Below are 57,671 nucleotides of genomic sequence, written 5' to 3' on the forward strand. Positions count from 1 at the left end.
CCGAAGCGCTCCGCCATTTCCTTCTTGGCCGGATTGAGATCGACACCGACGATCTGATCAGCCCCGGCAAGACGAAGGCCCTGAATGACGTTGAGTCCGATGCCGCCGAGACCAAAAACAATCGCGCGCGACCCAATCTCGACCTTGGCCGTGTTGATCACCGCGCCAATGCCGGTGGTTACACCGCAGCCGATGTAGCAAACCTTGTCGAACGGGGCGTCCGGATTGATTTTCGCCAGAGCGATTTCCGGCACCACGGTGTAGTTGGCGAAGGTTGAGGTGCCCATATAGTGCAGGATCGGGTCCCCATCGAGAGTAGTAAAGCGGGACGAGCCGTCCGGCATCAGGCCCTGGCCCTGTGTAGACCGAATTGCCTGACAAAGGTTGGTTTTTGGGTTCAGACAGTATTCGCACGTCCGGCACTCCGGCGTATAAAGCGGGATCACGTGATCACCCGGCTTCAAGGTGGTCACGCCCTTACCGACTTCGACAACAACACCGGCCCCCTCGTGACCGAGAATTGCTGGGAAAAGCCCTTCAGGATCTGCGCCCGAAAGCGTGAATTCATCCGTGTGGCAAATGCCGGTGGCTTTGACCTCTACCAGAACCTCGAATGCCCGCGGGCCTTCCAGATTGACGGTGGTGACTTCGAGGGGCTTGCCGGCGCCCACCGCCACTGCTGCGCGAACTTGCATTGGAGGATCTCCCATTTTGATGTTTCTCCAAAGAGTTACCCTCACCAGCCTCAATTGCAAGAACCGGGGCGACATCCGCTGTCGGATTTGCGCAACTCAACAAGTTTCGGACATTGTTGGCTCGCCAAAATATTGGGTCAATTTCGCTGTATTCCGCCGATTTGGATATCTCGTTCAGGCCCAGCAAAACATGGAAATGAATTATGTCGCATTCAGACCAACAAGCGACCGAAACCTGATATGCAGAAGGGAGCGCAATCGCGAAGATGCGCCCCAACGGACAAGTTCGATCCCCGTGTGATTTGGCTTGCTCTTTTAGACTTGAAGTTTAGGACCGGACCGCGGCCGTTTTCCAATTGAAAGACGGCCACGGTCCAAAACGTGCGGAGCCGCTCTTTATGAAGCGATATTCCTTCCTGGAACTGGCGAAAAACGCCTTTTCCGCGCACCAGAACTGGGGCCGCCAATGGCGCGCACCGGAACCGAAAGCTGAATACGACGTCGTGATCATCGGCGCCGGCGGCCATGGCCTTGCCACGGCGTATTACCTTGCCAAGGAGCACGGCGTCCGCAACGTCGCGGTTTTGGAAAAAGGCTGGCTTGGCGGCGGCAACACCGGCCGGAACACGACCATCGTGCGCTCCAACTACCTCTGGGAAGAAAGCGCGGCGCTTTATAACCACGCGATCAATTTGTGGGACGGTCTCTCGCAGGACCTAAACTACAACGTCATGTATTCCGCCCGCGGTGTGATGATGCTGGCCCACACGGTTCATGATGTTCAGGTCGCACAGCGTCACATTCATGCCAACCGGCTTGCCGGTGTCCAGAATGAATGGCTGACACCGGAACAAGCCAAGGAATACTGCCCGCCGCTCAACATCTCCAAGGATATCCGCTATCCGGTGATGGGTGCAGCTCTCCAGCGCGTCGGCGGCACCGCGCGTCACGATGCGGTTGCCTGGGGTTATGCCCGCGGCGCAGACGCAATGGGCGTCGACATCATCCAGAATTGTGCGGTCACCGGCATCAAACGAGGTGCCGATGGCGCGGTCGAAGGCGTTGAGACAGCCAAGGGTTTCATCAAGGCCAAAAAGGTTGGTGTTGTTGCCGCCGGCCACACGTCAACGGTCATGGATATGGCCGGTGTCCGAGTGCCGCTGGAAAGCTTCCCGTTGCAGGCGCTGGTTTCCGAACCGGTCAAACCCGCTTTCCCGTGTGTGGTCATGTCCAACACGATCCACGCCTATATTTCCCAGTCTGACAAGGGCGAACTGGTGATCGGTGCGGGCACCGACCAGTTCATTTCCTACAGCCAGACCGGTGGCATTCACATCACCAACCACACCATCGACGCGATCTGCGAACTGTTCCCGCATTTCCGCCGCATGCGCATGCTCCGCAACTGGGGCGGCATCGTGGATGTGACCCCGGACCGCTCACCGATCCTGTCCAAGACCCCGGTTCAAGGCCTCTATGTCAACTGCGGCTGGGGCACCGGCGGTTTCAAGGCAACACCGGGATCAGGCCACGTCTTTGCGCACACCATCGCTAAAGACGAGCCGCATCCGATCAATGCACCCTTCACCATCGACCGGTTCAAAACCGGCCGCCTGATCGACGAAGCAGCCGCAGCTGCTGTTGCGCACTAGGGGGAGAATTCAGACATGCTGTTGGTTTACTGCCCTTACTGCAAGGTCGAGCGTCCGGAAACTGAGTTTTCCTGCCGCGGCCAGGCCCATATCGCCCGCCCGGCCAATCCATCTGAAGTCACAGACGAAGAGTGGGTTGAGTACCTTTACATGCGCGACAACACCAAAGGTGTTTATGCCGAGCGCTGGCGCCACATCCACGGCTGCGGACGGTTCTTCAACGCCGTGCGTGACACCGTGAGCGACAAATTCCTGACGTTTTACAAGGCCGGCGAACCCTGCCCGGATCTTGAAGCATTGGCCAAGGAGGCCGGCAAATGAGCCAGCCATTCCGTACAGAAAAAGGCGGCCGCATCGACCGCGGCGCACAGCTGACCTTCACCTTCGATGGTGAGGAAATGCAGGGCCATAAAGGCGACACGCTTGCCTCAGCTTTGCTGGCAAACGGTGTTCACCTGGTCGGTCGGTCGTTCAAATACCACCGCCCGCGCGGCATCATCACCGCCGGGTCTGAAGAGCCGAACGCGCTGGTCGGCGTTTACCGCAAGGGCGACCAGACGCCGAACTTGCGTGCCACTCAAGTCGAGGTCTACCAAGGCCTGGAGGCTGTTTCTCAGAACCGCTTCCCGTCGCTCGGCTTCGATGTCGGCGCGGTCAATGATTTCATGGCGCCGCTGTTCCCGGCCGGGTTCTACTACAAGACGTTCATGTGGCCGAAGGCGTTCTGGGACCGGGTTTATGAACCGGTCATCCGCGCTGCGGCTGGTCTCGGCAATCCGCCGAAAAACCCGGATCATGACAGCTACGGCAATATCTACGCCCATTGTGATGTGCTGGTCGCAGGCTCCGGCCCCGCAGGTCTTGCAGCCGCGCTTGCTGCAGCCGAAACCGGCGCAAAGGTCATCCTGTGCGACGAACAAGCCGAATTCGGCGGCTCACTTTTGAGCGAAGAAAACGCCACCATTGACGGCAAAACACCGGCTGATTGGGCGCGGGATACAATCGTGAAATTGCAGGGCATGGACAATGTCACGCTGCTATCACGCACAACCGCCTTCGGCTATTTCGCACACAATTACATCGCGCTCGCCGAACGCGTGACCGAACATCTCAGCGATCCGGATCCAAAGCTTCCGCGCGAGCGCCTGTGGCAAGTGCGGGCTAAGGAAGTTGTCATTGCTTCCGGTGCGATCGAACGGCCGATGATTTTCCCGGAAAACGACCGCCCGGGCATTTTGCTGGCGGATGCCGGCAGAACGTATCTCAACCGCTATGGCGTCAAGGTCGGCCACAAGGTGCTGGTCACCACCGCTTGTGACACTGCCTGGCAGGCTGCGTTCGACCTCGCAGATCACGGCGTAGAAGTCGTTGCCATTGTCGACCTTCGGGAAGCGCCGCCGGAAAGCCTGATGGCAATCGCCAAGGCTCGCGGCATCCGCGTCGACGTCGGCAGCGTTGTCACCGGCACGCTCGGCCGCAAGCGGGTCAAATCTGCTCTGCTGGGCCGCATCATGCCGTCTGGCCAGGTCGCGTCCAGCGGACAAATCGGCTGTGATGCAATCCTGATGTCCGGCGGTTGGACTCCGACCGTAAGCCTCTATTCCCAATCCCGCGGCAAGGTCGTTTGGGACGAGCCGGTCGGTGCCTATGTTCCTGGCAAATCCGTTCAGAACGAACGTTCCGCCGGGGCTGCCAAGGGCCTTTACGGTCTGCAGGCCACCTTGGAAGACGGTTATGCCGCCGGTGAGGAAGCCGCCAAAGCGGCGACCGGCAAGACGGCCAAGATCACCTATGCGGCGGCCTCCGGCGGTGAAGCTGGCCACGGCGCGGTTCTTGGCGCCCTGCCCCATGACCGCAACGCGGCTCGCTCCAAAGCCTTTGTCGACTATCAGAACGACGTGACCGCGAAGGACATCAAACTGGCGGCCCGCGAAGGCATGCAGTCGATCGAGCACATCAAACGCTACACGACCACCGGCATGGCAACGGATCAGGGGCGCCTGTCCAACATGAACGCGCTTTCCATCGCCTCCAGCGCCTTGGAAAAGCCGATTGTGGACGTTGGCCTGACGACCTTCCGTCTGCCATACACGCCGACAACCTTCGGCCTGTTTGCTGGCGTTGCCCGCGGCGATCACTTTGATCCCGTGCGCAAAACTCCGTCCCACGACTGGGTAGTGGCCAACGGCGGCGTTTATGAAGATGTCGGCCAATGGAAACGGACCTGGTACTTCCCGAAAAACGGCGAAGACATGCACACCGCCGTTGCCCGGGAATGTGCAACGGTTCGTGAAAGCGTCGGCCTGTTCGATGCCTCTACGCTCGGCAAGATTGAGGTGGTTGGACCGGATGCAGCTGAATTCCTGGAGCGGATGTACACCAACCCGTGGAAGAAACTCGCTCCTGGGCGCTGCCGCTACGGTCTCCTGCTCAATGATGCCGGTTTCATCGTCGACGATGGTGTCGTCGGCCGTCTTGCAGATGACCGCTTCCATGTGACAACCACGACCGGCGGTGCGCCGAGCGTCTTTGCCACGATGGAAGACTATCTGCAGACCGAATGGCCGGATCTCGATGTCTGGATCACCTCGACCACCGAACAATATGCGGTGGCTGCGGTTCAGGGGCCAAAAGCGCGCGACGTCATTGCTCCCTTCATTGAAGGCATTGATCTTTCCGCAGAAGCTTTCCCGCACATGAGCGTCAAGGAAGGTACGTTCTGCGGTGTGCCGTGCCGCCTGTTCCGGATTTCCTTTACCGGCGAACTCGGTTTTGAGATCAACGTCTCGCGCCGCCACGGCAAGATGATGTGGGAAACACTCGCCGGTGAAATCGAGAAGCACAACGGCACGGCCTATGGCACGGAGACCATGCACGTTCTTCGCGCTGAAAAGGGCTATATCATCGTCGGTCAGGACACCGATGGGACTGTTACCCCACAAGATGCCGGCATGAGCTGGGCAATCGGCAAGAAAAAGCTCGACTTCGTTGGTAAGCGTGGCCTGGAGCGTCCGGATCTGGTTGCGGAAAACCGCAAACAATTCGTCGGCCTTTTGACCAAGGACCCGAAGGTGAAGCTGGAAGAAGGTGCTCAAATCACGGTTGCCCAGAACCCGGCGACAGGCACTCCGGCCGAAGGTCATGTCACCTCGTCCTATTACAGCCCAGCCATGGGCCGCACCATCGCTCTGGCCATCGTGAAGAACGGTCATGCACTGGAAGGCAAATCCCTCTATGTGCCGATGCCGGAGGGCAGTATCGAGGTGGAAGTGACCAGCCCGATATTCTTTGACAAGGAAGGAGCGCGGCTCAATGTCTGATCTTCTGGCAAATGACGTGATCACGCCGGATGCGGGCGAAAGCCCGCTCCTGAGCCTAGCCGATGTGTCGATTTTGAAAGCGGCCCCAATGACCCGCCTTTCCTTGCGGGTTCGCGAAGCTGCGATTGCGGCGGCCGGTGACGCCTTCGGCGCCAAATTGCCGGTGACGCCACTTGGCAATGAGACTGGCGAGAAGCGCGCCGCACTCTGGATGGGACCGGACGAATGGACCCTTTTGGCGCCTGAAGACGAGTTGGATGCGGTGTTTGCCGTAATCGAAGACAAACTGACCGGTCAGCCGCATTCGTTGGTCGATATTTCGCATCGGTCTGAAGCGCTGATCGTCTCCGGCGAAAAGGCTGCTTGGCTTCTCAACACCGGGATCTTCATTGACTTCTCGCTGGAAGAGTTTCCGGTCGGCACGGTGACACGCACTGTCTTCCACAAGTCCCCAGTGATGATCTGGCGAACCGGCGAGGACACATTCGTGGTCGAGGCTTGGGTGTCGTTCATGGACTATGTTGCCGGCATTCTGGTCGACAGCGCTCAGGAACTGGCCGCAGCTTGATCAGCTCCCCAACCGGGACAACATCATTTTAACGAACTTCAACGACCCTTGCGGAAACCACATCGCGAGGGTCGTTTCCGTTGACCAGCAATGCATCACAACAGTTGAGACTGGCAGAACTGCTCGGCGCGCTTAGCCATGCCCTCGACATTACGGAAGGCCAGCCGCGCGGGCATTGTGTGAGATGTTGCTGGATCGGCACCAAAATCGGCCGCCAGGTAGGCCTGCCCGACACGCAACTGAGCGACCTCTACTACACGCTCCTCCTGAAGGATCTCGGGTGTTCCAGCAACGCAGCCCGTATCTGCGAACTCTATCTCACGGATGATCACACCTTCAAACACGGTTTCAAGACAATCAGTGACAGTCTGCCCGCTGCACTGCGGTTCGTCTTGTCTCAAACGGGTCTCAAACACGGGTTCGCCGAGCGGGTCCGGGCGATCGTGAATATCCTTCAAAATGGCGGCGACATCGCCAAGGAGCTGATTGAAACCCGCTGCCAGCGCGGTGCTGACATTGCCAGGCAAATGCATTTTTCCATTGATGTTGTGGATGGGATCTATAGCCTGGATGAACACTGGAACGGCAATGGACGGCCACATAAGCTGAAAGAGCGGGACATTCCGCTGTTTTCACAAATCGCTCTTATGGCCCAGGTTCTGGATGTCTTTCAGGTCAACTCTGGAAAAACCGGGGCCATACACGAGCTAAAAAGCCGAAGTGGCACTTGGTTCGATCCCGATCTCGTCGCAGCAGCCGAAACCGCAGCCCGGGAACCTGGATTTTGGGAGGAACTCCAGTCAGATACGCTTGAAACTGTGGTCTACGGGCTTGAACCAGCTCAAAACACGCGGTTTGCCGACGAGAAACAATTCGACGATATCGCGCATGGCTTCGCTCAGGTCATCGATTCAAAAAGCCCATACACGGCCGGCCATAGCGAACGGGTCATGCTCTATAGCGATATGATTGCGGAAGAACTTGGGTACAGTGACCGCGACCGGCAACTCCTGAAACGGGCCGCGCTCCTTTACGATATTGGCAAGCTCGGGGTCAGCAACTCTATTCTCGACAAGCCCGGTAAACTGGACAATGCCGAATGGGATGCGATGCGGATGCATCCGGTCTATTCGGATGAAATCCTGTCACGCATCGGCGCCTTTAAAGACCTCGCCTCTATCGGTCGGGGTCACCACGAAAAGCTGGACGGACACGGATATCCTGACGGATTGACCGCCGGCCGAATATCCATGGAAACGAGGATCGTAACAGTTGCAGATATTTTCGATGCCCTGACTGCAGAACGGCCCTATCGCGGATCTATGCCTTTTTCCCAAGCTCTCGGCATAATCGAAAGCGATACTGGCAGCGCACTCGACCCGATGTGTTTTGAAGCCTTAAAACGTGCTACGCAGCGCATGGATCCGGAAAAAGGCCGGGCCGCATAATATCGCCACCTTCTGCGCGTCTATCTCCGACTGATCCTGTGCCTATTTGGTAATACTCAACGCCCCATGCTCAAAATTGGTTCCTACAATATCCAAAAATCCATCGGGGTCGATGCCCGCCGCCGGCCAGACCGGACGCTGAAAGTTATCTGTGAGCTGGGTTGCGATGTCATAGCGCTGCAGGAAGCCGACAAACGGTTCGGCCCGCGCAAGAGCACACTTGACCGCGACACGATCCTTGCCGAAACCGATTACCGGCCCGTACCCTTTGCGATCGGCGAACACAGTCTCGGCTGGCACGGCAATGCGATCCTGGTGCGAAACGGGATCGAAATCTTGGACTACAGGCGGATTGAACTGCCCAAACTCGAGCCGCGTGGCGCGGTGGCAGTGGATCTTAAAGTTGAAGATCAGAAGATCCGCGTCGCGGCCATGCACTTGAGCTTGGTTGGCCATTTCCGCAAAAAACAAATCTCATCACTGATGCACCAGCTCCACGAGGACCTGACCTACCTGCCGACTGTATTGATAGGTGACCTCAATGAATGGCGCGATTCTGCGGGCAGTATTCGCCTGTTTGAACAGCATTACGAGGTCACGACACCGGGACGCAGTTTTCCAAGCCCTCTGCCCGTCGGCAGTCTGGACCGGATTGTTACGAGCCCGGAATTCACGGTCCAGAAAGCTGGCGTCCACAAATCCAAAACCGCGCGCGTCGCTTCAGATCATTTACCCGTCTGGGCAGAGTTGCACCTGGAGCCCTTTGGGCACCTGGCTTGACAATCTAAAGCTGATTCCGCAGGCCGCGCTTACTTGATCAGGTTCACCATCACGAAGTAAAGCCCGCCGGACAAGATGGCAGCAGCTGGAACTGTGATCACCCAGGCGGCGACAATCGTCATGAAGTGCGCGCGGCGAACCAGACGTCGGCGGGCCTGTTCCTCACGATTGCGGATCGGACGCACCTTCTTCTGGCCGCTCGGTTGGTGTTTGTTGACGTATTCCAGGCGCCGCTTGGAGCGTTCGGTGTAGCGTTCACGGAAAAACCCAACCCCAAACACTGCGCCAACAGCAATATGGGTCGAGCTCACCGGGAGCCCGAGACCGGAGGCGATGATCACCGTGATGGCCGCCGACAGGGATACACAATAGGCGCGCATCGGATTCAGTTTGGTGATCTGCTGGCCGACCATATTGATCAGCTTCGGACCGAACAGCAATAGCCCAAAGGAAATGCCAAACGCTCCAACGGCCATCACCCACAACGGAATGCTTACCTTAGTAGCGACCGCACCGGATTCAGCAGTGTGTACAATGGCAGCCAGCGGGCCAACAGCGTTGGCCACATCATTGGCGCCATGCGCGAAGGACAGCAATGCGGCTGAAAACACCAGCGGAATAGAAAACAGGATCCGCAGCGACTGATTGCGGTTCTCCAAACCTTCAGACTGGCGCCGGATAATCGGATGCACAATTGCCCAGGCAGCAACCCCAACCGCTGCTCCGATCAGCAGCGCTGTCGGCATATCGATCTTGATGATCTTCTTCAGGCCTTTGAGTGCCAGATAAGCGCCAAATGCAGCAGCCATGACGCCGATCAAAACCGGTACCCAGCGGCGCGCGGAAGCAATCTTGTCATCGGTATAGATGATGAAGGTCTTGATGAAGGCCAGGAAACAAGCCGCAATGACACCGCCGAGAAAGGGGGAAATCACCCAGCTCGCAGCAATGCTGCTCATTGTGCCCCAATCAACCGCGCTGAAACCAGCGGCTGCAATCCCTGCGCCCATAACCCCACCGACGATGGAGTGCGTTGTTGAAACCGGCGCGCCAATCCAGGTGGCAAGATTGATCCAAAGCGCCGATGACACAAGCGCTGCCATCATGGCGGCCATGAATACCGACGGATCCGAAACCGAGTTCGGATCAATGATACCTTTTGAGATCGTGCCGACAACATCGCCGCCGGCAATCAGCGCGCCGGCACTTTCAAAGACAGCCGCGATGATCAAGGCAGTTACCAAGGTCATTGCGCGGGAGCCGACCGCTGGGCCTACGTTGTTGGCGACATCGTTTGCGCCGATGTTCAGCGCCATATAAGCGCCGATCGCAGCCGCTGCGACAATCAAAACCCCACCCGGAGCATCGGCCATCGTCGCTGCAGCGCCCAGGGCACAAAGCACGATAAAGACCAGCGCAACACCCGGCGCGATCAACCGCCGTGACAGTGTGCCCGCTGCCTCTTCCATATAGCTGAATTTATCGAGGTCTTTGTCGATGGTCGGCTTTTTGAGATCTTGCATTTTTTCTTGCGAATCCGGGACGTTTCGAACGCGTGACACAGCGGGCGCCAATTACGGCGCCTGCATTACCCGATCTTCACAAAAGGTCAACCGACCGGCAGTGGATCTCGCCAACTAATTTGCCAGCTTATTTAATTAAGCGCCTTAAAACCTTTGCAAGGCCCGGTTCATCAGCCATTTTGATAGCCTTTTCGACCGGAACCCAAGTGACAGTCCGTTTGCCCTTTTCCGGATAATTCCGCACCATCTCGTCGACATCGACCCGGTAGACCAGAACGTCCGTTTTAAGGCGAAGACCGGCGTCCGCTCCTTTATAGGATTTGAAGGATGCAAATGGTTTTTTGCGGGCCTTGCCGACAACACCAGCTTCTTCATAAGCCTCAATTGCAGCCGTCCGGTGCGGTTTGCGCGACATAATCGGCCAGCCTTTCGGCAAGATCCATCGGCGGCTCGATTTGGACGTCACCATTAGAACTTCGCGGCCACCATCATTTTCCCGCACGCAAAGCGCTGCGATTTGCAGACGCGCAGGCCTGCGGAACATCGCTTGAAAACTCTGCAGCCAGCTAGACCGCTCATACAATGATGTGGGCGCGAAACTCATAGAGCACTTTCATTTGAACGTTGATTGTTTTCAACTGAACATCGAGATTGGAAGGCATATACCTATTGTTCAAATATGTCCAGAAAAAGTGCACTTTGTGCGTAAATTTCGAAATTACCTAGTTATCACTAAGAGTTGTTCTTTAACGAAACATGGTCGGCCCTCCAGGCTCCAGGCCAAACTTCGGCGGCTCCCTGGCGCAAATCCCGAATCGCGGCCACCGGGACAGTGGCAAGTAAAAACGGCTCGTCATCCGCTTCACCACCTGTTGGCGCAATTTCAGCTCCAATTCCGGTGAACCCCAAATCCTCTTCGCATGGCAGATAAAGAGCGGCGCCTGAAACATTGGTTTCGTTCTGCGTTGTGCCTTCGGCCCGGCCGACCACGCCGCACACCGCAACAGCGCACATCAGTTCCACCGCCCGTGCCTTGGCGCAGCCATAAACCCGGTGATAGCCGGACAGCTTTTCAGTCATGGACGGCACAAGGAGGAGATCGACCTTCTCTTGTGCCAATAGACAACTCAATGCCGGCATTTCAATATCAAGGCAGATCAGGATTGCCACCTTTAAGCCGTCGAGCTCAAACACCTGGAGTTCGGTGCCCGGTGTCAGGTTCCAAGTCTCTGTGTCTTGTTCGAAGGGTGTCAAACTGAGCTTGTCCTGCCGGATTTCCCGGCCATCTGCCGCCAGAAGAACGGCTGTATTGGTGATACCGGCAGAGGTCTTCACCGGCCAGGAACCAGCAAGAAGAGAGACGCCATAGCGTTCAGGCAAATTTTTGAGCAGCGGAAAGAGCTCTGCGCCCGCATCGGCCATAAAGCCTGTTTCTTCGCTCGGGGGCAAACCCTTTGGCTTAAACGCGAGACAGGTTTCAGAAACATACTCGGGAAGGACCAGCAGTTTCGCACCGCCGTCTGCAGCCTTCTGAAGGCCGTCTTCAATCATTGCGGCCAGCGCCGCGGCCGAGCCTGGCGCCCGGCTGAGATTAAACGACCAAAGTGCGATCGGATAGTTGTTCATGCCGCCCTTCCTAGAAATTGAGCGGCTGAGATAACGGCATGTTGCCGGTTGGTTCAAGCCAGAATCGGCAGGTACTGGTCAGCTAACGAAAAGGGCAATGAAAAACGTCAAGAGAACCAGGAAGCCGGTGTTGATAAAAATCGGCTTGGGTTCAGCGGGAAGCGCACGCAACTTGGCGGATCTCCGCACTTCACGAATTCCTTTCAGAGCTCGTCCGGTACGCAGGTCAATCTCTTGAAAATAGGGCGATAGCTCATTCTGAGTACGCATACTAAACCCTCACGATTCCTTCGTAATCCGGACGCTACGGCAAGGGTGTTAGGGACGGGTTAATGCGCTTAGCAATTTTGGTCTTGCTGATGCACTTACCGTGTGCTGATCTGAAGTCTTGCAACCATCTACGAGGCGACAATGATCGACGCGACGACACTGGTGACTTACAGCCTTATCGTGCTGGGCTTTGTGTTTATCCCTGGACCTGCAACGCTTTTGACAATCGCAGGGGCCACCACTTCGGGGTCCAAAGTCGGGATCGCAACAGGCGCAGGTATTGCCGCTGGTGATATCGTTCACACACTGCTCGCGGTTTTTGGCCTTTCCGCGATTATCGCAGCGTCCGCACTGTTGTTTTCGATCATTAAGTATCTTGGTGCTGCCTACCTGATTTACCTCGGCATCAAGGCGATAACGTCCAAATCTGCATCGTCCTTTGAGGGCGATGTAATGACCGTGAGCACATCTGCTGCTTTTCGCCAGGCTTTGTATTCCGAGCTTCTCAATCCGAAGACGGCCTTGTTCTTCTTGGCGTTTCTGCCGCAATTCGTTCAGCCGGAAAATGGCTTTGTCCTGATACAACTCACAATTCTTGGACTGGTGTTTGTCGCCTTAGGCCTTTTGAGCACCCTTGTTTATGCGTTTGGTGCGGGAACGTTAGGCGGCTTGGTTCGGCGCAATCCTGCAATCTTGAAATGGCAGGGTAAAGTCGTCGGTACGATCTTCTGTACTCTTGGTGTCCGGCTGGCTTTGCAGGAGCGTTAAACTCGAACCTTCTGTGGGTCGGCGACATCCAGAATGCGTAGTTGAACCTTTGGCGTGCCTTGCCACGTGTCGATGGAAAGAGATCCTGCCACGTGAAGGTTCCTTCCGCGGCCTTCCAGAAGCATTTGCCCGTGCGGCTTGTCCTCGGCCTTAAAGCAGATACCCTTGAGCGCAGTCCCATCCCCAGCGGCAAGGGTTGCCCGGACATGACCTTTGCCGACCACATCGGCGAAGGACACCCGATGCGCTGGAAACGCAAACACCGGTTCGGAATGGCCTGCGCCATAAGGCCCCGCCTTTTCCAACAGATCCATCAGATCCAGAGTTGCCCCGGTTGCCGTAAGGGCCGCGTCGATCTTCAGCTCCCGGTGGGCGGTCGCAGCCTCCACATCGTCTTTCAGAACATCATTGAAAAAGGCCTCGAGGTCTGCGGCCTTATCCTGACGAACGGTCAGTCCTGCAGCCATGGCGTGGCCGCCGCCCTTCTCTAAAAGCCCGTCCTCAACGGCCTGCCGGACCGCTTTGCCCAGGTCAACACCGTTGATCGACCGGCCAGAGCCGGTTCCTTTGCCGGTTTGATCATAGGCGATGGCGAAGGCCGGGCGCCGGTGCGCTTCTTTCAGCCGCGAGGCGATCAATCCGACAATGCCCGGATGCCAATCGTTGGAACCAGTTAGCAGAACCGCTGGATCGCGCTGGTCTATGGCCATGGCCGCTTCGGCCCCGGCTTGCTCCAACATCACAGCTTCCTTTGCTTGGCGTTCGGAATTGAGCTGATCCAGCCGTTCGGCGATCGCGCGCGCTTCGTGTTGATCCGCAGTCGTCAGGAGGCGCGCGCCCAAGGCCGCGTCTCCAATTCGGCCGCCTGCATTGATCCGCGGACCGATCAAAAACCCCAGATGATATGGGGCCGGTTTGCCGCTGACCCGGGCAGCATCCGCCAGGGCCGTCAGGCCAAAATTCCGGCGCTGATGCATGACCGCAAGGCCGCGCGTCACATAGGCCCGGTTGAGCCCCTGAAGCGGCACCACATCACAGACAGTCCCAAGCGCCACCAAATCCAGAAGCGCCATCAGGTCCGGCGGCTGTTTTCCATCGAATAATCCGCGCTGACGCAATTCCCGGTTCAAACCAACCAAGAACAGGAAAGTGACACCGACAGCGGCCAGATGCCCCTGCCCCGACAAATCGTCCTGCCGGTTGGGATTGACCAATGCCCGGACATCGGGAAGCGTTTCACCGACCTGGTGATGATCGATCACCACCACATCAAGATTGAGTTTTTGCGCCGTTTCAAAGGCTTCGAAGGATGTGCTGCCGCAATCCAGCGTGATCAGCAATTCAGCGCCGCCGGCATGAAGGCTTTCGATTGCTGGGCCGTTCGGCCCATAGCCTTCGATAATCCGGTCCGGAATGTGGATCACCGGATCGAGTCCAAGCCATTGCAGATATTTGACTAAAACGGCGGAAGATGTCGCTCCGTCAACGTCATAATCACCGAAAATGGCAATCTTCTTGCCAGCTTGGACGGCGTCTGCCACGCGGGCGACGGCCGCATCCATATCAACCAGACTGCTGGGATCCGGCATCAAGGTTTTTATCGATGGATCGAGGAAGGCTTCAGCTTCTTCCGCGGCCACCCCACGGGCGGCCATGACCCGGGCGAGCACATCCGGCAGCCCGTGGTGCTGGGAGATCGCCATTGCCGCGCGGGCTTCGCCCGCACTCAGGCGTTCGCGCCAGGCGTTGTCATTGGCGGACCGGGCAACCCCGAGTACGAGGCGCCCCTTTTCTTCTTCGCCAAACCCTGTGCGCATCTACTTCGCTTAATCCAGGTGAAATTTGTCCAGCTGCGTGTGCTGGGCTTTGATATAGCGGACAGTCCCGGTGGACGAACGCATAACAACCGTATGGGTCGTGATCTGGTTCCGGCCGAAGCGGACCCCCTGCAGCATGTTGCCGTCAGTGACGCCGGTCGCTGCGAACAGAACGTCCGGGCCAGCCATTTCTTCCAGGGTGAACTTGCGTTTGATGTCGTCAATGCCCATGCGGTGCGCACGCTCAACCTGCTCATCGCGGGTAATCACCAGACGCGACTGCATCTGACCGCCGATGCAACGCAGAGCCGCAGCTGCCAGAACACCTTCCGGAGCGCCGCCGATACCGGCATAAAGGTCGATGCCGGTCTCATCCGGGTCTGTCGTATGAATGACGCCGGCAACATCGCCATCGCCGATCAGCCGGATCGCAGCACCGGTTGCCCGGATTTCTTCAATCAGACGTGCATGGCGCGGACGATCAAGAACACAGGCGGTGACTTCAGCGATCTTCACGCCCTTTTCTTTGGCAACGGCAGCCAGGTTGTCGGCAATCGGCGCATCCAGATCAATCAAGCCTTCGGAAAAACCCGGCCCAATGGCGATCTTATCCATGTAGCTGTCTGGCGCGTTCAGAAGATCTCCTTCCGGTGCCAAAGCAATGACAGCCAAGGAGTTCGGCAGGTTTTTGGCGCAGATGGTGGTGCCTTCCAGCGGGTCGAGCGCAATGTCGACTTTCGGGCCCTGTTTGGTACCAACGTTTTCGCCGATGTAGAGCATCGGAGCTTCGTCACGCTCACCTTCACCGATCACCACCGTTCCGTCGATCGGCAACCTGTTCAGCTCCCGGCGCATCGCGTCAACCGCTGCCTGATCTGCGGCCATTTCATCGCCGTGACCGCGCAGACGCGCTGCAGATACCGCTGCCCGCTCGCTGACACGGGCCAGTTCCAAAGTCAGGATACGGTCCAGGCCACTTGATGCCTGAGTTTCGGTTTTGGACATCAACATCTCCGCTTCTCCCCGCACTGCACGCCCGCGGGACGTATTACTTATTTGAGTTTTTCAATCCGGATCATCTGGGGCTGTTCTGCAACAACACCCTTCGACATGATCGCATCAAGCGCTTCCTTGATGGCGATCTCGGTTGTTTCGTAAGTGATCAGAATGACTGGTTGCGGTGCGTCACCGCCGGTCTTGTCATCTTCAGTGCCCGCAGCCGGATGCCGCTTCTGGACAATCGACTCCAGAGAAATCCCGGCGTCGCCCATGCGGCTCGCGATTTCAGCAAAGGCTCCCGGGCGGTCATAAACCGACAAACGGATGTAATAACCGCCTTCATGCAAACGCATGCGGGCCCGTTCATAGGGCTGTAATTCAGCAGCTGGCATGCCCAAAACGGGAGTTTTGTCGCCACGGGCGATATCTGTGATATCGGCAACCACTGAAGAGGCGGTTGCATTGCCGCCGGCGCCCGGACCCACGAGGACGATTTCGCCAACATAATCGCCATCGACGGCTACCGCATTCAAGACGCCATCGATCCGGGCAATCGCCGATGTTTTCGGCACCATGGTCGGATGAACGCGTTGTTCAATGCCAGTATCGGTGCGGTGCGCCACGCCCAGCAGCTTGATCCGGAAGCCGAGTTCGTCAGCGGCCTGAATATCCGCCGTGGTGATGGAGGTAATCCCCTCCATGAAAATATTGTCGCTGGCGATTTCCGTGCCAAAGGCAAGGCTCGTCAGAATGGCCAGCTTGTGCGCCGTATCGTTGCCCTCAATATCAAAGGTCGGATCGGCTTCCGCATACCCAAGGCGTTGAGCATCGGCCAAACACTCCTCAAAACTCAAGCCCTCGGCCTCCATTCGGGTAAGGATGTAGTTACATGTGCCGTTGAGGATGCCGTAAACACGGCTGACATCGTTTCCGGCCAGGGACTCGCGCATGGTCTTGACGATGGGAATTCCGCCGGCCACAGCCGCTTCGTAATTCAGGCAAGCACCATTCGCTTCGGCGAGGCGGGCCAGATCAACGCCATGTTTGGCAAGCAGTGCCTTATTCGCGGTGACAACATCAATGCCGCGGCTGAGCGCAGCCCGAACACTATCTTCCGCGGTCCCGCTATCTCCGCCGATCAGTTCGACAAACACGTCAAGATCGGCTTTTTCCGCCATTTCGACCGGATCGGTGTACCAAGCATAGCTGCTGGTATCAAAGCCACGATCCTTGGTTTGGTCTCGGGCACTGACGGCAATTACATCAATCCCCCGGCCAGTTTTTGATGCAATCTGTGCTGCATGCTTGTTCTGACCTGCATGTTTGTTGAGAAGTTGCACCACGGAGGCACCGACCGTACCAAGGCCAGCAACGCCGATTTTCAATGCGTCTGCCATTCGGGGATTAATCCAATTCTATTCAGCTAGATGTCTCGAGCGGGATGACGTTGTGCAGCTTTTGGTCCGCAGTTTCAAGGAACCGGCGAACATTTCTTGCAGCCTGCCGCAGGCGTTGCTCGTTTTCCACCAGCCCGATGCGAACAAAACCGTCTCCGTATTCGCCAAAACCAATACCCGGTGCAACCGCAACATCAGCGCGTTCAAGCAGCAGTTTGGAGAATTCGAGGCTGCCAAGGGACTTGAACTTGTCCGGGATCGGAGCCCAGCAGAACATGCTGGCTTCCGGCGCAGGTATGTCCCATCCGGCCCGGCCGAAACTCTCCACCACCACATCGCGTCTTTTCTTGTAGATCTCGCGGGTTTCGCGGATGCAGTCTTCAGGCCCGTTCAAGGCTGCGGTTGCCGCTACCTGGATCGGTGTAAACGCGCCATAATCGAGATAGGATTTCACCCGGCCGAGTGCTCCGACGAGACGCTCGTTGCCAACCGCAAACCCCATGCGCCATCCCGGCATGGAAAAGGTTTTGGAAAGCGAATTGAATTCAACGGTCACATCCATAGCGCCCGGCACTTGTAGCACGGACGGCGGCGGCGTGTCGCCGAAATAGATTTCCGAATACGCGAGATCGGACAGGATGAAGATGTTGTGTTTGCGCGCAAAAGCAACAACATCCTTATAGAAATCAAGGTCCGCACAATAGGCCGTCGGATTTGCCGGATAACACAGGATTATCGCAATCGGCTTGGGTACGGAGTGGATGACCGCCTTTTCCAGAGCCTCAAAAAACCCAGCGTTTGGTTCAGCGGGAATATTGCGGATCGAAGCCCCGGCCATCAGAAAGCCGAAGGTGTGGATCGGATAACTTGGGTTCGGACTCAAAATCACATCACCGGGCGCAGAAATCGCTTGTGCCATATTGGCAAAGCCTTCCTTGGAGCCGAGGGTCGCAATTACCTGGGTATCGGGATCAAGCTTCACTCCGAACCGGCGCTCATAATAGGCGGCCTGAGCCTTGCGCAGCCCCTGGATACCCTTCGAAGCGGAATACCGATGGCTGCGGGGGTCCTGCACCACTTCTGTCAGCTTATCGACGATGTGTTTGGGGGTCGGCAAATCCGGGTTGCCCATACCAAGGTCAATTATATCCGCACCCGCCGCGCGCGCTTTTGCTTTCAAGCGGTTGACCTGTTCAAAAACATACGGCGGCAGCCGTTTGATTTTGTGGAATTCCTCCATGGGTGCGGATCCTTGCGGCTTGGTATTTTGGAACACGATTTCGCCGGAGAGGCGGTCTCGCGCGCCCTTTTAACAGGCCTTTTTCATTTTCGCACCCATCTTTCATAGGCAAGCCGACTAATTGTGCATTTCACCAAGCTCCAAAATTTTGGTGTCTTTGCGCAACCAAACCGCTATCGGCTATACCAGTTCAACAAACATCCCAAAAACAGAATTTGGCAAACTTCCCCTTAGGCCAAACCGGAATGCAATTGCATGAAGTTTTGTTGATCATTTTTTTCCGGGAGCTTGTCCGCGGGCAAAGCAATGATAACCGTTTGCCCACGCCCTCTGCTCTTCGCTTCATAAGTCGCTTTGTCCGCAACTTCGAGGGCTTCATCAATGCCGCGCCTAATCGGCACATAGCTGATACCGGCACTCAGGCTGACTTGGGCATCCCCATTGGTGGCCTTCAAACATGCGTCCGCAAAACGTTGTTTTATCTGCACAACCAGATTCTTTGCCTGTTTGGGTCCTGTGCCTTGACACAAAATAGCAAATTCATCGCCTCCCAGGCGCCCTGCAATGGTATTGGCCAGCTGCGTGTCCCGGCAGACTGACCCGAACAACCGTAAAACGCAGTCCCCCATGGCATGACCAAACGTATCGTTGATGAGTTTGAAATCATCGATGTCAAAGCGGATAACGGTCAAAAAGTCCGCGCCTGTGAGCCGCCGTTTCAGTGCCTCTGCATGTTCGAAGATAGCTCGGCGATTTGGCAAGCCCGTTAGACTGTCCAAGTAAGCTTTCGTTTTAAACTGCAGAAGCGATCTTTCGATTGGCATGGACAGCGACGTGAACATACACAAGACCATCGACACCAAAATGACAAGCAAAGCGATGGTCACCACATAGCCTTTGATGGCGTCAAGAAATTCATTGCTGGCTCCTAAGCTCAGACAAATCATTAAACTGACATGAGCGGAGGCTTCCAACCCGGCACTGAACGCATAGATTTTCGGTGTCACCAGCTTTTCAGTATTGCTGCGCAAGCAGATGATCGCAGTCCATAGAATGAACAGGATCATCACGGATTGATTGTAACTCACGCGGTAACTCAAGGACTGGCGGAATTCCGGGATTTGACACAATCCAAGCCAGACCGCACCAGCCAGTCCGGCGACCCAAAACAGCTTTGGTTTTTGAAAAAAAGCAGCGACACCGCTCCTGCGTATGCCCGTGCCAAAAAGGATCAGGAAATTCGCCAAGAGTAGCGTTATGGCATCCGGCAGCGTTCCACGCAAACTGAGCAAACACGTCCCGATCGCGCCTAACAAAAACGCCACTGACCAGAGGCCGACTGACACATTTCCTGCACTATCGCGGTGTTTCCAGAAAAAAAACAAAAAGCACAGCACGGCGCTGGCGGTCAGCTCCGCAACAACCAATGAAAACAAGATCGTCTTGGCATCAAGCATCTGTGCCCCCACCTACCGGGAACTACTTATGGGTAATTCATCTTAGTATTTCGCCTTTTGGTGGAGAAAAAAGTTTTTGAGTTATCCAAGGTTGTTTTTAGGTAATAATCGCAATGACTTAAGCTGCAGTTCGCTTGGTTATGGGCTTTGACGCGCTGCCGAATGCCAGGGTGCGGCCCTTGCCCTTGATCGCGTCTGTGACAATTATTTGGCCGCGTCCCAGCTTTTTCGCCTTCTGAAGTGCCCGAGCAGCTGTTTCCACACCACGTTCCGGCGGCATGCCGGCTCCAAAAACCGCGAGCCCAGCCCCTGCAGAGACTATAAGTTTGCCCCCGGTCGCCTCTTCACATTCAACACCAAACCGCCGGCAGACCCGTTGCGCAACCACCAGGCTGCCTTGCGCATCGAACCCTGGAAGAAAGATGACAAATTCTTCGCCATCTAACCGTCCGGCAAATGCGTTTTTGCCAATCGCTTCGCGCACGACACGTCCAAACAACTGAAGAACCGCGTCCCCCATGGCATGACCGAAGCTGTCGTTGACCGATTTGAGCTGATCAATGTCAAAAAGGATCAGGCCATATCCCTTGGATTGCCCCCCGTCTTTCGAAAGCCATGTGTGACATGTGTTCCAGAATGCCCGCCGGTTGGGTAAACCGGTCAACGGGTCCTGATAGGCTTGTTCCTTATAGCGCAGGACCAGGATTTCAATGACCATGCCCACAGGCAAAACTATGGTCATCACCAAGGCCAACATGATCCAGACCAAATAGATGGCTGTTGCCGGATCGGCAAACATTTCAAGCGCATCCGTATTTCCGGCAAGGTTGTTGTAGGTCCAATACCAAAGATATCCGGATGCTTCTAAGGCCGAAGTGACACCTAACAACGTCACCGAATAAAGCCGGTCCCGATTCTGGAAGAATGCCATCCAGACGATCCAAATACAGAGCGTAATTAAACAGGGCTGGATAAAATTGATCCGCGCAATGAAGCTTTCAAAAAAGGGCGGATAACTGCAATACAGTATCCAAAGAATGCCTGTTGCTGCAAAAACCCAAAGGTTTTGGGTTCGCCCCAAGATCGACGCCACACCAGCACGTTTTAATCCAACCGCCAATATCAAAAGCAAATTGGAAACACCAATGCTCCAAAAGTCGCTGATTTGACCGCGCATCGCGATCAATCCAATCGAACTGGCACCAAGCAAAAGGCCTGCAATCCACCAAAGCAAACTGCCTGCTTGAATTTCCCCCCGCTTGGACAAGATCATCCAGAAAAGAACCAGTATGACGGCCCCTGCCATCTGGATCACGGAAATTGCGGCAAACAAAGTTGCAGTATCGAGCGTCATCAAGGTCTCTGCACCGGTCTATTCGGCACGAAAACTATAAGGAGCAGTTGTAAAAAACTGACTAACCATTCGCATAACTATCAGTGTAATTATTATCTTCTTAATCTCAGCTCGTCCGCTGAAGGTGCCGCACGCGATTCAGCTTGGACCGATTCACCCTCGTTTGCGAGCGATTTCAAATACTCGGCGGTCTCTTTACGCTGCTGATTGTTGATAAGACCTTGGGACTCAATCGTGCCTTTCGGCGGACCATAGCCATCGGGCGGCTGAACAGTCCCAGACCTGGTCTCTTGCCCCGGGTTCATGGCCTCGAACAACGGTGTTCCAGGTCCCACTCCACAGGCGCATAGCGTGGCTGCGAGGAGAAAACTGGTTGCCAGACTGGCCCATACGCGCATCTCTTGAGGTTCCTCGGTTGTTGCTCGCGACCGACTTCCACAGAAGTGTCACACAAGTCCACTAGCACATCGTCAAAATGCGTAAGGGAAAGCAATCGACGGCGCCTGAACGTTGTGCCATAAAGGATTAACCGTTCCCAATACAAGCGCAAATAGAATTAGATAACGCTAAGGAACAACCAAGAATCTGCCGCCTCCATTTGGCAGCGACAAAGACCAGAAGTCGGAGGAATCCCTGCTTATGGCTGATGACCGCCAGCATCCCATGTTGCAATATATCATCAACAATCCGGAAGCATTTGCTCAAAATCTTGCAAAGACACTGGAAAACGCAGGCAAAGCGCTGGCCGCATATTTAGAACCGCGCGAACAAGGCAAAATCAAACACGATTCGACGGATGAGTTGACCGGTGTTGTTAAGACCCTGGCTCAGGTGGGCGAATACTGGGTGTCTGATCCGCAGCGCGCAATTGATGCGCAAGGCCGATTGTGGACTGGCTATATAGACCTTTGGAACTCATCCCTTAAACGGATGATGGGGGAGCCGTCCGAACCAGCAGTTACTGCACCGGCAAGAGACAAACGATTCGCCGATCCAGACTGGGACAACAACCAGTATTTCGATTTCGTCAAACAGCTGTATTTGATTACCAGCCAATGGGCTGAAGAAATGGTTCAAGACGCTGAGGGTCTTGACGAACATACCCGCCACAAGGCCGAATTCTACGTCACTCAAATTTCAAACGCCCTGTCGCCATCGAATTTCCTGCTGACGAACCCGGAGCTGCTGCGCCTGACATTAGAGAGCAATGGCGAAAACCTGGTCAAAGGCATGGAATTTCTGGCCGAGGACCTGAAGTCAGGTAAGGGTGATCTGAAAATCCGGCAGACAGATCTGACCAAATTCAAACTAGGCGACAATCTCGGCAATACACCGGGCAAAGTCATCGCTCAAAACGATGTTTGCCAGGTAATCCAATATACGCCGACAACAGAAAAAGTGCTCAAGCGGCCGCTGATGATTGTGCCGCCGTGGATCAACAAGTTCTACATTCTGGACTTGAATCAGGAAAAATCCTTTATCAAATGGGCTGTCGATCAAGGCCACACCGTGTTTGTCATTTCCTGGGTCAATCCGGACGAACGGCAGGCGCAAAAGAGCTTTGAGCATTATATGAAAGAGGGCATCCTCAACACGCTCGATATCATCAAACGCGCCACGCGGCAGGAAGAGGTCAATGCCATTGGTTACTGCGTTGGCGGCACGCTTCTTGGTGTCACGCTGGCCTATATGGCGCAGGTCGGTGATGAGCGCATCAAGACCGCGACCTTCTTTACAACGCAAGTCGATTTCACCTATGCGGGCGATTTGAAGGTCTTTGTTGACGAAGAACAGATTTCTGTTTTGGAAAAAAGGATGGCCGACAATGGCTATCTAGACGGCTCGAAAATGTCGTCTGCTTTCAACATGCTCCGGTCCAATGATCTCATCTGGTCCTATGTGGTCAACAATTACCTGAAAGGCAAAGAGCCCTTCCCCTTCGATCTACTATACTGGAACTCCGACTCGACCCGCATGCCCGCGGCAAACCACTCCTTCTATCTGCGCAACTGTTATCTCGATAACAAATTGTCCAAAGGGGAAATGGAAATTGCTGGCGAGAGGCTCGATCTATCCAAGGTGACAATCCCGATCTTCAATCTGGCCACCCGCGAGGATCATATTGCTCCGGCCAAATCGGTCTTCCTGGGCTCAGGCTGTTTTGGCGGACCGGTGGAATATGTGTTGTCCGGATCTGGCCATATTGCCGGTGTGGTCAACCCGCCAGCCAAGAACAAATACCAATATTGGACAGGTGGTGCTCCTAAAGGGGCACTCGAGAATTGGCTGAAGAACTCAGAAGAGCATCCAGGATCCTGGTGGCCTTACTGGGATCAATGGATTCGCGAGAACGATGATGCGGAAGCCAAGCCACGCAAGCCAGGGGCCAACAGAATGAAAATTTTAGAAGATGCTCCAGGCAGTTATGTCATGACCCGGGTATAAGCAGAAAGTCATTACCACAGCTAAAATAACGTCGGCCGCACCACCAAATCGGGGTGTTTCCCCTGCCCTTTAAACGACACTGACTGGAGGTTGCCGTTTAGGCAACATCCAGTGGTGTGCGGGTCATGCCCAGAAGTTTGGCGAACTTGTCAGCTGCCATCGGCCGGCCGAAATGATAGCCCTGGGTGGTCTCGCATCGGCAACTGAGCAAAAACGCCTGCTGTTTTGCCGTTTCCACTCCTTCGGCCACGACATTCAGACCGAGCTCGCGCCCCAGAGCGATAATGGCGCGCACAATTGCCCGGTCACTTTCTTTATACTCAAGGTCCTGAATGAAACTCTGATCGATCTTCAGCCGGGTCAGCGGGAAATTCTTCAGTGCCACAAGACTGGAATACCCAGTTCCAAAGTCATCGATCGCCAGCTTGATTCCGATCCGCCGGAAATCCTCCATCAACTGAATTGCCTGTTCAACGTTTTGGATCAACAGGCTCTCAGTGAACTCGATTTCCAAATATTCCGAATCGAGACCGCTGCTATCAAGGGCGCCACTAATGTCCGATATCAGGCCGGTATCTTTGAACTGAACAGCAGAGACATTGACGGAGATGGTGATTTTAGGAAGGTCGGCTTTTTGCCAGGCTTTGTTTTGCCGGCACGCTTCATTCAATACCCAGCGACCGAGTGGGACTATTGCACCGGTTTCCTCTGCAATTTCGATGAAATCTCCGGGCATGAGCCGACCGCGTTGCGGATGGTTCCAGCGCACCAAGGCCTCTGCGCCGATGATCCGTCCGCTCATGAGATCGATTTGAGGCTGATACTCCAAAAACAATTCATTGCAGGATATCCCGTGCCGCAGATCCTCAATCAGTTTCAGCCTGTTGACTTTTTCTGGAGCCGTTGTGCTGTCATAGATGAAAAAACTGTCCCGGCCGATATTCTTTGCTTCGAACATGGCATCATCAGCATTCTTGAGGAGGTCTTCTGCATCGTCGCCGTCAAAGGGATAGACAGCCGCGCCAATCGAACAGGTGACGTGCAACGTCAGCGCGTTTAAGTGGATCGTCTCAATGATCTTGTTGCGCAAGTCGCTGAGAAAATCTTTCAATTCAGGTTTGTGAGCAGACGGCCCGTCAACGATCAGGACGAATTCGTCTCCACCAAACCTGATGGTTTCGTGGGTTCCATTGTGGGACGCTACGATCCGTTGTGAGACCAGAGTCAACACTTCATCGCCGACCGTGTGACCATAACTGTCATTGACGAACTTGAAATTGTCCATATCAACAAAGACGACCGCAACCGGCTCTCCGGTCTTGCGGCTGGTTTCGACTTTTTCTTCCAGTTTGGCTTTAAATTCCTGGCGGTTGGGCAATCCAGTCAAGGGATCATGGTGCGCAAGATACCGGATCCGCTGTTCGGCCAAATCGCGGCCAACAGCAATTGAAGCCAGATGCGCAGCTTCGTGGGCTATTTTGATTTCCCTCTCTGATGGGCTGCGCACGTTTGTAGTGTAGAAGGCGAAAGTCCCTAATACTTCACCTTCATTGGAGAAAAAGGGGACCGACCAACAAGAACGCAAGTCAAATTCCTGCATAATTTCTATGAAGTCAGCCCATAGGTCGTTGTCGAAGATATCTTCAACGAAAACATCTTCTTTTCTGAATGCAGCTGTGCCACAGGAACCAGCTCTAGGACCGATAGGGATGCCGCTACAGGCATCCAAATAGGCTTCGGGCAAATTGGGACCGGCTCCCGGAGAAATATGCTCTCCCGTTTCGTCAAGGAGCATCACCGAGCCCATGACACCGTCCAGCTGCCCCTCAATCAAATAAACAAGTGTTTCAAGGACATCTGACAGGGGCACTCCAGTTACAATATCTTTCAGGATCTGGTTTTGGCCAGCAAGGAGCTGCTCGGCTTTCTGGCGGCCGGTAATATCCCTGGAAATACCAACGATACCGACGACCTCTCCAGCCGCATTCGGTATCGGATACTTGGAGGATGAGAACCACTTCTCTGTTCCATCGGGCAACAGAACACGTTCTTCGAAATCCACGCGAACCGTGCCCGTTTCCATTATCGCCTGTTCATCGGAATAAAACACACTTCCGATGTGACTAGGATGAAGTTCCAGGTCGGATTTTCCAATCAAATCCGAACTGTCCTTCAGGCCCATGTCTAAAGCGACCTGTTTGTTCGCCATTACGAAGCGGGACCGTCTATCTTTGACGTAAACATAGTCTGAAACATCGTTCAACAATGCCCGGAGCCAGCCGTTGTCTCCGAACATGCCAGCAGTAGACCTAAACTCATCCGTGGCGTTCAGTTGTTCAAGTCCGCTGGCCAGCGATTCGATCGCTTGCCAGTCGGCAACATCGCCGCGTCTATTATTACCTTCCATCGTCATACGACGATCAGCCTTCAAACACGAAATTTTAGAAGTCACGATGCTTGGTCCATCGTGGTCCAATTGTATAAAAGGAGGGGCAACCGGCCAAAGGAAAAATTGACAATACCCCCTCTAACAATTTCGAAACCCTCTTGATTTTCAGTTAACTTCGGAGCCGGAAAAGGGGTAACAAAACAAATATATAATAATGACACTGTAAATTGTTTACAGATCGATCACTTTGGCGAATTCTCAAGAATTGCAATGCATGGTGAGGCTGGGATATAAACTCAGATCCACAGGAGCCAGTCCCAAGCCAATGCAAACGCCGCCTCCCCTTCAGCTGGACAAGAATGCATCCAGCAAGTGGTCCAAGGCCATGGGCACCCCGCGCTATACGGCCCGCACAGGATCGCCACCTCCAGGCCGTCCGCTGGTCATGGCCGCAAGGTTGGTCATTCCAATATTTGCTGCCGCTGCGGCTTGGTCGAGCCTTTGGATCGGGCCTTTGTTCGCTGGCATATTTGCGCTCTGGACATGCTGGGCCGTGGTGGCGGTCGCGCGCCTTTTTCGCGTCAGAGGCCCGGCGGTTTTCCGGCAAGCAGCGTTTGGTGAACGGATCTGGCTTAATCAACTCGCTCAGGTGCCGCGAACAAACGGGATTGCTAAATTCGCAGTGCTTTATCTGACTGCATGGACCGGCCTGATCGTTACCATTTTGGGCGGCCTGTTTCAGTCTCCGATGCTTACGGCAACCGGACTAATCGTCACGTGGGCCGCGCACGCTGTAAGTATCAAGCGGCTTGCAGGTTTCTACCGAATGCAGAAAAACTCTCATCCGCTCTACCGTTTCTGGGAAACACAGCCAGCGAATGATGACCGGCGAGATGCCAAAAGTGACCTGGACCAGGAAGAACCACTGGCTGGGAACCTTCCGAGGGAACGTCAGAGGCCTTCCATACGTTGACGCTGTTTTTCCGCCAATAGGCCGATATACATTAAAGCGACACTGGCGCCCGCGATCGACGTGATATCCGCATGATCATAGGCAGGTGCCACTTCGACGACATCACCGCCGACAAAATCAAGTTCTCCCAAGCGGCGCAAGATCATCAAGGCCTCCCGGCTGGTGAGACCACCAGACACGGGTGTTCCCGTACCTGGCGCAAATGCAGGATCCAGGCAATCAATGTCGAACGTCATATAGGCCTTGGCATCACCGACCCGATCACCGATCAGCTCCACAACTCCATTGACGCCCAGCAGCTCAACTTCTTCGCCATTCAGAATCTCAATACCGCAGGTTTCGGGCGCATGAGTCCGGATACCGATCTGGATGGATTTTTCCGGATCGATTAGGCCTTCGCGAACAGCTCGGCCGACAAAGGTGCCGTGATCGATCCGGTTGCCTTGATCGTCCCAAGTATCCTGGTGGGCATCAAATTGAACCAGCGCCAAAGGGCCGTGTTTTGCCACATGAGCTTTTAGAAGCGGATAGGTCACAAAATGATCGCCGCCAATGGAGAACAGATGCGTGCCGGTCTCCAAGATTTCACGCGCCTGTGCTTCGATGTGGCCCGGAATGTCAGGATTCAGGCCATAGTCGAAGGAACAGTCGCCATAGTCCACACAAGCCAGCGTCTCAAACGGATCGAACTCGAACGGATATTGCGGATCCCCGTCAAAGATTGCCGACGCGCGACGCACCCCTTGCGGGCCGAAGCGGGCACCTGGCCGGTTTGAAACCGAGGCATCAAAAGGAATCCCCCAAACGGCCAGATCCACCCCATTCAGATCTCGGCTGTAGCGGCGGCGCATGAAGGACAACACACCGCCATAGGTCGGTTCGTGCGACCCACCTTTTATGGAGTTTCCCAGAAACGCATTGTCCGTCGGGCGGGGCAAATCAGCAGCCATGGAGCACCTTTTGTATTTCGTCTGCCAGCACTTAATCTCAGTCGGCTGGTAAGCTCAAGCGGGTTCTAACGCCCGGGGGCTCCTCTGTCTTAGATCGGCCAGCCTTATCGTTTCGATATCGGCTTCAACTGAAAGCAGTGGAACACCTTCTTGAAATTCAGAGTGAAACACGCGTTGTCCCAGTTCTTCACCAGGTTTAAAAGGCTTTGCTCCATGATGGAGTTCCGCCAACGCTTCGATCAGGGATTTCTTAAGTGGCAGACATATCGGCTAAACTTCTGCGCGGCAGGCTGCTCACTTTCAGCGCCGCTCCCAAAGGCCCGGACGACACCGATGCCTACCATTGCGAGGAAGACGGCGCACTTCTGATTTCAGATGGCAAGATCGTTGCTCGTGGATCCTATACAGATATCGTTGCCGGAGCTCCCGGCGGAACAGAAGAAATCGACCACCGGCCGCATCTTCTGATGCCAGGCTTTATCGACACGCATCTTCACTTTCCGCAAGTTCAAGTGATTGCGTCCTGGGCAGATCAGTTACTCGACTGGCTCAACGACTACACCTTTCCGGCCGAGCAGAAATTCGCAGACAAGGCTCATGGTGACCGCATCGCCAAGGGGTTTTACGACACCCTTTTGTCGAACGGCACAACGACTGCGGTTGCCTATTGTTCCAGCCACCCAAACTCGGTCGACGCCTATTTCGAAGAGGCGGACCGGCGCGGCATGCTCATGCTGGGCGGTAAAACGATGATGGACCGCAATGCACCGGACGCGCTTTGCGATACCGCAGATAGCGCCTACTCCGACAGCAAAGCGTTGCTGGAAAAGTGGCATGGCGCCGGGCGCGCCCACTATGTCATCACACCGCGGTTTGCGATTACTTCAACACCGGAACAATTGGAAGCGGCTGGGACGCTGTTAAAGGAATATCCGGACTGCCACCTTCAGACCCACATCAACGAAAATCACAACGAGATCGCCTTCACCAAAGAACTCTTTCCCGATGCTGCGGATTATCTCGGGGTCTATGAGGATTTCGGTTTGTTGGGCGGAAAGACCCTGCTCGGTCACTGCATTCATATGAATGACCGGGAATTGGGCGTGATGCGTGAAACCGGTTCCGTGGCTGTGTTTTGCCCCACCTCCAATCTCTTCTTGGGCAGTGGGCTGTTCGACAAGAAACGCACCGAAGGTGCGGGCATCAAGACTGCAATTGCGACCGACATTGGCGGCGGCACCAACTACTCCATGTTGCGCACGTTGGACGAAGGCTACAAGGTCCTGCAGCTGCAACGCCAGCGCCTGCATCCGCTAGAAACCTTCTATTGGGCAACGCTCGGCAATGCCGAGGCGCTTTCATTGTCTGACCGGATCGGATCATTGGACGCAGGCACGGACGCCGATATTATCGTCCTCGATGCCAAAGCGACCCGGCCGATGGCTCTGCGCATGGAAACTGCCGAAACTCTGTCCGAAGAGCTGTTTGTCCTGCAAACACTCGGGGACGACCGGTCTGTGGTGGAGGCCTATGTGGCAGGCAAAGCCTCAAAACCGGTCTGATCCCTTTCCAAATTCTCTAATACAAACAAACCACACTGGGGGTCTTGCCTCTTGGGAAAGGACTTTGTCTAATACTCTGAAGGTTCTTGTTTTGGAGGGGCAACTGTGGACACGATCTCCGAAGGTATATTGCATGATCCCTTGCCGTTTTTCATTACGGCACCAGGGCAAACCGATGGTCTTTTTATCGCTGTCGGCATATGTCTCGTCTTGGTCATGGTTGGATTTGGGGCGCTTTATTTCACGGTTCAGGCCTGGCCGGACCGGATGGCCTCCGGATTGGGTAAAACCCAGATACAATTTGTCGGATTGCTCGGCTTCATCTCGTTGATAACATTCAACAACGCCTTTTGGGTTGCTGCACTTCTTCTAGCGGCCATCCCGATTTCCCAGATTGTTCTACCCGTTAAGATAACCTCCCATAGGCGCGGTCGAACCGGCCAAAGAAGGACCGGATAATGCTGGAACTGATTTTCAGTGCCCTGATCACAATTGTTCCCGATTACCTTTATCGCCACTACAAACAAGGCAAACGGCTCGGCCATGAGATCAACCTGTTCACGGTCTGGTATGAACTCCGTTGGGGTATCACCTCTTGTGCGGTTTTAGCGATCACCTTGTTGACAGTGATCTTCTATTTCCATCCTACCACCACCAATGTGACCTCTCTCTTCCGCACAGTCTCGATCCTGAGTGACCGGCCTGGGCGGGTCGAAGAGGTTTACGTTTCAGACAATGAGTTCGTCCGCGCCGGTGAACCGATTTTCCGGCTCGACACTCAGCGCCAGCAAGCCGCCGCAGAAACCGCCCGTCGCCGGATTGCAGAGGTGGATGCAGCTGCTACAGTCGCGCAAGCGGAACTCGCAGCGGCGGAAGGCAACATCGTTTCGTCCGAGAGCCAACTGAAACAGTCGCAAGATGAACTGACACGGCGTCAGAACCTTGCCGGCAGAAACCAGAATGTGGTGAGCGAGCAGGAATTGGCGCGCCTGCGGCTGACTGTCGACGGCCTGTCGGGCTCACTGGATGCCATCAAGGCTCAACGGGATGCAATTCAGGCCCGGCTACGAGTGTTGCTGCCGGCCCAACGGGCCAGTGCGGAGGCAGCTCTCACGCAGGCGGAAACCGAAATTGAGAAATCTACGGTTTATGCCGGTACCAACGGAACCGTCCGTCAGTTCAAGCTGAAACCGGGAGACCTGGTAAATCCGATCCTGCGGCCTGCCGGTATTCTTGTCCCTGAGGGGTCGGGTCGCGGTCGCTTCCAAGCCGGTTTCGGCCAGATTTCAGCGCAAATCTTGCACCTCGGCACGATTGTTGAAATCACGTGTGCATCCAAACCACTTGAAGTCATTCCAATGGCCGTAACGGAAATACAGCGCGTCATCGCGGGCGGACAGCTACGGCCAACGGATCAACTCATCGATATTCAAGACCGTGCCCGGCCGGGCACGATCCTGACAGTTCTTGAGCCGATCTATGCCGGGCATGCGAATTATGTTCCGCCTGGAAGCCGTTGCATTGGTGTCGCCTATTCGAACCACGACAAGGCGATCAAGGCGGGTGAGATTTCCGGGTTCTCTGCCTTCCTCACCCGGATTGTGGATGGCATGGGGATCGCAAACGCCCTTGTTATCCGGATCCAGTCCCTCCTGTTGCCGGTCAAGGTGCTGGTTTTTCCAAACTAGAGCATCTAAAAATCGATCAGCTTTTGGCTGTTCTAACGGCGGACTTCAGCGGTCCGTTTGTTGACGGAACCTCTTCCTTCCGCGTCCAGCATTGGACCGCGAGCGCACCGAGTGCCAGGACACCAAATACTCCGCCAACGGTAACATAAACAACTGAAAACCCTTGCGTTTGTAGCAAGGGCGTTAGAACAAATGGCGAGACGATCTGGCCCAAAAACAGCGACGTGGTCACCATTCCGGAAACCGTGCCTCGTCGTTCGGCCGGTGCGATATCCAAGGCCAGAAGAAAGAGCGCTGGCTGGACCAAGGCATAACCGATGCCGATGAAGGCGCAACCGGGCAAGATGAAGGTCCAGGTAGGTTGGACCGCCAGAACAGCAAAGCCTGATCCCATAACCGCAAAACCGGCCGCAAACGTCCGGGCCAAGCCGAGCCGGTTGCGGATCTTTTGAAACCGGAGCGCTGTAAAGGCACCGGAAAGGGTCAAAGCTCCAAGGCCAAGCGCTGTACCCGTGGCGCTGTTGTACCCAGCGAACTCCAAATAAAAAGGCAACTGGCTCGGCATCAGGAAGAACAGCATCACGGTGACCATCGACAAAGCCCCTGTTGAAAACGCCGGCAGGCGCCACCTTTTGCTTTCTGCCGCCCGTTGGACAGAGGGCGATCTGTCTACCGGTTGCTCGAGATCCGGCAGCATTCTTCTCCTGTTTTGTTCCTGGCGGACAACCGGCCAAAGCAACGGCAGCAGCAGGATTGGCAATGCATAGATCAGGAAAGGCAAACGCGGCGACAGGTCGGCCACCAGCCCGGCACCGCCAATAAACAAAAACCCGCTGAAATTGATGGCGACCACCTGCCCGCCCATGAAAGCACTGCGGCGTTCGCCCTCAAAGAGGTCACCGACCAGCGCCACTTGCGCGGTCATCGTGACTGCAAGGGCAACACCCAATAAAAGTCGGCTCGCCACAATCGTATTTAGGTCCGGAAGATAGGCTCCGGCACTGCCGGATAAAGCAAACAGGGCAACGCCTGCCATCAACAGCCATCCCCGTCCAAACCGATCTACGGCAAGACCGGCGAGCGGCGCGACCAAGACCACTGTCAAGGACGGCGCGGAGACCAAAAACCGGACCAGGTAAGCTGCGCCCGCCTCTGCAGAAAAACTGGCTTCCAAAGCCGGCAATGCCGGGCTGATGGTCGCATTTGCCATGATTTTTAGTGACGCGGTGAGAAGCAACGCCAAGGCGGCTGTATCCCGCCAGATCGATTGGTTTTGTGTTCTTTGCGACGGATCCATTGTCAAAAACCTCTTGTCTAGAGACCGAATTGCTGCCAGCCTACAAACTCAAGTCGACTTGAGGTCAAGAGATGAAATTACTCGATATTTCAGAAGTTGCGCATCAATCCGGCGTCGCCGCGTCCGCTTTGCGCCACTATGAGGAAAAGGGCCTGATCCACTCGGCGGGCCGGCGCGGGCTGAAACGCTTGTTCGGCCCGGAAGTGCTTGACCAGCTGTCCGTCATCCGCCTGGGCAAGCAGGCCGGATTTTCCCTGGAAGAAATCAAAGGCATGTTCGGCCCCGACGGCCGCCCGTCGCTGTCGCGCACCGTGCTGCTGAACAAAGCGGACGACTTGGATGACCAGGTCAAACGGCTGACTGCGCTCAGAGACATGATCCGCCACGTTGCGGACTGCACGGCCCCCAGGCACATCGATTGCCCGCGGTTTCAAAAGCTCATTCGCGTCAGTGCGCGAAAAAGAGCGCCGGTTTCAAACAAGTTCTAAAGAATGAACTGTCTACAGCGGGCAGTTGCCACCGGCTAGCGCCTGTCGAAAAACAATATAAGCTGGCGTGCCTGCCTCTGAAAAATGCCGGGTCCTTTTGGCGCGTCACCGCGCGTTTCAACTTCCCGGATAACGACACGCACCAACAAAACGGCTGCGACGCCAAACACAACGCCGCCAGCGGCCTGACCGATCAAAACACCAGGTGCTCCAAGATACGCCGCCCCGATCCACACCGGAAGGATGGTGCCAAGTGTGTGCCTGCCCCAGTTGAGCCAGGTCGAGTAGAGTGGATGACCAAGATTGTTGAAACAGGCGTTGGCGACAAACAGTGCCCCATTGAAGAAGAATGCCAGGGCAAGCGGACCGCAAAACAGATAGATTAAATCCTTCGCCAGCCCTTCTGCTTCAAACAACGCAGTTATCGGCGCGCGCAGCACAAAAAGCACCAATGCAGCAAAGCCAACAACCAGGGCGGTAAAGAGCAGCGAATCCCGGAACGTCGTTCGCACCCTGCCGAATTGCCCGGCTCCGTAATTCTGGCCGACAATCGGACCAACGGCCCCGGACAAGGCGAAGATGGTGCCGAAGGCAAGCGGCGTCATGCGTGCGACGATCGCCATGCCGGCCACGGCTTCTTCGCCGTAATCCGCCATTGCACGCGTAACAAACGCCTGACCGACCGGAGTGGCCAGCTGGGTCAAGATCGCCGGAATGGAGATTGCGGCAATCGGTTTCAGATCTTCGGCAAACGCGGAAATTTTTGGCCAGACAAGCCCGCCGTGATGCCGGAAGATTGCGGCAATCGCGAAGTATCCCATGGAGATCCGGGCCGCGGCACTTGCCAATGCGGCACCCGTCAATTCCAGCTCAAAAGTGAAGATCAGCAACGGATCGAGCACGGCATTGATGATGCCGCCGGTTACCGTGACCATCATCGCCCGCCGCGCATCGCCATGGGCGCGCAGGATTGCCCCGCCGGCCATCCCGAGCAGCAGAAAAGGCAGCGTCGGCACCACAATCTGGAGATATTCAACAGCAAAATCTTTCGTCCGGCCTGTTGCGCCCAGCAATCCACTCAAGAAATCAAGCGACGTCCAAATCAAAATGGCAAACAGGCTGGAAAACAGGATCCCGGCTAGAAGTGCGTTGGAGGCACGTTGACGCCCTTGCCCCTTATCGCCCTCTCCGAGCGATTTGGCGACCAGGGCACCTGCAGCAATTGCCACCCCGATGTTGAACGAGGTGGAAAGAAACAGGATGGCGCCCGCATAACCGACCGCGGCGGCCAGTTCTTCCTTGCCGAGCATCGAAATGAAAATCATGTCGATGAAATCAACGGCAAACACCGCCAACAGTCCGATCGAGGACGTGATCGACATCACCGTGACATGACGGAAGAGATTGCCTTCAAGAAACTTGGCTTGGGACATTTGCACAGTCGGTTGCGGGGAATCTCACAGTGTTCCCCCGCCCGCCTCTTGCCACGGGAAGCTGCTCAACTTCAACGTCTCAATCGGAAAACGACCGGGAAATTGCGTCCATGGCCAGCCAACCAAGAACAATGTTGTCCTTATCTGCACTCACTGGCAAAGAGGAGAATTTCACGATCACCGTCCTGGTGGTCGGATTAATCCAAATGTGCTGACCGTTTACGCCGACAGCAAAAAAGGACCCGTGATCATCTTTTGTAACGTACCATTGGTTCCGATAAAAACCGTTGGGCCAGGTTTCGGCGTAACTGGTCGGTTTCCAAGCAGAATTGTTTCCATTGAAACGGATGTCATCGATCCAACCGGATGAGACGATCTGCTGATCGTTGTAAAACCCGTCATCGAGGACCATCTGCGCAAAGCGGGCGAGATCTCTCAAAGTCAATACAAAGCCGCCATTTGCTGCGGCTGCCCCTTTGTAATCCACTGTGATCTGACCATCATGATCTGCGCCAAGTTTGGACCAGATCGTGTCACTGAAAAATTCCGCGAAGCGCTGACCCGAAGCCCGTTCTATTAACCAGCCAAGGACATCCGTATTGATGGACGCATAATGGAATTGCTGTCCGTGCGGCCTCGACGGATCTTTCTCGATCGTTGTGGCAAAGGCGTAGACCCCTTCTTTTGCAAGCGGAGCTGTTTCGCCGCGCCAAGCCGTGGTGGCTTCATGAGCTACCACTTCCGCATCGGGATCCGCATAATCCTCACTGAAGACAATGGAGGTCGTCATATCAAGAACCTGACGAACGGTAGTGCCCCCAAAACCCGGCGCGCCTGTCATTTCCGGAATATAGTCCGTGATCGCTGCCGTAGGGTCCAACCGGCCATCGTTGACAAGGATTCCTGCCATAGTCCCGGTAACAGATTTTGATACCGACATCAGAAGATGCCGTGTACCAGGCGTCATGCCATTGAAATACTTTTCAAAAATAACATCGCCATCCTGCAAAACGATAAACCCGTCTGTGTAGGTGCGGACAAGCATTTCTGCGACTGTCAGTGTCTCATTGTCATGACCTTTGAATTCCAGGCCGGACAGATCGTCAAATGCTGTTTCAAGCGGAACTGCCGGACCTGAACCGCGGCTGATATTCGCCACATGTAGAAACTCACTGATATGCTGAAACGCCCAGCGATTGTCCGGGCCTTTATCCCAGGCAGATATGTCGACAGTTCGCGAGGGCGGTGTACCCTTCATGATACCAAGTTCAGCCGCCGTTTTCGGACGGCCATCTACCATCGTATCTTGGGCGTCCGCTTGCGGGAGACCGATACAACAAACAGATGCGAGAATGAGAGCCCTTTTGAAGTTCCAAATCGGATGTATCATTGCCGCTGCTCCAGACTTCAAAACAAAATTCCTGTCCATTCAATTCGAAAAAAATGCAATTGGCCAGCTGGATTCGCATTGATTCCGCAACGTTATCTCTTTTTATCGTTCAAGGCTCCGTTTCGATTTCCATCTGATTTCATTTGCCGCTCAATACCAATCGATGCGGCGGCAGAGTGCAGGCTCAGCTTTCGCCCTCCGTCTGCCGGCAGGGGAAAAAAGACTAGTCTTTGCGAATGAAGTGAAGGTCCTTGAACTCTGACCGGAACTCCTTGACCTCTTGTGCGAGCGATCCGAGGTCGTTCGTGGTCAGCGCCCGGGCGATCAATCCGGCAAGTTTTTCTGAATGATCTTTGCTTACTCCCCAGCGGACCAGCTCCGGCGTGCCGATGCGAAGGCCGTTCATGTCCCCAGGCACAGGGTCAATCGGAAGACCGATACCGCAGGCCAGAAATCCGGCCTGGCGCAGCTTTTTGGACGCTGCCTGCCCGCCGCCAAATGGAGCAGCTTCAACCGCGAACTGATGCGATCCGGTAAAGCCCCTATCCGCCCCGAAGATCTTGAGCCCCCCCGCACTGAGGTCAGCCGCCAGCTGCTTGGAGAGGTCGATCATGGCTGCGGCGTAGGCCTCTCCAAAGGCTTGCCAATCGAGCATGGTGATCGCCAGCGCTGCAGATTTGGCGGCGTCAAAATTCGCCGTCAGGCCCGGAAAGGCGATGGCATCAAGTTTCTCGGCCAGATCTGCCTCATTCGTGACAATCAGGCCGCCCGGAGGCCCGCCCAGGCTTTTGTAGGTGCTCATGGTCATTAGATGCGCGCCATCAGTGAGCGGGTTTGGCCAGGCTTTGCCGGCAATGATGCCGCATTGATGGGCAGCATCGAACAGAACCTTCGCACCGTGGCCATCTGCAATCTCACGGATTTCGCGAACCGGATGAGGAAACAGATTGAGGCTGCCGCCAATGGTGATCAGTTTCGGCTTTACCGTTCGTGCGAGCTCCCGAAGGCCGTCAACGTCGACAGTGTAACCATCCGCGCTGACTGGCGCTTCGTGGATTTCAAGACCATAGAGACCGGCGCACCCCGCCTCATGGTGCGTCACGTGACCACCAATTGACGCTGGTGGGACAATAACTGCATCGCCCGGCCGGCAGGTCGCCATGAAGGCATAAAGATTGCCTAACGCGCCGGACCCGACCCGGATTTCAGCATATTTGGCTTGAAACACGTCGGCGCAGAGTTCTGCACAGATCACTTCGATTTCTTCGATCGCCTCCAGGCCCATTTCATATTTATCGCCGGGATAGCCAAGGGACGGGCGCGATCCCAATCCTGCGGCGAGCGCGGCCTCGGCCTTGGGGTTCATGACATTGGTGGCCGGATTGAGATTGAAACAGTCCCGCTCATGGATTTCGCGGTTTTGCACGATCAGATCGTCGATCCGGGCTGCAGTGTCCTCAAGACTTGCCTGCGCGGTTTTTGCAGCCAGTTCCTGAATGTAGAGTTCGCATGCCTCCGGTACCCAGTCTCGTTTTTCCAATGCGGTCATACTCAATCTCCTGAACGGTTTCTCGAAAGAAACCAGAGCTGCCTGGTGCCCGCAAACGAGTTTTGCTATTTTGTAGCCCTAGCTTTTCTATGCCTATGGAAACATTATGCCGGTAGCGCCACCCCGTCCTAAAATGCCGCCACTAAATGCGTTAAGAGCCTTTGAGGCCGCCGCCCGGCTCAACAGTTTTGCAGCGGCTGCGGACGAGCTGTGCGTGACACCAGCCGCTGTGGCGCAGCAAATCAAATCTCTGGAAGAGTGGACCGGAAAGAAGCTGTTCAAACGGCACGCCAAAGGGGTTCACCTCACTCCGCTCGGATCGGGCGTCCTGCCTGGTTTCATGGCCGCCTTCGACGCGATGGCCGCCTCCGTTCAAACCCTGAGAAGTCTCGCCAATCCGCAGGACATCCGGATCGCAGCGACGCCCAGCATTGCACAGCTCTGGATTTCACCGCGCCTGCCATCTTTACGCACAGCCTTGCCGCAAATGTCCGTCTCCATCACAGCGATGGAAGCGCCCCCGAACCTTGCCCGTGAACCATTTGATCTGGCGATCTTTTTCCGGCCCCAAGATAATATCGGGAGCGATATTATCGCAGCTCCAGATATCATCTTTCCTGTGTGTGCGCCTGAAATTGCAAAAGATCTGAAGGCGCCTGGCGATCTCATTGCGCAAACCCTTCTCTTCGACACTACCTGGAAATCCGATTGGGAAACCTGGCTGGACGAAGCAGCACCTGGCCAGAACCTTTTGAAAAGTGGTCCGGAATATTCGCTCTATTCCCTCGCCCTGGAAGAGTGCAAAAATGGGGCTGGCATTTTGATCGGCCATGAAACGCTTGTGCGCCCACTGTTGGAAAGTGGACAGCTCGTTGCACCGTTTAAAGCCAAAGTCGCTTTGCCGTCTGCCCTGACTATCCGGTCCTTGAAACCTTTGCAGGATGGAAGTCCACTGAAACAAGTCACCGATTTTCTGGTAGCCCTGACGTTGTGACCAAAACGAAAAGCGGCCGGAACAATCCCGCCGCCTTCGTGAGGTACTATTTTCGGTTTCGAACGAAAAATCAGGTCATTGCGGTAGGTGCATGGGCATTGACCAGGACCGCGATGATGACCAGTTCGACGATAATCGGTGGGACGACGGACTTATCGAATCCATCTGCAATCAGACCAACGACACGCCCGATGACAACCGCAGCCATCAGGAGGGCTACCGGAAGAAAGGCCTCGGTCCGACCGGTCGCCAGACCGAAGGCGATGAGGCCAAAGCTTGCCAGAAACAGACCGCCGGCGACCGAGCGGATTGTGCTCAATCCCGCAGTTCCGATCGGCTCAACGGAAAAGTTCTTGAGCATCTTCCCCGGAACAAACATGGATGTCATTCCAAGGCCGAACAGCATGATCGCGGCCAGAACGGTCATGATTTGAAGTGCGAATTCCATTTATAGTCTCCTAAATTTGAGTGATGTGCGTCCGTTAAACCAACTGGTGAACCGCCTGATTGGCGTTGTCCTGGAACTCTTCGTTGGCAAGTGCGGCAAACATCGGGAACTGATCGACGATCTTTCCGGTCGGCGAACCTTCCTTGCTGGCGTAAAAACCACCGCTTTTGAATTTCGGATTGGTCAGGACGTCGACATAGCGTTTGGCGCCGATCTCCACGCCGTGCATCATGCCGAAGAGTGGCATCAGGACACCGCCAATGTGCTTGAACATCAGCTTCTTGAGGAACGGCATGTCGTCAAACCCGTTGGTGCCGGTCGTGCCGCCCGGGCTGACGGTAACGAAGCGCAGATGCGGGTTTTTGCGCGCCATCGATGACATCCAGAGCGCCGCTGTCAGTTTAACGCTGGCGTAAGCGTCCATCGGATCGCTCTTTGCAGTGAATGTTCGGCCAACGGCAATGTTCAAGAACTCATTCACCGACGCGTCTTTGAGCTCCGGACGGGCAACGCCCATTTTCGGAATACCGCGGGCGGCTTCCGATCCGGCATAAAGCACGGTCGACGTGATCAGCTGCTGGTTCAACATTTCGTCGATCAGGACAACATGCCCTTGAACGTTGACCGCATAGATGTTCATGACACCCTGCGACGTCAGCGCGGTCGGGTGCCGTCCGCCGGTGCCACCTGCATTCAGGATCACCGCGTCGACCGGTGCTTTCATGTTGGAAACCGCCGCCCGCACAGATCCTGGATCCATCACATCGAGCAGAACAATTTCAAAAATATTGCGTCCGGTATCGGCAACCAACGCCGACAAAGCAGCTTCGGCTTTTTCTCGGCTGCGGCACCCTAGATAGATTTTTTCAATCGTACTGGTCAGCGCCAGCTGGCGGGCACACTCGCGGCCAAGGCCGACATTGGCCCCGGTAATCAGGACTGATTTGATGTTTTCCATTTCGAAAACTCCTTCCATTCGTTTCGTCTGACTGGAAGGTAAGGTGTTTGATTATTGCGCTGTAGATAGGTAAATTCAGACAAGGTGTTTCAATAATGAACCAGAGAAAATGGCCATGCCAACTCCGGAAAGCTATTCCCTCGATTGGGATGACCTGAAGTATTTTCTTGCCGTTGCCCGCAGCGGGACGCTCCGCGGCGGAGCAAATGCGCTGAAGGTCAACCATACGACCTTGTCACGGCACCTGGCCGTTCTGGAGGACCGTGTTGGCAGCCGCCTGTTCGACCGGTCGAAAGCCGGTTTGGCGCTGACGCAGCTGGGCGAAGACCTGATGCCCCATGCGGAGCGGATTGAAGAGGAAATGGCTGCCGCTTCCCGGGTTATCATCGGACGGGACACGCAGCCTAGCGGGACCATCCACATCAGCCTGCCGCATGGCCTTTCGATGACGTCCATTATGGATGATTTCACTGCTTTCGCCGACGCTTATCCCGATATTGATCTGAACCTGCAGTTCAGCAACCAGGTGGCCGATCTAACCCGCCGCGAGGCTGACATCAGCTTCCGAATTGCCAGTGAGGTCACCGACGATGTGGTCGGTCGCCGGCTCGTCGACATGTCCCAGGCCGCCTATTGTTCCAGAGACTACGCCAACAAGGTTCGCGACAATGAGGGCGAAGGGTTGGAATTCATCGGCTGGCATGAACCCTTGGGCGACACGACGGCACCGTGGATCCTAAAAAGCTGGTATCCAAGGGCCACATTGAGGCACCGGGTGTCTGAGCTCGTGCCGCTGATAACCCTCGCCGCCTCCGGCCTCGGCATGGCCTATCTGGCATGCAATCTTGGCGACCGCCATCCGGACCTGATCCGCGCACCCTTCCAGAAGCCGCTGCCCTACCGCGGCATCTGGCTGCTGCTCCATAGGGATCTGAAGAACACTGCGCGGGTCCGCCTGTTTGTAGATTTCCTGGCCGGGCGCATAACCTCCCGGCGCAATGAATTCTGGGTTTCGGGAACGGCGTCAATCTAAAGCGCAATCCGTCCGCGAAGGCCGAATATGGCCAGGTTCTCTTGGTCCGGATTGAGTGCCGGGTTGGCGATCAGCTGCAAGCTTGGCGTAATTGCAAGGTGCGGCGAAACTGTAAATCTGTAAAAGATCTCAGCTGTGTACTGATCCTCGTCAAAGGCATCCCCCGGATCGGACCAGTTCAGACCAAATCCGAAAAGGTCGGTTTCGCGCGTATAAAACCCAAGGCCCGCCGAAACTGTTTTCTTGTAAAGCGCTGCTTTTCCTTGAGAAAATCCCGCGCGCAGGAACGGCATCCAGCGATTGTCGAAGAACCAGGCCGCTGATCCGGAAATTCCCCAATCGTCCTTGCGTGATCCGTCGTCGGCGCCGTCGCTCTGCCAAACGGTCAAGTGGATGTTGTCGAAATAGATCCGATCTTGAGCGCTCATAAACCCGAGTTCAAAGCTCTTGAAGGTTTCCCCCTTCTTGAAGACATTTAGATTCGGCTGGGTGGGATCGCCATTTGCGTCCGCGATACTGGCGATCGCATAGATGTTTTGATGCAAACGGACACCGCCAGCAATTCCGAGGCCTTGGTTGGGCGCGTTGATCGTCGGATTGGTATTGAAAGCCAGGTTTTGAAAGGCCGTATATGGGCTGACGAGGCCATAGACATCAACGAAATCCGTTACATCGAGTTGGCCAGCCTGCAAAACCCAGGCCCCGCCTTCCGCCCGCTGTGTCCAAAAAAGATTTGTGAGAGCCAGCTGGATGTCGTTGAACGCGGTGCCGCTGATTGATTGGGCGCCGCTATCAAACCCAAAAAACTGCGGCGCGACAGAGGTGTAGGCTGTGCGGTGTTCCAGCTTGGCCGTCAATCCTCCGTTTTCGAACGCTTGCCAGGTTCCGTAAATCCGGGCCATCCCGCCTACCGCGTGGCCCTGACCGATATTTGAGTTCGACCACTGTCCTAAACTGAGATAGTCGATCTTGAAATCGATGTTTGCATTTGTTTTCAGCGTTTCCTTGAACGCAAACCACTGCGGCACCAAAGTTTCCGGGAACCGGGATCGGAATTGCGGATCGGTCAGTCCGTCGCCGTCAGAAAGATCCGATTGTACAGAGCTCGGTCCACCGAGACCTCCGCTGCCGTGATCCTGCGCCTGCGCCGACCCGAACACCAAGACAAGAAAGCCTACGCAGAGCCATCTTGTGAGCGCCGGATGTCTGCCGCCGACGTTCAAGGGCGGCTCGTTCCGGCTTGACGCCCTTGCCAATGTGGTCTCAAGGGCCACGGTTTAGTTTCATTCGCTGTTATGTTTGGGGATACCGTTACATCGATGCTGGCGACTTCGAGCCGGAATGTAGACGCCATGGAGACGGGTCCGTCAACAACACGAATGGTTCTCTGGCTAGGCGCGATTTCAAGTCTGCCGCTGACTTTGATCGGCTCATAAATGAACCGCGGATACCAGGCGTCTTCAAATACCAACCGAAGGAGTCGATTTGGCGGTGGCGGCGGCATGTGGCTGCACATGCCACGCACTTCGACCAAATAGGCGGTGGATCTGCCTTCGGCATCTTGTGGAGCTGGGATTACAAACCCAGAGAAGGTGACCTCCCTCCCGTCCAAATCCGGATTGCCAGCCGTCGCAGCCAGTTTTCTGCGCTCGGCGACAACCCACCGCTGCTTAATCAGCCAATCCGGATCACGACCGGACGTCTCCCAACTCTTGAGTAAATCAGTAAGCCGCATCTTCAGATCGCTGTGCGCGCTGCCCTGCGCAGTCTCGCTTTTCAAGCGGGCTCGTAGTTGAGCGATTTTGCGTAAACTGTCGACCTGATCGTATGTGAGATCCCGATAAGGATCTTCATACTCTTGCACTTTTGTGTCAGGCAGATCATTCCAAGAGACTTCAGATGCCCAAGCACCACCAGCCGGTGTCCAGAGACCGGCTGCTGCTCCGAGCAACACGCCAACAACAACGTTTCCTGCCATTTTTTTCATGACGACGATCCGTCCCGCAACACTCAGTATCAGTTCAGCGTGTTCTTGAAGATCTTTCCGTCCTTCATGATCAACCGGATGGTTTCCGGGCTTTCCGGACGCGGGTCAGCGCCAAACCATGTGTCACCTGTGCCGACAACAGAGAAATCTTCCAACGGGTTGCCATCCAAGATGAGAATATCCGCGTAGGCACCTTCCTCGATCACACCGAGCTTGCCCGCCGGATAGGGATTCATGAAATCGCCGGAAAGTTGGGCAATCTCACCTCCGATCGAGGTCAGCGTGACCATCGACTGGTAGGCGCCGAAGAATTCCCCATTCAAGTGCTTCTCATAGGCAACCTGGATGTTGCAGGCCTCGACCGAGCCAACGCAGTCCGTCTGAAACCCGCGCTTCACTGGACACTTCTTCATGTTCGGTATGTAATTCTCGAAGGTTGCCGATGCCGAAATGGCCTTGGCCAGGCTCGAGGGTTGGTTTTTGACGGCTGGAATATCGAGAAGGCCCGGGTCAAAGGCGGTCAGGTTCGTGGTGATATAAGCCCCCTTCTCCGTCATGATTTCAGCGATTTCGCAATCGAACGAAAAACCATGCTCGATTGTCTTCACACCGGCATGCAGCGCATTCAAAATCGCTTCCTTGCGGTAGGAATGCGCCATGACGTAACTGCCGTATTCATTGGCGACTTGAACCGCGGCCTCGATTTCTTCCTTCGAACCAGCGAGCAGCTGCCACGGGTCAAAAGCCGAAACGACGCCGCCGGACTGCATGAATTTCAGTTGGGTCGCCCCCATCCGGAAGTTGTTGCGCCCGTACCTGTAAACATCATCCACGCCACTGACTTCTTGCGACATGTTGAGACGGCTGAAGTTGGTCTCGATGCCTGGAGGGGCCGTAAAATTGGCGAAATCGGCGTGGCCACCACGGGTGCTTAAAAAGGCACCTGAAGGGTAGTAGCGCGGCCCTGGAATCTGGCCTGCATCAATCGCTCGCCGCAATCCACCGTTGGCGCCCCCGGCGTCACGCACGGTCGTGAAGCCTTGTTTGAGATACATCTCGGCCATCCGCGTGGCATGGATGCCAAAGTCCTCCCACGTCACACCTGATTCCATCGCGCTCAAACTGGGGCCCATAAGCATCAAGTGCGCATGGTTCTCGATAAAACCAGGCGTCAGCGTGCGGCCGCCACCGTCGATCACCACGGCATCCGGCGCCTCAATCACACCGGTCGACACTGTCTTGATCAAGTTGCCTTCTACCAGCACACTTGCGTTTTCGATCCGCTGCTCGTTCACACCGTCAAAGACATGCACATTGGTGAACAAGGTCTGGAGGGGCGCAGCTGGTTCTTGAGCATGTGCACCGCTCGATATCGCGAGCATTGCAGCAACGAAAACAAGATTCTTCAAGCGCATTTATGTCCCCCGTTTCAATCCAGCTGAGCATATCTTTTTTATTACGCCTCGATCTGGACAAACGGATCAGTTCCAACAGCACAGAAATATTGATCACCGGGAGGATAAAGAAGGAGTGCCTGAAACTACCAGTCTTCTTGGCTGTTCCCGGCACTCTTTTTTTCGCGATTAACCACAGCAACCGCCGCTGGCAGCAGCTTCGATTGTTGCGACCGGCTCATCTTCCGGCGCGCCGCGGCCGAGCCATGTGCGTTCGTTTAAGTAAAACCCGGAAAACTCCGGTCCAAAATCCGGGGACACGGAGCGGTCTGCAAGGCCGGTCTTAAGGACTGCTTTCTGCCAGGCTTTCACCTTGGGAAAGCCATCCAGCATGTCAAAGCCGCTGTGCTCTTCAACAAGGGCAGATCTGTGAAGCAAGGGCAACCAGGCGATATCGACATTGCCGATGGTTTTGCCGGAAAAGAATGGCCCCTCCCGGAGCTGGGCTTCCGCACGGGCATAGGCTTTTTTGAGCTTTTCATTCCGCGTTTCAAAGGTGTCGCGGGCAGCGCTCTGCATGGTGCTGCATTGAACCAGGTAGTGCTTGGAAGCTTGATAACTCCAGGCCCTGTTCAACGCCCGGTCTTCCGGTGTCAAACCGTCCTGCAGCGGCGGCGTGATGTCATCGATGTACTCAACAATCGCATCGCTCTCGAAAAGCGGCTGACCATTTTCAGTGATCAGCATCGGCACTTGGCCCGTCGGCGACAGGTCCAAAAACCACTGCGGTTTGTCCTTCAAACTGATGTAATCTATTTCATAAGGGATGTTCTTGGCTTCCAACAACCCGGTTACACGCTGCACGAACGGGCAGATTTTGAAGCTCACAAGTCTTATCATCTGTCTTTCCTGTTTTCATGGATCTACAGGTAAGACGGCGCAGCTCAGGAAAAGACGAAAAGAAGTTGCGCCCTGCTCAACATTTTTTGCAAGAACCGCCCTTCGGGCTGTAATCGGCAATGTTGCCATTCGCATCCAGTGACATCCGGCAGCAATCCTCAAACAGACCGCGAAGGGATGATCGCGCTGTTTGAACCCGGGACTTCAGAGTTGAATAGGCAAGACCGTGTTCAGCCGCATAGTCCTTTTGCGGCTGACCGTTCAGATCGATCGCAGTCAGAAGCTGGGAAGAATCCTCCGGCAAAGCGGAAATAAACGGCTGGATGCACCCTTCCAGATCCCGGCGCACAGTTTTCTCATCCGCGACATACCAAAGATCCTCCGCCACTAGATCTTTGTTCCGGCCTTCTCTGCGATAGTGATCGACGATGGCATTGTGGGCCGTTTGATAAAGCCAGGACTGAAGTTTGGTTTCGTCCTTGAGCGATTTGAGGCCGGCAAAGACCTTGATTGAAATCTCCTGCAGGAGATCGTCCACATCCGCAGGGTTTGGCACCCGGGAATGCAAGAAGGCCTTTAACTGCCCGCGGTATCCATTCCAAACATCTTCAAGGGTCATCATCGCTCTCCAGCCAAAAGGATTGGGGTTTGTCCCGACAAAGTTCAATCCCTTAGGACGGAATCCAGTGGCAAAGAGCCGATCTTACGTTTACGTAAAAATCATCTTGCTTGATGCATTTTTAATTCGTATATGAACTATAAATAGTCCATATCCGAACCAAACTGATGTCCAAAAAACTCCGCGTATTCTACCAACTGCAGGTCGCTTATACCGCGCTTTTCCGGGCCGCGGATCACCGTGCGCGCCAGAACACCGGTCTGACGATCACCCAGATCGCTGTTCTGTTTTTACTCAATGAAAAGGATGGCCAGCCGGTTTCCGAAATTGCTGCCCGGCTCTCCATGGGAAAATCGAGCCTGACTGGATTGATCGACCGGTTATGGGAAAAACACCTTGTTCGACGCAGCCCCTGCCCGAAAGACGGCCGGGTCACGCTGGTGTTTTTGGAAGACGCCGGCCGGGAGGCTGCAAAAGACGCGGGTCACCACACACGTCACTATAACGCTGCCTTGCTGGCCCCCTTCACCGATACGGAACAAGAGGTGATCGGGCGTTTCCTCAAACACATAGCTGAAAATGCAGACACCATCATCAACGGGCAAGACACCGAAATGTCCGGGACATCAAACGTTTAGGAGACTTTCGGGAATGCCTGACGTTCAAAGCAAACCCATTACTTTTTCAGCTTCCGACGGCTGGCCCTTGGCCGGAGACCTCTTCATTGGGCCTGCACCTCGGATCGCGGTCATGATTTCCGCAGGCACAGGCTTTCCCCGCAGGTTTTACCGCCATATGGCCTCTTATCTAGCCAACCAGGGCGCCATTGTCCTGACATATGATTACCGGGGCATCGGCGATTCCGTAAATGGGTCACTGAAAGGGTCTTCAATTGAACTGCCGGACTGGGGCCGCCACGACATGACCGCCGGGATCGAGACGCTGGAAAGAGCAGCGCCTGGCCTTCCAATCACCCATATTGGCCATAGTGTCGGCGGGCATTTTCTCGGCCTGATGCCAAACCACCACAAGATCGCCCGCAACGCTTTCCTGGCTGTAAGTTCGGGATATTTTGGCCACCACGCACTCCGCAACCGGCCGCTCGAACTGTTTTTCTGGTGGGGGCTTGGCTCTTACTCGCTGATGCGCCATGGCTACATCAAACCAGTGGGCGGCTGGCGCGGCGAAGCCCTGCCGCCACGCGTCTTCAAGACTTGGCGGAAATGGAGCCATCGCCAGAAATACTTCCTGCCAGATCTCGGTGCCGATATGGCGCCTCAGCATTATGAATCTGTCCGCTCACCAATCCGGTCTTGGGTGTTCAGCGATGACCCAATTGCAACTCCGAAAGCCAATGAAGTCTTGCTGGAAGCCTATCCGAATGCCCCGAAATCCCTGACTGTCACCTCCCCTCAAGACCTCAATGTCAAACGGATCGGCCACGAGGGCGCGTTCAAACCAGAGTGTGCACCTCTTTGGTCAGAAGTTTATGATTGGTTGTCTGAGGCGACAGTACCTGGTGAAGCACGGGCTCAACCAAACCTTCAAAAAACGCCAGCGACGGCCTGATCGGTTCGAATGGAATTTAAAACAAAAAAACCCGCCGGATCGCTCCGGCGGGTTTTTCGAATTTGAAAATCCAGAAGGATCCAGCGATTAACGCTTGGAGAACTGGAAGGAGCGGCGGGCTTTCGCGCGGCCGAACTTCTTACGTTCAACAACACGGCTGTCGCGGGTGATGAAGCCGTTCTTCTTCAGAACGCCGCGCAGCTCCGGCTCGTAGTGGGTCAGAGCCTTGGACAGGCCGTGGCGCACAGCACCCGCCTGGCCAGACAGACCACCACCGGAAACAGTTGCGACGATGTCGAACTGACCATCACGCTCGGTGATCATCAGCGGTTGTTTCAGGATCATCTGAAGAACCGGACGAGCGAAATACTCGGTGAAGTCCTTCTTGTTGACGATGATCTTGCCGGTGCCCGGCTTGACCCATACGCGGGCAATTGCGTCTTTACGCTTGCCGGTTGCGTAGGCACGGCCCTGTGCGTCCAGCTTCTGGACATGCACCGGAGCTTCAGGGGCTGCGGTTTCGACCGCGCCGCCCAGTTCTTCCAGGGATTGCAGCTCAGCCATTGTTAAGCCCTCTTGCCGTCATTCTTTGCGTTGAGGCCCTTCACGTCGACCAATTCTGGCGACTGAGCTTCATGCGGGTGGGTCGGACCAGCGTAAACCTTCAGGTTGGACAGCTGCTTGTTGGACAGCGGACCGCCCGGCATCATGCGCTGAACAGCTTTTTCCAGAACGCGCTCCGGAAAACGGCCTTCCATGATCGCACGTGCAGTGCGCTCTTTGATGCCGCCCGGATGGCCGGTGTGCCAGTAGTACTTTTTGTTGTCGTACTTGCGGCCGGTCAGGACCACTTTGTCGGCGTTGATGACGACGATGTTGTCACCGGTGTCGACATGCGGCGTGTAGGTCGGCAGGTGCTTGCCGCGCAGATGGTTGGCGATGTAGGCAGCCAAACGGCCGACAACCATGCCTTCTGCGTCGATCAAGATCCACTTTTTCTCGACCTCGGCCGGCTTGGCAGAGAAGGTCTTCATGAGTTCGATCCATGATTACTGGTTAAAGAAAAGGCCCGCGCGGCTCTACAAAAAGCTCAGCGAACGGACCTTCAATTCGTTCGTTGGCGCTTATACGCCTACACCCAGATGACGTCAAGAACCTTATTTCGCTGAGCGCTTATAATTACCTATATTTTTCAATAACTTAAAAAAACGGTATTATATTACCGTATATTTTGCAGTGACTCGCCCCCCCTTTCCGGTTTCACTATTAAAACCCAAAGGCACTTTCGGCCGCAGACAACCTGCAGACCCGGTGCAAACGCCAAGGACTTTACACAGCCTTAAGTCCTTCCGGTTTAGGTTTTGGCGGAGTCTTGTAAGGATTTCGGATGAATCTATGGCGCCTTTATGATCGCCACCGTTATACCGTCCTTGCCGCGGCGGCTGGCACGCTGGCGTTGATCGGTATCGTGTGGATCGCTCTCGACACATTGATCGACTGGCAGGTCCAGGAAGCGATCAAACGCAACGCGCAAGAACGCGCGCAGCACTGGTCCCGGAATTTCTTGGAAACGACCCCCTCTGCCGTCACCTTGATTCAGACTGGCGAAGGCGACATGGAGGACATCAACCGGCTGGAGGATTCCTTCGCGCTGGTCAACATCATCCGCTTTCAGCTTTTCGATCAAAATGGAAAACAGACTTTCCTGTCAAACGGAAGTCTGGAACGTTCATATTCCGCAGAGGGTAAACCCAATAAGAACGCCATGCAGGCGTTCAACACAGGGCAACCGGTCATCGAAGTCCACCACGATGACAATGACGAGCAACCAGATAGCGCGCGGACCGTACCGGAAACCTACATTGAGGCTTATGTCCCGGCCATCACATCTTCTGGCGAGAAGGTCGGGACCATTGAGCTTTACGTCGACGCCACTGCATTTGAGGAGGCCCTGGAAGAGACCTTTCAGGAAGTCAGCCTCTATCTTGTCCTTGGCACAGTTCTGATCGTGATGTTTCCGGTGGCCGCATTTGTCCGCCGTACACAGCAGCTGATGCACAACGACAAACGCATGCTGGAATTGACCCGCTACGATCAATTGACCGGCGTTTTAAACCGCAATTCCGTGACACAGCATTTGAAGGCGCTGTTCATCGACCCGGACAGAGCTGATGGAACCGGGGTCCTGTTTGTCGATGTCGATTATTTCAAACAAGTCAACGATCAATACGGCCACGCCTGCGGCGATGTTCTTTTAAAACACATCGCAGGTGTCTTGAAATCCTGCATTCGCTTGAAAGATGATGTGGTTGGCCGATATGGCGGCGATGAATTTGTCATCCTGTGCCGGAACATCACCAAGGACGAATTCCGCCTGCTCTATGACCGGGTGATGGAAAGCGCCAAAACACCCTGCACGCACGAGGGTAATACTTATACGCCGAGCCTGAGTGTCGGTGCATATCTCTCCCAGCGGGGAGACACGGAAAAAACAGCCCTCCATCGCGCTGATCTTGCCGTCTATGCCGCCAAACGTGGTGGCCGCAACAGGGTCGTTGAATATTCTTCGGATCTGGAAGGAACCTTCAAGGAAGACGGCGCTAAACAATCGGCATAGCGGCCCTTTTGAGTAATACCATAAGCTTGCTTCAGCGGGCCCTTTCCACCATCTAGAATTGTTTCGATTTTCGAATACACTCCTATTTTGCTTTCAGATTTTTTTTGGGGGAGCAAATCAAGGGAGGACGACATGCCTTGGCAACAAGATCTTCAAACAGCACACACCCAGATGACAGCTGTTCTCAGGGCATTGGAATCTGCCCGGAGTGAATTGGCTCAGACAACAGAGGCCTGCTCCAACGGCGGCGTTGCACCTGCCCTTAAAGACGATGTTGCGTCAGGCTGGCGAAAATGGACACAGGACGTCAATTCTTTTGTTCAAGGTAAAGTCGCAGAAGTTGGCTCTTCGACGGAGATGTCTACAACAATCCTTGCGACTTCCGTTCACTCCGATGCCGACCGGACAACCGTGTTTGCAGAGAGCACCGGTCTGCCACCCTTGCGCCAGGAATATAAAGTCGTTTCCGCCCCCACACGCACTCAAGCCTCGGCTGTTCAGGGCATGATGCAAGATGCCGTCAACCAGCTTGGTGTTGCCGGCCGCGCGGATGCAGGCGATATGCAGCAGGCAGTCGTGGAAGTTCTCACGTCAGAGAATACGTGGCCCTGCAGTTATGCCCGTGAAGTGGACAACATAGAGGGCGCAGCAAACAGGGCGGCCAAAGACGCGTTTTTTGGCGGTGAAAGAACGGCTTACAATTTCGCAAAATTAAAGATGTTAGAGCAACATGCTCAAGGTAAGCGGCCTGCTGGATTGCCGCCGGGAGGATCCGTTATCGTAAAGAGCATGTTCTGGGGGGTGTTCTTCCGGATCAACGGCACCAAAGTGATTTGTTCAACGACCTTGGATTAGAGCGCCGGGCGAAAACGTGGAAGCGCTTGACCCGTCTCATGTGTCTGCTGGCAAGGCGGGCCGCCCGCAGTGGTGCTGGCACCATAAGGATGGGCCAACGCACGTCAGCAGGCCAATGAGACGAGGCCCTTCGGGTGGCTTTTGGCGATCCACCGGCTGCGTTGCACCTCTTGCCCGATGCCCCGCATCGCGCTGCGTGCTGCGTGCTGCGTGCTGCGCCTAACCGGATAGACCTGCCAAAGCCATCAAACGGATCCACGTTTTCGCCCGGCGTTCTAATTGACCTACTTGCGCGGCGGGATTGAATAGGTCGCCGTGGCGTGTGCGACGAGTTCCTCTTGGCCTTCACCTGCAATAAAACAATCCACCACGGCCAAGCGCTTGCCGAGTTTCAAAAGCTGGCAGGTCGCCAAAAGATCGCCCGGTTCGGGCTTTCTCAGGAAATTAATGTTGAGGTTGGTGGTGACCGCCAGCGCCTCTGGGCCGATGTGCGCCAGAATGACGACGTAAGCCGCAAAATCCGCCATGGCCATCATGGTTGGGCCGGACACCGTGCCGCCCGGACGCAAATGCCGCTCATTGGCCGTCAAACGCAGGACCGCTTTGCCGGGCGCGACACTTTCAATGGTATAGACCTTGCCGTCGGCATGGATCTGCGGAAACACCTCGTCCAGCATGTCCATGATTTCATCGGCAGTCATGACCGGTTGCATCAAGGCCCTCCCAATTCATTCAAATTACGTTATTTATACCGCTTGGTATTACGTAAACGTCAAAAAAAACAAATTGCAAGAGGCCTTGTAAGCTAGAGTATCTATTCCGCTGGCTCGGTCTTTGCAGCCAACCTTTTTTCCACTTCCAATGTCCCCCGGTCCCACAACCAGGCAGCCAGAGCGCCCAGACCAATGCCGGTGCGCATTTCGAATTCCTCGAAGTGGAATCGCGAGGCGCGCAGACCTTTGAGCACCAGACCGGATTTCAGCGCCTTGCGCATGGCAACCGGACCACAGAAGAACACATGGGCCTGCGAAACATCGCCGCCGAGATCAGAAACGATCCGGTCAGCGGTCAACCGGATACCTTCCGTCGAGTTGACGATGATGACCTCCAACATCTCGACGTCTTCAGCTAGCCGCTCCAGCTCGACCGCATAGGGAATGTCGTCCCGCTCGCGAACGCAATAGTAGAGTTTAACCGGGCCGGTCTCCGTTGTTTTCAAGCTTTCGGCAAAGGCCAGGAACGGCGTGATGCCAACGCCTGCCCCAATCCAGACCTGCGGATCCCGGCCTTTGGGCATTCTGAAGTGCCCAAAGGGGCCGGAAACCGTTGCTTCCATACCCGGCTGAACTTTCCGTTGAAGGCAGTCTGTATAGTCGCCGAGGTCCTTGATCGAGAACCGCAAGGTTCGATCGTTCGACGGAGCGCCGCTCAAGGTGAAAGGATGCTCTTCTCCCAATCCGCCCCCATCAATCGACAGAAACGCAAACTGCCCAGCCTTGTGTTTCATGCCGCGCCCTTTGGGCAGAAGAACAAGTTCCGTCAGGCCACCGACACGGCGCACCAAATCCACCTCGTATTTGTGGCCGCGCGGCGCCATCGGCCGAAGCAATGACATCCAGACATAGGACAGAATTCCCAAGACGCAGAAAGCAGAGATATAGAGCCCAAGTGGGTCGACGTTGGAAAACGGCTTTTCAATAAAGAAATAGTGGAACGCACCAAGGAAAAAGAAGACCCCGATGATCCGGTGGCTCCACTTCCACAGATGATAGGGGATGAAAGTGATGACAGACGCCAGGATCAGGATCATCAGTCCGTAGAGGCTGATTTCACCAATGTCTTCGGCAATCCCGGCGAGTGGCCCACCCCGCAGCCCGTTCATTTCTGCATCAATAATGTCATGCAGGCCCATGGCAACGAGCGCCGCAATACCAAGCCATTTGTGCAGGACATAAATCCGGTCGAGCGGGCCAAAGACAGTCTCAAGCCCCGGTGCCCGAGTTGCCATAAACTGATTGATCCCCATCAGGATCAGCGCGGCGGAACCAAGATATTGGCTAAAAAGAGCGATCACATCCCGGTTCGCCCCAAGCGGAATGTACCAATAGATCGGAACGAGGGTGGCAAGGACAATCAGGATTAAGCCGATAGGGCGCATAAGGTTTTCCGTCTTCTTGGCTTTTGGCTTGGCAGGACGTAGGGTATTTCGGGCGTTGCGGTAGACTGTTTTCGGGGACTCGGCAACCCGCAAACGCCCGAAGCGAGCAAATACCAACTGCCGGACGCCTGAAATAAACAAATGGCATACAGCGGCCACACAGATCTCAGTCGTTTTCAATGAGTGATTGCTAAAGGTCTCGTCGGGATCCGTCCTGTCCGGATACGTAATTTGGCGCCGGTCAGGCGGCTAGTTCATTGACGCGATCACTTTGTTGATATCCATAAGCGCCTGATCATCCAACCAGCCCTTGTAGTACTGGAGATACTCGGGCGGGTGCCCCGCTTGGGTGATGAGTTGATTGATCCCGGCAACGACGCTGCGCCCAACAGGTCCATCCGAACACGCAAAGTACCCTGGAATGACGGCCGCATCTCCTTCTGCGCGAAAAGACAGAAAATCGTTGCTCAAACCTAATTTCCGAAAATAGAAATTCGCTTCAAACGCGTAACCGGCAACCCAATCAATCCGCTCTCTTTCAAGCATCTTGAACATCTGAATGGTGTCAGTGACTTCGGTAAAATGCGGTTGTTCAGCTAGCCGCTGAACTGCGGCGTCAATTTGTGGTGAATATGACCGCCCCCGAACGACCACACCGTTCAGGGTTTTGTCGGCCGCCAGTGTTTCCAGATCAACAGTCTCATTTTCTGTCAGGTGGCGATCAAACCGGCTTCTGTTTTTCGAAAGAAAGATGATCCGGTTCGCCTGGACCCAATAAACCTGGTCTGAGAAGACCATAACTTTCTCGCGATCCGGAGTTTTGAACATCGCTGCGTCGCAAACACCATCTCTGGTTTCCATCAACGAAACCATCCGGCTGATCGAAATGTCCAAATGCTGGTGATCGAACTCCTGAAGACGGTCAGTGAAATACTTCCGGGTCAAATCTCCATAACCCTGACCGGCATTTTCACCGATCGTAATGGTCACCGGCGGAAAGTCCATTTTCGCCCATGTGACAACATCGCCGGAGTGCGCAACTTTTGAAATAGACAACAATGCGAGTAGGATTAGTAATTGAACGAATCGATACATCATATCTATTTTCAATTGCTGCCAAGCTTAGAGAAGAACATACGGTGATTTGACCAAATCATCAAAATGGAAAAATTGCGTATACTGTACTGTACTTATACTCGGCATTCATAAGGAAATCTCATGAGCAAAACCGGATCTTGCCTGTGCGGCGCCGTCACGTTTGAAGCCGACGCTCTTCCATCGCTCCAGGCCTGCCATTGCCGGACCTGCCGTAAATGGAGCGGCGGCCCGTTTATGGCAGTGCCATGCAAATCGGCCGATTTCAAAGGTGAAGTAAGGCGGTTTTCGGTTTCCAAACGTGCCGACCGCGGCTTCTGCCCGACCTGTGGCACCCACCTCTTCTTCTATTCCAAACCGGGCGACATGTACGGCGTGCCGGCGGGTCTCTTTGATGAAGACCCAGAATCTATGCTGCGGGCGGAGTACTTCATCGACGAAAAACCGGGAAATTATTGTTTTTCCGAAGACACCAAGAAGCTGACCGGCGCCGAATTTCACGCAAAATTCGGCTGACCGGACCTTTCAAACTCAGCCTCTGCGGCGTCCTCGCCGTCGGCCGGAGCCTGCACCCTCACCTTCGGCTTCACGCGCTGCATCGGCTTCCTTGTTCGGCGGCGAAACCAGCGGACCGATTTCGGCTATCACCTGATCGAGTGTCGGGCGGACGCCCTTCTTGTAAGTATCCAGTGCGACCCGCATCGCTTTCAAGTGATCTGGAGATGTGCCGCAGCAACCGCCGATGATGCGCGCGCCGGCATCCAGCGCCATGCGGGCATAGTCGGCCATCAGTTCCGGCGTGCCGGTGTAAACCACTTCATCGCCCTTGATCTGCGGAATACCGCAGTTGCCTTTGGCAACAACAATCGCGTCCGGATAGGCCTCGGTGATCTCCATGATTGCCGCCAGCAGATCGGACGCCCCGACACCGCAGTTGGAACCGATGGCAACCGGTGTACAGGCAAATTGGCTTTGCAATTCCCCCAAGCCTTTTGGCGCCAGGCCCATCATGGTTTTTCCGGCGGTGTCAAAACTTGCGGTGATCACCAGCGGCAGAACAAAGTGCTTGGCCGCTTCCGCCGCCGCCTTCATTTCTTCCACTGCCGACATGGTTTCGGCCCAAAGAACATCGACGCCGCCTTCAACAAGGCCCTCGATCTGTTCTTTGAAGGCTTCCACGCCCTCTTCATAAGAAAGTGCACCGAGCGGTTGGAACAATTCGCCGGTCGGCCCAATGGAGCCGCCAATCAGAACTTCCCGGCCAGAGTCTGCAATGACCTCTTTGGCGAGGTTGACGGCAGCGATGTTGAGTTCCTTCACCCGGTCTTGCGCGTTGTGCAGCTTCAAGCGGTGCCGGTTGCAGCCAAAGGTGTTGGTTAGGATGATGTCGGAGCCGGCGTCCACAAAGGACCGGTAAAGAGATTTGATCTTTTCCGGCTCGTCCGTGTTCCAAAGCTCCGGCGCGTCGCCGGAAACCAGGCCCATGTCAAACAGGTTTGTGCCCGTTGCCCCATCTGCCAGCAAAGCCCCTTTGCGGGCCAGAAGATCTTCAAACTTCGACATCGCTTTGTCTTTCCAAACCGTCCTAAGGCCGCGCGGCCAATCTCAAGACCCTGCAATAGCAGACCCCGCGCGGATGTCCACGCGGGGTTTTATCGTTTTCTGTTCATCCATCGTCATTACCGGGCTTGTCCCGGTAATCCACTCCGTTGCTTGGCCAAATCTGTAGAGATTGGAGCTTGGAAACGGAATGGATGCCCGGATCAAGTCCGGGCATGACGGATCGAAGGTAGCCGTTCAACCTAGCTCCGCGGCTTGGCATTCTCCGGATCGTAGAGCGGCGCGTAGCCGACACCGGCTACTTCCACAGCATAGGTTTCAGAGAAATACTCCACCTGCAACTTTCGGCCGACTTCGCAGAAGTCCTGTGGCAGATAGGCAAGCGCAATGTTCTTGCCGATGGTCGGACCATAGGCCACCGAGGTGGTGTAGGAGATACGGCCAAGCGCGTCGACCAGTGTCTGGCCGGTCGCCGGATCCTGCACCGGCATGGCGCCAACCGGGAACCGTTCGACACCTGAAGCGTCGGCGTTTTCCAGCATCACCAGTGTGCACAGCATCGCTGGCTGCTTGTCGCGCGCCCGGTATTCCAAATGCTTCGCCTTGCCGCGGAAGTCTGCTTCCTTGACCTTCGGACGAGCCAGGTCCGCCTCATAGAGGTTGTACTGGGTCAGAAGATCAGCGTTCTGCAAACGCAGGGATTTTTCCATGCGGCGGGAGTTGGCGTAGGTTTCAACACCAACGGCCATGATCCCTTCGGCCCGCAGCGCATCCCAGACAGCCAAGCCGTCTTCGTACTTCATATGAAGCTCCCAGCCCTGCTCACCGACATAGGACAGACGAAGCGCGGAGACCTTCTTGCCGGCAATCTCGATATTTCGGATGCCTGCGAACGGGAAGTTTTCCGGATCAAGTGCTGCCGGATCGCTAACAACCTTTTTCAGGTTTTCTCGGGCATTCGGCCCCCAGATACCGATGGTGGTGAACTCTTCGCTCACATCAGTGACGGTGACATCAAAACCTTTGTCTTCGGCCATGCGTTTCACATAGTGATAATCGCGCGGGCCTGCATCAGCGCCATCGACGATGCGGCAGCGGTCTTCCATGCGGAAGATGGTCAGGTCAGCGCGCACATTGCCTTCATCATCCAGGAAGTGGGTGTAGATGCCCTTGCCGATGTTGTTGTCGCCACCGATTTTGGCCGCACACAGCCATTCCAGCAGTGCAACGTGATCCGGGCCCTCAACGTCGAACATATAAAAGTGCGACAGGTTGATGATGCCGCAGTCCTCGGACAGCGCCAGCTGTTCGGCATTGGAAACACGCCAGAAGTGGCGGTTGTCCCACTCGTTTTTGCGCTCAGGAACCTTGTTGCCGTATTTTTCCAAAAGGTGTTCGTTGGCCGCGTAGCCATGCGCCCGCTCCCAGCCGCCAAGCTCCATGAAGTAGCCGCCGAGTTCCACTTCCCGCTCATAGAATGGAGAGCGTTTCACGCCGCGGCTGGAAACATAAGGTTCACGCGGGTGGATCGCCGGGAAATAGATCTTCTGCGCAGCTTCATAGCAGCGGTCTTCGATGTATTTCTCGGTCATCTGGTGGGCGTAGAAGCGGGAGTAATCAATCGGCGCATGGTCGATTTCGGTCCGGCCATCAGTGATCCAGTCAGCGATCAGCTTGCCGTAGCCAGGACCGTCCTTGACCCAGATGGCAACGCAGTACCAGAGGCCGCGCACCTTCTGGCTTTCGCCGCAGGACGGGCCGCCGGCGGCAGACACCTGCAGAAGACCGTTGAAGGAATGGCTTTCGTTGTAGCCGAGTTCCGCGAGGACCGGTGTCAGTTCCATCGCCTTTTCAAGTGGCTCGATGACCTGTTCCATTTCCAGGTCACGCTGAGACGGTGATAGGCGGGCCTCTTCCTTGGACTGCAAGTCACGTGGATGGCACATGCGCGGTTCATTCGGCTCGTAGTAGCCCCATTCAATCTGGCCACCTTCTGTGGTTTTGGGGTCGCCCGTGTCGCGCATATAGGCGGAATTGCCCTGATCGCGTAGGAGCGGATAGCCGATGTCTTTGCCGGTGCCTTCAAATTCGTTGTACGGACCAAAGAACGTCAGCGGGTGATCGACTGGCATCACTGGCAGGTCTTCACCGACCATTTCTGCGATCTGGCGGCCCCAGAGACCTGCACACACGACAACATGGTCAGCCATGATCGTGCCGCGGTGGGTGACGACACCCTTGATCTTGCCGTCTTCCACCACCAGCGAGGTTGCCGGTGTGTTGGCGAAGGATTTCAGTTTGCCGGTTTTCTCTGCTTCATCGACCAGCTTGCCGCAAACAGTTTGGGATCTCGGAATGACAAGGCCAGCGTCCGGATCGAACATGCCGCCCTGCACCTGATCTTCT

General features: G+C 55.3%; 50 protein-coding genes (2 of these 50 only partly in view). 20 read left to right on the top strand and 30 right to left on the bottom strand.

Going from position 1 to position 57,671, the window contains the following annotated elements; all coding sequences use genetic code 11:
- Window positions 1–695, bottom strand: partial view of an S-(hydroxymethyl)glutathione dehydrogenase/class III alcohol dehydrogenase gene (locus ACOOFE_RS14290; protein WP_141186941.1) — the 5' portion only. Its footprint begins 418 nt before the window's first position; 695 of the gene's 1,113 nt are visible here — the first part of the coding sequence; it begins with the start codon at window positions 693–695; the stop codon falls past the left edge of the window.
- A gap of 398 nt (window positions 696–1,093) precedes the next feature.
- On the opposite strand from ACOOFE_RS14290, the gene ACOOFE_RS14295 reads away from it, so the two are divergent.
- The 6 genes from ACOOFE_RS14295 to ACOOFE_RS14320 all read left to right on the top strand — a co-directional run bounded on the left by ACOOFE_RS14295 (window position 1,094) and on the right by ACOOFE_RS14320 (window position 8,463).
- Complete coding sequence (locus ACOOFE_RS14295; RefSeq protein WP_141186942.1) at window positions 1,094–2,347, top strand: sarcosine oxidase subunit beta family protein; 1,254 nt, start codon at window positions 1,094–1,096, stop codon at window positions 2,345–2,347.
- A 15-nt stretch (window positions 2,348–2,362) separates the two neighbouring features.
- Complete coding sequence (locus tag ACOOFE_RS14300) at window positions 2,363–2,668, top strand: sarcosine oxidase subunit delta (protein WP_420410674.1); 306 nt, start codon at window positions 2,363–2,365, stop codon at window positions 2,666–2,668.
- Window positions 2,665–5,667 carry a sarcosine oxidase subunit alpha family protein gene (locus ACOOFE_RS14305; protein WP_420410675.1) on the top strand — a complete coding sequence of 1,001 codons (3,003 nt, stop codon included), beginning with the start codon at window positions 2,665–2,667 and terminating at the stop codon, window positions 5,665–5,667. Before ACOOFE_RS14300 ends, ACOOFE_RS14305 begins: the two co-directional genes overlap by 4 nt.
- Complete coding sequence (locus ACOOFE_RS14310) at window positions 5,660–6,235, top strand: sarcosine oxidase subunit gamma (protein WP_420410676.1); 576 nt, start codon at window positions 5,660–5,662, stop codon at window positions 6,233–6,235. The genes ACOOFE_RS14305 and ACOOFE_RS14310 overlap by 8 nt, the downstream gene beginning before the upstream one ends.
- Before the next feature lie 80 nt (window positions 6,236–6,315).
- Window positions 6,316–7,683 carry an HD-GYP domain-containing protein gene (locus ACOOFE_RS14315; RefSeq protein ID WP_420410677.1) on the top strand — a complete coding sequence of 456 codons (1,368 nt, stop codon included), beginning with the start codon at window positions 6,316–6,318 and terminating at the stop codon, window positions 7,681–7,683.
- A gap of 66 nt (window positions 7,684–7,749) precedes the next feature.
- Window positions 7,750–8,463 (top strand): endonuclease/exonuclease/phosphatase family protein, encoded by a 714-nt coding sequence (locus ACOOFE_RS14320; RefSeq protein ID WP_420410678.1) that lies wholly within the window; start codon window positions 7,750–7,752, stop codon window positions 8,461–8,463.
- Between the two features lie 29 nt (window positions 8,464–8,492).
- Here the strand turns inward: ACOOFE_RS14320 and ACOOFE_RS14325 are convergent, their stop codons facing one another.
- The 3 genes from ACOOFE_RS14325 to ACOOFE_RS14335 form a co-directional block, all read right to left on the bottom strand.
- Window positions 8,493–9,986, bottom strand: a complete 1,494-nt coding sequence (locus ACOOFE_RS14325; RefSeq protein WP_420410679.1) for an inorganic phosphate transporter — start codon at window positions 9,984–9,986, stop codon at window positions 8,493–8,495.
- A 127-nt stretch (window positions 9,987–10,113) separates the two neighbouring features.
- The gene (locus ACOOFE_RS14330) at window positions 10,114–10,590 is read right to left on the bottom strand and encodes an NUDIX hydrolase (protein WP_420410680.1); all 477 of its coding nucleotides are present in this window, start codon (window positions 10,588–10,590) and stop codon (window positions 10,114–10,116) included.
- A 128-nt stretch (window positions 10,591–10,718) separates the two neighbouring features.
- Entirely contained in the window at window positions 10,719–11,612 is an 894-nt protein-coding gene (locus ACOOFE_RS14335) for a nitrilase-related carbon-nitrogen hydrolase (RefSeq protein ID WP_420410681.1), read from the bottom strand.
- Between the two features lie 411 nt (window positions 11,613–12,023).
- On the opposite strand from ACOOFE_RS14335, the gene ACOOFE_RS14340 reads away from it, so the two are divergent.
- Window positions 12,024–12,650, top strand: a complete 627-nt coding sequence (locus tag ACOOFE_RS14340) for a LysE family translocator (RefSeq protein WP_420410682.1) — start codon at window positions 12,024–12,026, stop codon at window positions 12,648–12,650.
- Here ACOOFE_RS14340 and recJ read toward each other — a convergent pair.
- The 6 genes from recJ to ACOOFE_RS14370 all read right to left on the bottom strand — a co-directional run bounded on the left by recJ (window position 12,647) and on the right by ACOOFE_RS14370 (window position 20,914).
- Window positions 12,647–14,467, bottom strand: coding sequence for a single-stranded-DNA-specific exonuclease RecJ (gene recJ / locus ACOOFE_RS14345; RefSeq protein ID WP_420410683.1), 1,821 nt, complete (start codon window positions 14,465–14,467; stop codon window positions 12,647–12,649). The two genes, ACOOFE_RS14340 and recJ, sit on opposite strands and share 4 nt — an antisense overlap.
- 9 nt (window positions 14,468–14,476) lie before the next feature.
- Window positions 14,477–15,472, bottom strand: a complete 996-nt coding sequence (glpX, locus tag ACOOFE_RS14350) for a class II fructose-bisphosphatase (RefSeq protein ID WP_209010728.1) — start codon at window positions 15,470–15,472, stop codon at window positions 14,477–14,479.
- A gap of 47 nt (window positions 15,473–15,519) precedes the next feature.
- Window positions 15,520–16,863, bottom strand: a complete 1,344-nt coding sequence (locus tag ACOOFE_RS14355; RefSeq protein ID WP_420410684.1) for a homoserine dehydrogenase — start codon at window positions 16,861–16,863, stop codon at window positions 15,520–15,522.
- Window positions 16,864–16,885: 22 nt separating this feature from the next.
- Window positions 16,886–18,103: an LL-diaminopimelate aminotransferase gene (locus ACOOFE_RS14360; protein WP_420410685.1), complete on the bottom strand. Its 1,218-nt coding sequence runs from the start codon at window positions 18,101–18,103 to the stop codon at window positions 16,886–16,888.
- Between the two features lie 230 nt (window positions 18,104–18,333).
- Entirely contained in the window at window positions 18,334–19,560 is a 1,227-nt protein-coding gene (locus ACOOFE_RS14365; RefSeq protein WP_420410686.1) for a GGDEF domain-containing protein, read from the bottom strand.
- Between the two features lie 118 nt (window positions 19,561–19,678).
- On the bottom strand, window positions 19,679–20,914 hold the full coding sequence (locus ACOOFE_RS14370) for a GGDEF domain-containing protein (protein ID WP_420410687.1): 1,236 nt from the start codon (window positions 20,912–20,914) through the stop codon (window positions 19,679–19,681).
- A gap of 639 nt (window positions 20,915–21,553) precedes the next feature.
- On the opposite strand from ACOOFE_RS14370, the gene ACOOFE_RS14375 reads away from it, so the two are divergent.
- Window positions 21,554–23,359, top strand: coding sequence for a PHA/PHB synthase family protein (locus tag ACOOFE_RS14375; RefSeq protein WP_420410688.1), 1,806 nt, complete (start codon window positions 21,554–21,556; stop codon window positions 23,357–23,359).
- Window positions 23,360–23,456: 97 nt separating this feature from the next.
- Here the strand turns inward: ACOOFE_RS14375 and ACOOFE_RS14380 are convergent, their stop codons facing one another.
- On the bottom strand, window positions 23,457–25,811 hold the full coding sequence (locus ACOOFE_RS14380; protein ID WP_420410689.1) for an EAL and GGDEF domain-containing protein: 2,355 nt from the start codon (window positions 25,809–25,811) through the stop codon (window positions 23,457–23,459).
- 262 nt (window positions 25,812–26,073) lie between these two features.
- Between ACOOFE_RS14380 and ACOOFE_RS14385 the strand changes: the two genes are divergently transcribed.
- The gene (locus ACOOFE_RS14385) at window positions 26,074–26,721 is read left to right on the top strand and encodes a hypothetical protein (protein ID WP_420410690.1); all 648 of its coding nucleotides are present in this window, start codon (window positions 26,074–26,076) and stop codon (window positions 26,719–26,721) included.
- On the opposite strand, the gene speB is transcribed toward ACOOFE_RS14385, so the two are convergent.
- The gene (gene speB / locus ACOOFE_RS14390; RefSeq protein WP_420410691.1) at window positions 26,700–27,671 is read right to left on the bottom strand and encodes an agmatinase; all 972 of its coding nucleotides are present in this window, start codon (window positions 27,669–27,671) and stop codon (window positions 26,700–26,702) included. The genes ACOOFE_RS14385 and speB overlap by 22 nt on opposite strands.
- Window positions 27,672–27,934: 263 nt before the next feature.
- Here speB and guaD point away from each other — a divergent pair, with 263 nt between their 5' ends.
- The 3 genes from guaD to ACOOFE_RS14405 all read left to right on the top strand — a co-directional run bounded on the left by guaD (window position 27,935) and on the right by ACOOFE_RS14405 (window position 30,921).
- Entirely contained in the window at window positions 27,935–29,233 is a 1,299-nt protein-coding gene (guaD, locus tag ACOOFE_RS14395) for a guanine deaminase (protein WP_420415580.1), read from the top strand.
- A gap of 105 nt (window positions 29,234–29,338) precedes the next feature.
- On the top strand, window positions 29,339–29,692 hold the full coding sequence (locus tag ACOOFE_RS14400) for a hypothetical protein (protein WP_420410692.1): 354 nt from the start codon (window positions 29,339–29,341) through the stop codon (window positions 29,690–29,692).
- Complete coding sequence (locus tag ACOOFE_RS14405; RefSeq protein WP_420410693.1) at window positions 29,692–30,921, top strand: HlyD family secretion protein; 1,230 nt, start codon at window positions 29,692–29,694, stop codon at window positions 30,919–30,921. The genes ACOOFE_RS14400 and ACOOFE_RS14405 overlap by 1 nt, the downstream gene beginning before the upstream one ends.
- Before the next feature lie 16 nt (window positions 30,922–30,937).
- On the opposite strand, the gene ACOOFE_RS14410 is transcribed toward ACOOFE_RS14405, so the two are convergent.
- On the bottom strand, window positions 30,938–32,218 hold the full coding sequence (locus ACOOFE_RS14410) for an MFS transporter (protein WP_420410694.1): 1,281 nt from the start codon (window positions 32,216–32,218) through the stop codon (window positions 30,938–30,940).
- 71 nt (window positions 32,219–32,289) lie between these two features.
- On the opposite strand from ACOOFE_RS14410, the gene ACOOFE_RS14415 reads away from it, so the two are divergent.
- Window positions 32,290–32,706, top strand: a complete 417-nt coding sequence (locus tag ACOOFE_RS14415) for a helix-turn-helix domain-containing protein (protein ID WP_420410695.1) — start codon at window positions 32,290–32,292, stop codon at window positions 32,704–32,706.
- Window positions 32,707–32,741: 35 nt separating this feature from the next.
- Here ACOOFE_RS14415 and ACOOFE_RS14420 read toward each other — a convergent pair whose 3' ends face one another.
- The 3 genes from ACOOFE_RS14420 to glyA all read right to left on the bottom strand — a co-directional run bounded on the left by ACOOFE_RS14420 (window position 32,742) and on the right by glyA (window position 37,078).
- Window positions 32,742–34,139, bottom strand: coding sequence for an MATE family efflux transporter (locus ACOOFE_RS14420; protein ID WP_420410696.1), 1,398 nt, complete (start codon window positions 34,137–34,139; stop codon window positions 32,742–32,744).
- Between the two features lie 79 nt (window positions 34,140–34,218).
- Window positions 34,219–35,529 carry a serine hydrolase domain-containing protein gene (locus ACOOFE_RS14425; protein WP_420410697.1) on the bottom strand — a complete coding sequence of 437 codons (1,311 nt, stop codon included), beginning with the start codon at window positions 35,527–35,529 and terminating at the stop codon, window positions 34,219–34,221.
- A 223-nt stretch (window positions 35,530–35,752) separates the two neighbouring features.
- Window positions 35,753–37,078 carry a serine hydroxymethyltransferase gene (gene glyA, locus ACOOFE_RS14430; protein WP_420410698.1) on the bottom strand — a complete coding sequence of 442 codons (1,326 nt, stop codon included), beginning with the start codon at window positions 37,076–37,078 and terminating at the stop codon, window positions 35,753–35,755.
- Between the two features lie 106 nt (window positions 37,079–37,184).
- Here glyA and ACOOFE_RS14435 point away from each other — a divergent pair, with 106 nt between their 5' ends.
- Entirely contained in the window at window positions 37,185–38,072 is an 888-nt protein-coding gene (locus ACOOFE_RS14435) for a LysR family transcriptional regulator (RefSeq protein WP_420410699.1), read from the top strand.
- Between the two features lie 70 nt (window positions 38,073–38,142).
- Here ACOOFE_RS14435 and ACOOFE_RS14440 read toward each other — a convergent pair whose 3' ends face one another.
- Window positions 38,143–38,520, bottom strand: coding sequence for a DUF4345 family protein (locus ACOOFE_RS14440; protein ID WP_420410700.1), 378 nt, complete (start codon window positions 38,518–38,520; stop codon window positions 38,143–38,145).
- Window positions 38,521–38,554: 34 nt separating this feature from the next.
- Window positions 38,555–39,478 carry an SDR family NAD(P)-dependent oxidoreductase gene (locus ACOOFE_RS14445; RefSeq protein ID WP_420410701.1) on the bottom strand — a complete coding sequence of 308 codons (924 nt, stop codon included), beginning with the start codon at window positions 39,476–39,478 and terminating at the stop codon, window positions 38,555–38,557.
- A gap of 115 nt (window positions 39,479–39,593) precedes the next feature.
- Between ACOOFE_RS14445 and ACOOFE_RS14450 the strand changes: the two genes are divergently transcribed.
- The gene (locus ACOOFE_RS14450; protein WP_420410702.1) at window positions 39,594–40,511 is read left to right on the top strand and encodes a LysR family transcriptional regulator; all 918 of its coding nucleotides are present in this window, start codon (window positions 39,594–39,596) and stop codon (window positions 40,509–40,511) included.
- On the opposite strand, the gene ACOOFE_RS14455 is transcribed toward ACOOFE_RS14450, so the two are convergent.
- From ACOOFE_RS14455 to sigZ, 5 genes are all read right to left on the bottom strand, one after another.
- Window positions 40,508–41,785, bottom strand: coding sequence for a carbohydrate porin (locus tag ACOOFE_RS14455; RefSeq protein ID WP_420410703.1), 1,278 nt, complete (start codon window positions 41,783–41,785; stop codon window positions 40,508–40,510). The two genes, ACOOFE_RS14450 and ACOOFE_RS14455, sit on opposite strands and share 4 nt — an antisense overlap.
- Complete coding sequence (locus ACOOFE_RS14460; RefSeq protein ID WP_420410704.1) at window positions 41,731–42,498, bottom strand: DUF3299 domain-containing protein; 768 nt, start codon at window positions 42,496–42,498, stop codon at window positions 41,731–41,733. The genes ACOOFE_RS14455 and ACOOFE_RS14460 overlap by 55 nt, the downstream gene beginning before the upstream one ends.
- A 29-nt stretch (window positions 42,499–42,527) precedes the next feature.
- A complete protein-coding gene (locus tag ACOOFE_RS14465; RefSeq protein WP_420410705.1) occupies window positions 42,528–43,913 on the bottom strand; it encodes an amidohydrolase family protein in 1,386 nt (461 codons plus the stop codon).
- A 168-nt stretch (window positions 43,914–44,081) separates the two neighbouring features.
- On the bottom strand, window positions 44,082–44,792 hold the full coding sequence (locus ACOOFE_RS14470; RefSeq protein WP_420410706.1) for a glutathione S-transferase family protein: 711 nt from the start codon (window positions 44,790–44,792) through the stop codon (window positions 44,082–44,084).
- A gap of 76 nt (window positions 44,793–44,868) precedes the next feature.
- Window positions 44,869–45,411: an RNA polymerase sigma factor SigZ gene (gene sigZ, locus ACOOFE_RS14475; protein ID WP_420410707.1), complete on the bottom strand. Its 543-nt coding sequence runs from the start codon at window positions 45,409–45,411 to the stop codon at window positions 44,869–44,871.
- A 167-nt stretch (window positions 45,412–45,578) separates the two neighbouring features.
- Between sigZ and ACOOFE_RS14480 the strand changes: the two genes are divergently transcribed.
- Window positions 45,579–46,049 carry a MarR family winged helix-turn-helix transcriptional regulator gene (locus ACOOFE_RS14480; protein ID WP_420410708.1) on the top strand — a complete coding sequence of 157 codons (471 nt, stop codon included), beginning with the start codon at window positions 45,579–45,581 and terminating at the stop codon, window positions 46,047–46,049.
- A gap of 13 nt (window positions 46,050–46,062) precedes the next feature.
- Window positions 46,063–46,980 (top strand): serine aminopeptidase domain-containing protein, encoded by a 918-nt coding sequence (locus ACOOFE_RS14485; RefSeq protein ID WP_420410709.1) that lies wholly within the window; start codon window positions 46,063–46,065, stop codon window positions 46,978–46,980.
- 87 nt (window positions 46,981–47,067) lie between these two features.
- Here the strand turns inward: ACOOFE_RS14485 and rpsI are convergent, their stop codons facing one another.
- On the bottom strand, window positions 47,068–47,544 hold the full coding sequence (gene rpsI, locus ACOOFE_RS14490; protein WP_420410710.1) for a 30S ribosomal protein S9: 477 nt from the start codon (window positions 47,542–47,544) through the stop codon (window positions 47,068–47,070).
- Between the two features lie 2 nt (window positions 47,545–47,546).
- Window positions 47,547–48,014 (bottom strand): 50S ribosomal protein L13, encoded by a 468-nt coding sequence (gene rplM / locus ACOOFE_RS14495; protein WP_141186980.1) that lies wholly within the window; start codon window positions 48,012–48,014, stop codon window positions 47,547–47,549.
- Window positions 48,015–48,367: 353 nt separating this feature from the next.
- Between rplM and ACOOFE_RS14500 the strand changes: the two genes are divergently transcribed.
- The gene (locus ACOOFE_RS14500) at window positions 48,368–49,597 is read left to right on the top strand and encodes a GGDEF domain-containing protein (protein WP_420410711.1); all 1,230 of its coding nucleotides are present in this window, start codon (window positions 48,368–48,370) and stop codon (window positions 49,595–49,597) included.
- 132 nt (window positions 49,598–49,729) lie between these two features.
- Window positions 49,730–50,452, top strand: a complete 723-nt coding sequence (locus ACOOFE_RS14505) for a hypothetical protein (protein WP_420410712.1) — start codon at window positions 49,730–49,732, stop codon at window positions 50,450–50,452.
- Between the two features lie 284 nt (window positions 50,453–50,736).
- Here the strand turns inward: ACOOFE_RS14505 and ACOOFE_RS14510 are convergent, their stop codons facing one another.
- The 3 genes from ACOOFE_RS14510 to ACOOFE_RS14520 all read right to left on the bottom strand — a co-directional run bounded on the left by ACOOFE_RS14510 (window position 50,737) and on the right by ACOOFE_RS14520 (window position 53,708).
- Window positions 50,737–51,165 carry a PaaI family thioesterase gene (locus ACOOFE_RS14510; RefSeq protein ID WP_420410713.1) on the bottom strand — a complete coding sequence of 143 codons (429 nt, stop codon included), beginning with the start codon at window positions 51,163–51,165 and terminating at the stop codon, window positions 50,737–50,739.
- A 101-nt stretch (window positions 51,166–51,266) separates the two neighbouring features.
- Window positions 51,267–52,610 carry a ferric reductase-like transmembrane domain-containing protein gene (locus tag ACOOFE_RS14515; RefSeq protein WP_420410714.1) on the bottom strand — a complete coding sequence of 448 codons (1,344 nt, stop codon included), beginning with the start codon at window positions 52,608–52,610 and terminating at the stop codon, window positions 51,267–51,269.
- A gap of 249 nt (window positions 52,611–52,859) precedes the next feature.
- The gene (locus tag ACOOFE_RS14520; protein ID WP_420410715.1) at window positions 52,860–53,708 is read right to left on the bottom strand and encodes a TIGR02285 family protein; all 849 of its coding nucleotides are present in this window, start codon (window positions 53,706–53,708) and stop codon (window positions 52,860–52,862) included.
- A 120-nt stretch (window positions 53,709–53,828) separates the two neighbouring features.
- Between ACOOFE_RS14520 and ACOOFE_RS14525 the strand changes: the two genes are divergently transcribed.
- Window positions 53,829–54,221 carry a GFA family protein gene (locus tag ACOOFE_RS14525; RefSeq protein WP_420410716.1) on the top strand — a complete coding sequence of 131 codons (393 nt, stop codon included), beginning with the start codon at window positions 53,829–53,831 and terminating at the stop codon, window positions 54,219–54,221.
- A gap of 15 nt (window positions 54,222–54,236) precedes the next feature.
- On the opposite strand, the gene bmt is transcribed toward ACOOFE_RS14525, so the two are convergent.
- Window positions 54,237–55,268: a betaine--homocysteine S-methyltransferase gene (gene bmt / locus ACOOFE_RS14530; protein WP_420410717.1), complete on the bottom strand. Its 1,032-nt coding sequence runs from the start codon at window positions 55,266–55,268 to the stop codon at window positions 54,237–54,239.
- Window positions 55,269–55,507: 239 nt separating this feature from the next.
- Window positions 55,508–57,671, bottom strand: the 3' portion of a protein-coding gene (locus tag ACOOFE_RS14535; protein ID WP_420410718.1) for a GcvT family protein. The gene runs 398 nt beyond the window's last position; 2,164 of the gene's 2,562 nt are visible here — the last part of the coding sequence; the start codon falls outside the window, past its right edge; its stop codon occupies window positions 55,508–55,510.

The sequence above is a fragment of the Roseibium sp. genome (assembly GCF_965216085.1).
Lineage (GTDB): Bacteria > Pseudomonadota > Alphaproteobacteria > Rhizobiales > Stappiaceae > Roseibium.

Coding starts and splice junctions, on each gene's coding strand:
- ACOOFE_RS14295 (WP_141186942.1), top strand. CDS start 1,094: ATGAAGCGATATTCCTTCCTGGAACTGGCGAAAAACGCCTTTTCCGCG.
- ACOOFE_RS14300 (WP_420410674.1), top strand. CDS start 2,363: ATGCTGTTGGTTTACTGCCCTTACTGCAAGGTCGAGCGTCCGGAAACT.
- ACOOFE_RS14305 (WP_420410675.1), top strand. CDS start 2,665: ATGAGCCAGCCATTCCGTACAGAAAAAGGCGGCCGCATCGACCGCGGC.
- ACOOFE_RS14310 (WP_420410676.1), top strand. CDS start 5,660: ATGTCTGATCTTCTGGCAAATGACGTGATCACGCCGGATGCGGGCGAA.
- ACOOFE_RS14320 (WP_420410678.1), top strand. CDS start 7,750: ATGCTCAAAATTGGTTCCTACAATATCCAAAAATCCATCGGGGTCGAT.
- ACOOFE_RS14325 (WP_420410679.1), bottom strand. CDS start 9,986: ATGCAAGATCTCAAAAAGCCGACCATCGACAAAGACCTCGATAAATTC.
- ACOOFE_RS14330 (WP_420410680.1), bottom strand. CDS start 10,590: ATGAGTTTCGCGCCCACATCATTGTATGAGCGGTCTAGCTGGCTGCAG.
- ACOOFE_RS14335 (WP_420410681.1), bottom strand. CDS start 11,612: ATGAACAACTATCCGATCGCACTTTGGTCGTTTAATCTCAGCCGGGCG.
- ACOOFE_RS14340 (WP_420410682.1), top strand. CDS start 12,024: ATGATCGACGCGACGACACTGGTGACTTACAGCCTTATCGTGCTGGGC.
- recJ (WP_420410683.1), bottom strand. CDS start 14,467: ATGCGCACAGGGTTTGGCGAAGAAGAAAAGGGGCGCCTCGTACTCGGG.
- glpX (WP_209010728.1), bottom strand. CDS start 15,472: ATGTCCAAAACCGAAACTCAGGCATCAAGTGGCCTGGACCGTATCCTG.
- ACOOFE_RS14355 (WP_420410684.1), bottom strand. CDS start 16,863: ATGGCAGACGCATTGAAAATCGGCGTTGCTGGCCTTGGTACGGTCGGT.
- ACOOFE_RS14360 (WP_420410685.1), bottom strand. CDS start 18,103: ATGGAGGAATTCCACAAAATCAAACGGCTGCCGCCGTATGTTTTTGAA.
- ACOOFE_RS14365 (WP_420410686.1), bottom strand. CDS start 19,560: ATGCTTGATGCCAAGACGATCTTGTTTTCATTGGTTGTTGCGGAGCTG.
- ACOOFE_RS14370 (WP_420410687.1), bottom strand. CDS start 20,914: ATGACGCTCGATACTGCAACTTTGTTTGCCGCAATTTCCGTGATCCAG.
- ACOOFE_RS14375 (WP_420410688.1), top strand. CDS start 21,554: ATGGCTGATGACCGCCAGCATCCCATGTTGCAATATATCATCAACAAT.
- ACOOFE_RS14385 (WP_420410690.1), top strand. CDS start 26,074: ATGCAAACGCCGCCTCCCCTTCAGCTGGACAAGAATGCATCCAGCAAG.
- speB (WP_420410691.1), bottom strand. CDS start 27,671: ATGGCTGCTGATTTGCCCCGCCCGACGGACAATGCGTTTCTGGGAAAC.
- ACOOFE_RS14405 (WP_420410693.1), top strand. CDS start 29,692: ATGCTGGAACTGATTTTCAGTGCCCTGATCACAATTGTTCCCGATTAC.
- ACOOFE_RS14410 (WP_420410694.1), bottom strand. CDS start 32,218: ATGGATCCGTCGCAAAGAACACAAAACCAATCGATCTGGCGGGATACA.
- ACOOFE_RS14415 (WP_420410695.1), top strand. CDS start 32,290: ATGAAATTACTCGATATTTCAGAAGTTGCGCATCAATCCGGCGTCGCC.
- ACOOFE_RS14420 (WP_420410696.1), bottom strand. CDS start 34,139: ATGTCCCAAGCCAAGTTTCTTGAAGGCAATCTCTTCCGTCATGTCACG.
- ACOOFE_RS14425 (WP_420410697.1), bottom strand. CDS start 35,529: ATGATACATCCGATTTGGAACTTCAAAAGGGCTCTCATTCTCGCATCT.
- glyA (WP_420410698.1), bottom strand. CDS start 37,078: ATGACCGCATTGGAAAAACGAGACTGGGTACCGGAGGCATGCGAACTC.
- ACOOFE_RS14435 (WP_420410699.1), top strand. CDS start 37,185: ATGCCGGTAGCGCCACCCCGTCCTAAAATGCCGCCACTAAATGCGTTA.
- ACOOFE_RS14440 (WP_420410700.1), bottom strand. CDS start 38,520: ATGGAATTCGCACTTCAAATCATGACCGTTCTGGCCGCGATCATGCTG.
- ACOOFE_RS14445 (WP_420410701.1), bottom strand. CDS start 39,478: ATGGAAAACATCAAATCAGTCCTGATTACCGGGGCCAATGTCGGCCTT.
- ACOOFE_RS14450 (WP_420410702.1), top strand. CDS start 39,594: ATGCCAACTCCGGAAAGCTATTCCCTCGATTGGGATGACCTGAAGTAT.
- ACOOFE_RS14460 (WP_420410704.1), bottom strand. CDS start 42,498: ATGAAAAAAATGGCAGGAAACGTTGTTGTTGGCGTGTTGCTCGGAGCA.
- ACOOFE_RS14465 (WP_420410705.1), bottom strand. CDS start 43,913: ATGCGCTTGAAGAATCTTGTTTTCGTTGCTGCAATGCTCGCGATATCG.
- ACOOFE_RS14470 (WP_420410706.1), bottom strand. CDS start 44,792: ATGATAAGACTTGTGAGCTTCAAAATCTGCCCGTTCGTGCAGCGTGTA.
- sigZ (WP_420410707.1), bottom strand. CDS start 45,411: ATGACCCTTGAAGATGTTTGGAATGGATACCGCGGGCAGTTAAAGGCC.
- ACOOFE_RS14480 (WP_420410708.1), top strand. CDS start 45,579: ATGTCCAAAAAACTCCGCGTATTCTACCAACTGCAGGTCGCTTATACC.
- ACOOFE_RS14485 (WP_420410709.1), top strand. CDS start 46,063: ATGCCTGACGTTCAAAGCAAACCCATTACTTTTTCAGCTTCCGACGGC.
- rpsI (WP_420410710.1), bottom strand. CDS start 47,544: ATGGCTGAGCTGCAATCCCTGGAAGAACTGGGCGGCGCGGTCGAAACC.
- rplM (WP_141186980.1), bottom strand. CDS start 48,014: ATGAAGACCTTCTCTGCCAAGCCGGCCGAGGTCGAGAAAAAGTGGATC.
- ACOOFE_RS14500 (WP_420410711.1), top strand. CDS start 48,368: ATGAATCTATGGCGCCTTTATGATCGCCACCGTTATACCGTCCTTGCC.
- ACOOFE_RS14505 (WP_420410712.1), top strand. CDS start 49,730: ATGCCTTGGCAACAAGATCTTCAAACAGCACACACCCAGATGACAGCT.
- ACOOFE_RS14510 (WP_420410713.1), bottom strand. CDS start 51,165: ATGCAACCGGTCATGACTGCCGATGAAATCATGGACATGCTGGACGAG.
- ACOOFE_RS14515 (WP_420410714.1), bottom strand. CDS start 52,610: ATGCGCCCTATCGGCTTAATCCTGATTGTCCTTGCCACCCTCGTTCCG.
- ACOOFE_RS14520 (WP_420410715.1), bottom strand. CDS start 53,708: ATGATGTATCGATTCGTTCAATTACTAATCCTACTCGCATTGTTGTCT.
- ACOOFE_RS14525 (WP_420410716.1), top strand. CDS start 53,829: ATGAGCAAAACCGGATCTTGCCTGTGCGGCGCCGTCACGTTTGAAGCC.
- bmt (WP_420410717.1), bottom strand. CDS start 55,268: ATGTCGAAGTTTGAAGATCTTCTGGCCCGCAAAGGGGCTTTGCTGGCA.